Annotated in this window: 48 protein-coding genes and 2 tRNA genes (2 of these 50 only partly in view); 25 read left to right on the top strand and 25 right to left on the bottom strand. The window is 34.3% G+C overall.

Translation table 11 applies throughout. The features are described from left to right. From EV143_RS00935 to EV143_RS00910, 6 genes are all read left to right on the top strand, one after another. A protein-coding gene (locus EV143_RS00935) for a hypothetical protein (protein ID WP_133506090.1) crosses the window boundary here: on the top strand, positions 1 to 503 show its 3' portion. The gene continues 322 nt to the left of window position 1, outside the view; only the last 503 of its 825 coding nucleotides appear in the window; its start codon lies off the left edge, out of view; it ends in the stop codon at positions 501 to 503. A gap of 21 nt (positions 504 to 524) precedes the next feature. Continuing rightward, complete coding sequence (locus EV143_RS00930; protein ID WP_133506088.1) at positions 525 to 1,925, top strand: DUF2252 domain-containing protein; 1,401 nt, start codon at positions 525 to 527, stop codon at positions 1,923 to 1,925. 233 nt (positions 1,926 to 2,158) lie between these two features. Next, a complete protein-coding gene (locus tag EV143_RS00925) occupies positions 2,159 to 2,752 on the top strand; it encodes a DUF4136 domain-containing protein (protein ID WP_243739768.1) in 594 nt (197 codons plus the stop codon). Between the two features lie 138 nt (positions 2,753 to 2,890). Further along, positions 2,891 to 4,069: a helix-turn-helix domain-containing protein gene (locus tag EV143_RS00920; protein WP_133506086.1), complete on the top strand. Its 1,179-nt coding sequence runs from the start codon at positions 2,891 to 2,893 to the stop codon at positions 4,067 to 4,069. Between the two features lie 49 nt (positions 4,070 to 4,118). Continuing rightward, positions 4,119 to 5,096 (top strand): SphA family protein, encoded by a 978-nt coding sequence (locus tag EV143_RS00915; RefSeq protein ID WP_133506084.1) that lies wholly within the window; start codon positions 4,119 to 4,121, stop codon positions 5,094 to 5,096. Positions 5,097 to 5,161: 65 nt separating this feature from the next. Continuing rightward, the gene (locus EV143_RS00910; protein ID WP_133506082.1) at positions 5,162 to 6,352 is read left to right on the top strand and encodes a BamA/TamA family outer membrane protein; all 1,191 of its coding nucleotides are present in this window, start codon (positions 5,162 to 5,164) and stop codon (positions 6,350 to 6,352) included. A gap of 75 nt (positions 6,353 to 6,427) precedes the next feature. Here EV143_RS00910 and EV143_RS00905 read toward each other — a convergent pair whose 3' ends face one another. Together EV143_RS00905 and EV143_RS00900 are read right to left on the bottom strand one after the other, a co-directional pair. After that, entirely contained in the window at positions 6,428 to 7,321 is an 894-nt protein-coding gene (locus EV143_RS00905) for a CPBP family intramembrane glutamic endopeptidase (RefSeq protein WP_133506080.1), read from the bottom strand. A 78-nt stretch (positions 7,322 to 7,399) separates the two neighbouring features. Then, a complete protein-coding gene (locus EV143_RS00900; RefSeq protein WP_133506078.1) occupies positions 7,400 to 8,197 on the bottom strand; it encodes a helix-turn-helix transcriptional regulator in 798 nt (265 codons plus the stop codon). A 243-nt stretch (positions 8,198 to 8,440) separates the two neighbouring features. Between EV143_RS00900 and EV143_RS00895 the strand changes: the two genes are divergently transcribed. After that, complete coding sequence (locus EV143_RS00895; protein ID WP_133506077.1) at positions 8,441 to 9,637, top strand: C1 family peptidase; 1,197 nt, start codon at positions 8,441 to 8,443, stop codon at positions 9,635 to 9,637. Positions 9,638 to 9,702: 65 nt separating this feature from the next. Here the strand turns inward: EV143_RS00895 and EV143_RS00890 are convergent, their stop codons facing one another. Both EV143_RS00890 and EV143_RS00885 read right to left on the bottom strand, forming a co-directional pair. Beyond that, positions 9,703 to 10,233, bottom strand: a complete 531-nt coding sequence (locus EV143_RS00890) for an ImmA/IrrE family metallo-endopeptidase (protein WP_133506074.1) — start codon at positions 10,231 to 10,233, stop codon at positions 9,703 to 9,705. 2 nt (positions 10,234 to 10,235) lie between these two features. Then, positions 10,236 to 10,583, bottom strand: a complete 348-nt coding sequence (locus tag EV143_RS00885; protein ID WP_133506073.1) for a helix-turn-helix domain-containing protein — start codon at positions 10,581 to 10,583, stop codon at positions 10,236 to 10,238. A gap of 460 nt (positions 10,584 to 11,043) precedes the next feature. Here EV143_RS00885 and EV143_RS00880 point away from each other — a divergent pair, with 460 nt between their 5' ends. Genes EV143_RS00880 through EV143_RS00870 form a run of 3 tightly spaced genes read left to right on the top strand, consistent with a single transcriptional unit; the run spans position 11,044 to position 13,369 of the window. Beyond that, positions 11,044 to 11,724 (top strand): multiubiquitin domain-containing protein, encoded by a 681-nt coding sequence (locus EV143_RS00880; protein ID WP_133506071.1) that lies wholly within the window; start codon positions 11,044 to 11,046, stop codon positions 11,722 to 11,724. A gap of 11 nt (positions 11,725 to 11,735) precedes the next feature. Next, positions 11,736 to 12,074, top strand: a complete 339-nt coding sequence (locus tag EV143_RS00875) for a hypothetical protein (RefSeq protein WP_133506070.1) — start codon at positions 11,736 to 11,738, stop codon at positions 12,072 to 12,074. Next, positions 12,071 to 13,369, top strand: a complete 1,299-nt coding sequence (locus EV143_RS00870) for a HesA/MoeB/ThiF family protein (protein ID WP_208111245.1) — start codon at positions 12,071 to 12,073, stop codon at positions 13,367 to 13,369. The genes EV143_RS00875 and EV143_RS00870 overlap by 4 nt, the downstream gene beginning before the upstream one ends. Positions 13,370 to 13,508: 139 nt before the next feature. Here the strand turns inward: EV143_RS00870 and EV143_RS00865 are convergent. The 3 genes from EV143_RS00865 to rseP form a co-directional block, all read right to left on the bottom strand. After that, positions 13,509 to 13,582: transfer RNA gene (locus EV143_RS00865), tRNA-Asn, on the bottom strand. A gap of 38 nt (positions 13,583 to 13,620) precedes the next feature. Continuing rightward, positions 13,621 to 13,694, bottom strand: a tRNA-Asn gene (locus tag EV143_RS00860). Between the two features lie 83 nt (positions 13,695 to 13,777). Then, positions 13,778 to 15,121, bottom strand: a complete 1,344-nt coding sequence (rseP, locus tag EV143_RS00855) for an RIP metalloprotease RseP (protein ID WP_133506068.1) — start codon at positions 15,119 to 15,121, stop codon at positions 13,778 to 13,780. A gap of 199 nt (positions 15,122 to 15,320) precedes the next feature. Here rseP and EV143_RS00850 point away from each other — a divergent pair, with 199 nt between their 5' ends. From EV143_RS00850 to hflX, 8 genes are all read left to right on the top strand, one after another. Next, on the top strand, positions 15,321 to 16,391 hold the full coding sequence (locus EV143_RS00850; RefSeq protein WP_133506066.1) for an NADH:flavin oxidoreductase/NADH oxidase: 1,071 nt from the start codon (positions 15,321 to 15,323) through the stop codon (positions 16,389 to 16,391). Positions 16,392 to 16,506: 115 nt separating this feature from the next. Beyond that, positions 16,507 to 17,547, top strand: a complete 1,041-nt coding sequence (locus EV143_RS00845; protein ID WP_133506064.1) for a Gfo/Idh/MocA family oxidoreductase — start codon at positions 16,507 to 16,509, stop codon at positions 17,545 to 17,547. A gap of 303 nt (positions 17,548 to 17,850) precedes the next feature. Further along, on the top strand, positions 17,851 to 19,071 hold the full coding sequence (locus EV143_RS00840; protein ID WP_133506062.1) for an MFS transporter: 1,221 nt from the start codon (positions 17,851 to 17,853) through the stop codon (positions 19,069 to 19,071). 224 nt (positions 19,072 to 19,295) lie between these two features. Then, entirely contained in the window at positions 19,296 to 20,249 is a 954-nt protein-coding gene (locus EV143_RS21940; RefSeq protein ID WP_317128058.1) for a carboxypeptidase-like regulatory domain-containing protein, read from the top strand. Between the two features lie 95 nt (positions 20,250 to 20,344). Then, positions 20,345 to 22,126 carry a TonB-dependent receptor gene (locus EV143_RS21935; protein ID WP_317128057.1) on the top strand — a complete coding sequence of 594 codons (1,782 nt, stop codon included), beginning with the start codon at positions 20,345 to 20,347 and terminating at the stop codon, positions 22,124 to 22,126. Between the two features lie 19 nt (positions 22,127 to 22,145). Further along, positions 22,146 to 23,495 carry a DUF5689 domain-containing protein gene (locus tag EV143_RS00830; protein ID WP_133506060.1) on the top strand — a complete coding sequence of 450 codons (1,350 nt, stop codon included), beginning with the start codon at positions 22,146 to 22,148 and terminating at the stop codon, positions 23,493 to 23,495. Between the two features lie 135 nt (positions 23,496 to 23,630). Continuing rightward, on the top strand, positions 23,631 to 24,491 hold the full coding sequence (locus tag EV143_RS00825) for a hypothetical protein (protein ID WP_133506058.1): 861 nt from the start codon (positions 23,631 to 23,633) through the stop codon (positions 24,489 to 24,491). Positions 24,492 to 24,680: 189 nt separating this feature from the next. Continuing rightward, positions 24,681 to 25,928, top strand: coding sequence for a GTPase HflX (hflX, locus tag EV143_RS00820; RefSeq protein ID WP_133506056.1), 1,248 nt, complete (start codon positions 24,681 to 24,683; stop codon positions 25,926 to 25,928). Positions 25,929 to 26,091: 163 nt separating this feature from the next. Here hflX and EV143_RS00815 read toward each other — a convergent pair whose 3' ends face one another. The 6 genes from EV143_RS00815 to EV143_RS00790 form a co-directional block, all read right to left on the bottom strand. Further along, positions 26,092 to 27,042, bottom strand: coding sequence for a DUF3078 domain-containing protein (locus EV143_RS00815; RefSeq protein ID WP_133506054.1), 951 nt, complete (start codon positions 27,040 to 27,042; stop codon positions 26,092 to 26,094). Positions 27,043 to 27,121: 79 nt separating this feature from the next. Then, positions 27,122 to 27,631, bottom strand: coding sequence for a DUF2480 family protein (locus EV143_RS00810; protein ID WP_133506052.1), 510 nt, complete (start codon positions 27,629 to 27,631; stop codon positions 27,122 to 27,124). An 81-nt stretch (positions 27,632 to 27,712) separates the two neighbouring features. Beyond that, on the bottom strand, positions 27,713 to 28,039 hold the full coding sequence (locus EV143_RS00805; protein ID WP_133506050.1) for an SUF system Fe-S cluster assembly protein: 327 nt from the start codon (positions 28,037 to 28,039) through the stop codon (positions 27,713 to 27,715). A 136-nt stretch (positions 28,040 to 28,175) separates the two neighbouring features. Beyond that, positions 28,176 to 28,601 carry a SufE family protein gene (locus tag EV143_RS00800; protein WP_133506048.1) on the bottom strand — a complete coding sequence of 142 codons (426 nt, stop codon included), beginning with the start codon at positions 28,599 to 28,601 and terminating at the stop codon, positions 28,176 to 28,178. A gap of 2 nt (positions 28,602 to 28,603) precedes the next feature. After that, complete coding sequence (locus EV143_RS00795) at positions 28,604 to 29,029, bottom strand: hypothetical protein (RefSeq protein WP_133506046.1); 426 nt, start codon at positions 29,027 to 29,029, stop codon at positions 28,604 to 28,606. Between the two features lie 12 nt (positions 29,030 to 29,041). After that, a complete protein-coding gene (locus EV143_RS00790; RefSeq protein WP_133506044.1) occupies positions 29,042 to 30,253 on the bottom strand; it encodes an aminotransferase class V-fold PLP-dependent enzyme in 1,212 nt (403 codons plus the stop codon). A gap of 221 nt (positions 30,254 to 30,474) precedes the next feature. Here EV143_RS00790 and EV143_RS00785 point away from each other — a divergent pair, with 221 nt between their 5' ends. Then, the gene (locus tag EV143_RS00785) at positions 30,475 to 31,812 is read left to right on the top strand and encodes a serine hydrolase domain-containing protein (protein WP_133506042.1); all 1,338 of its coding nucleotides are present in this window, start codon (positions 30,475 to 30,477) and stop codon (positions 31,810 to 31,812) included. Between the two features lie 104 nt (positions 31,813 to 31,916). On the opposite strand, the gene sufD is transcribed toward EV143_RS00785, so the two are convergent. From sufD to EV143_RS00760, 6 genes are all read right to left on the bottom strand, one after another. Beyond that, entirely contained in the window at positions 31,917 to 33,233 is a 1,317-nt protein-coding gene (sufD, locus tag EV143_RS00780) for a Fe-S cluster assembly protein SufD (protein ID WP_133506040.1), read from the bottom strand. 121 nt (positions 33,234 to 33,354) lie between these two features. Further along, entirely contained in the window at positions 33,355 to 33,720 is a 366-nt protein-coding gene (locus EV143_RS21640) for a four helix bundle protein (protein WP_208111244.1), read from the bottom strand. A 40-nt stretch (positions 33,721 to 33,760) separates the two neighbouring features. Then, complete coding sequence (sufC, locus tag EV143_RS00775; protein WP_133506038.1) at positions 33,761 to 34,507, bottom strand: Fe-S cluster assembly ATPase SufC; 747 nt, start codon at positions 34,505 to 34,507, stop codon at positions 33,761 to 33,763. An 11-nt stretch (positions 34,508 to 34,518) separates the two neighbouring features. After that, positions 34,519 to 35,007 carry a flavodoxin family protein gene (locus EV143_RS00770; RefSeq protein WP_133506036.1) on the bottom strand — a complete coding sequence of 163 codons (489 nt, stop codon included), beginning with the start codon at positions 35,005 to 35,007 and terminating at the stop codon, positions 34,519 to 34,521. A gap of 7 nt (positions 35,008 to 35,014) precedes the next feature. Further along, positions 35,015 to 36,463 carry a Fe-S cluster assembly protein SufB gene (sufB, locus tag EV143_RS00765; RefSeq protein ID WP_133506034.1) on the bottom strand — a complete coding sequence of 483 codons (1,449 nt, stop codon included), beginning with the start codon at positions 36,461 to 36,463 and terminating at the stop codon, positions 35,015 to 35,017. 94 nt (positions 36,464 to 36,557) lie between these two features. Further along, complete coding sequence (locus EV143_RS00760; RefSeq protein WP_035686721.1) at positions 36,558 to 36,887, bottom strand: HesB/IscA family protein; 330 nt, start codon at positions 36,885 to 36,887, stop codon at positions 36,558 to 36,560. Between the two features lie 373 nt (positions 36,888 to 37,260). Here EV143_RS00760 and EV143_RS00755 point away from each other — a divergent pair, with 373 nt between their 5' ends. Continuing rightward, entirely contained in the window at positions 37,261 to 38,118 is an 858-nt protein-coding gene (locus tag EV143_RS00755; protein ID WP_133506032.1) for an MBL fold metallo-hydrolase, read from the top strand. 74 nt (positions 38,119 to 38,192) lie between these two features. Here EV143_RS00755 and EV143_RS00750 read toward each other — a convergent pair whose 3' ends face one another. After that, a complete protein-coding gene (locus EV143_RS00750; protein ID WP_133506031.1) occupies positions 38,193 to 42,308 on the bottom strand; it encodes an RCC1 domain-containing protein in 4,116 nt (1,371 codons plus the stop codon). A 198-nt stretch (positions 42,309 to 42,506) separates the two neighbouring features. Between EV143_RS00750 and EV143_RS00745 the strand changes: the two genes are divergently transcribed. Both EV143_RS00745 and EV143_RS00740 read left to right on the top strand, forming a co-directional pair. Next, on the top strand, positions 42,507 to 44,138 hold the full coding sequence (locus tag EV143_RS00745) for a S8 family peptidase (protein WP_133506029.1): 1,632 nt from the start codon (positions 42,507 to 42,509) through the stop codon (positions 44,136 to 44,138). A gap of 60 nt (positions 44,139 to 44,198) precedes the next feature. Beyond that, positions 44,199 to 46,079, top strand: a complete 1,881-nt coding sequence (locus EV143_RS00740; RefSeq protein WP_133506027.1) for a M1 family metallopeptidase — start codon at positions 44,199 to 44,201, stop codon at positions 46,077 to 46,079. 76 nt (positions 46,080 to 46,155) lie between these two features. Here the strand turns inward: EV143_RS00740 and EV143_RS00735 are convergent, their stop codons facing one another. Together EV143_RS00735 and EV143_RS00730 are read right to left on the bottom strand one after the other, a co-directional pair. Continuing rightward, entirely contained in the window at positions 46,156 to 47,355 is a 1,200-nt protein-coding gene (locus EV143_RS00735; RefSeq protein WP_133506025.1) for a DUF418 domain-containing protein, read from the bottom strand. A gap of 170 nt (positions 47,356 to 47,525) precedes the next feature. After that, positions 47,526 to 48,464: an L-threonine 3-dehydrogenase gene (locus EV143_RS00730; protein WP_133506023.1), complete on the bottom strand. Its 939-nt coding sequence runs from the start codon at positions 48,462 to 48,464 to the stop codon at positions 47,526 to 47,528. Between the two features lie 392 nt (positions 48,465 to 48,856). Between EV143_RS00730 and EV143_RS00725 the strand changes: the two genes are divergently transcribed. Together EV143_RS00725 and mfd are read left to right on the top strand one after the other, a co-directional pair. Continuing rightward, entirely contained in the window at positions 48,857 to 49,483 is a 627-nt protein-coding gene (locus EV143_RS00725) for a hypothetical protein (RefSeq protein WP_133506021.1), read from the top strand. Beyond that, positions 49,476 to 52,841, top strand: coding sequence for a transcription-repair coupling factor (gene mfd / locus EV143_RS00720; RefSeq protein WP_133506020.1), 3,366 nt, complete (start codon positions 49,476 to 49,478; stop codon positions 52,839 to 52,841). The genes EV143_RS00725 and mfd overlap by 8 nt, the downstream gene beginning before the upstream one ends. A 52-nt stretch (positions 52,842 to 52,893) precedes the next feature. On the opposite strand, the gene EV143_RS00715 is transcribed toward mfd, so the two are convergent. Continuing rightward, positions 52,894 to 53,409: a DUF6169 family protein gene (locus tag EV143_RS00715; protein ID WP_133506018.1), complete on the bottom strand. Its 516-nt coding sequence runs from the start codon at positions 53,407 to 53,409 to the stop codon at positions 52,894 to 52,896. Beyond that, entirely contained in the window at positions 53,393 to 53,542 is a 150-nt protein-coding gene (locus tag EV143_RS21390) for a hypothetical protein (protein WP_166638093.1), read from the bottom strand. The genes EV143_RS00715 and EV143_RS21390 overlap by 17 nt, the downstream gene beginning before the upstream one ends. Before the next feature lie 194 nt (positions 53,543 to 53,736). On the opposite strand from EV143_RS21390, the gene EV143_RS00710 reads away from it, so the two are divergent. Beyond that, complete coding sequence (locus EV143_RS00710; RefSeq protein WP_166638104.1) at positions 53,737 to 54,276, top strand: DUF5683 domain-containing protein; 540 nt, start codon at positions 53,737 to 53,739, stop codon at positions 54,274 to 54,276. Between the two features lie 70 nt (positions 54,277 to 54,346). Here the strand turns inward: EV143_RS00710 and EV143_RS00705 are convergent, their stop codons facing one another. Next, positions 54,347 to 57,671, bottom strand: partial view of an Ig-like domain-containing protein gene (locus EV143_RS00705; RefSeq protein WP_133506016.1) — the 3' portion only. It continues 44 nt past the right edge of the window; the window shows 3,325 of its 3,369 coding nt (coding positions 45-3,369); its start codon lies beyond the right edge, outside the window; it ends in the stop codon at positions 54,347 to 54,349.

Raw genomic sequence — 57,671 nt, 5'->3', positions numbered from 1 at the left:
CGCATCAGTTTGGATTAAGTGACGCAACTGTTACAGCGTTTTTTGCGCCTAAAACAAAAGGACTTATTCTAGGATTCGGACCCGCATTTATAGTTCCAACAGCTACAGATAATTTTTTGGGAACAGAAAAATTTGGGGTTGGACCGAGTGCATTAGTGATGCATCAGGGAAAAGGACTTTCGGTTGGTTTTATTGCCAATCAAATATGGTCGATTGCGGGGAATGAAGACCGGGCAGATGTGAATCAGTTTTACACCCAGATATTCATGTCACATAGTTTTAAAAGCGGTGCAAGTTTAGGTTTAAGTTCAGAAATCACTCAAAACTGGGAAGGTAATACGACTTTAATTACCCTAAGTCCAAGTATCAGTGCGGTTACAAAATTAGGAGATCAGGTCGTTCAGTTTGCGATTATGCCCATTATACCTGTCGTTGGCCCGGATGAAATAAAACCGGACTGGGGATTAAGAGCCGTGCTGGCTTTTGTTTTTCCGGGTTCGTAAGATCATTTTAAATGCTTTTTTATGACGGAAAAATCCACAGATGACAGCAAGAATTTATTTGATCCGGTAGCATCAAAAGCGGCTCGTTTTGAAAAAGGTGCTGCTATGAGAAAAATGACGCCCCGATCAGCCCACAGTGAATGGAATCCGTCTGAGAATCGTGAAGATCCCGTAGAAATATTAATAAAAACAAGTATTGGCAGAATCGAAAGCTTATTGCCTATTCGATACAGTCGAATGATGGAATCACCATTTTCCTTTTTTAGGGGAGCAGCCGCAATAATGGCTGCTGACCTGGTTCATACTCCAAATACAGGAATCGAACTTCAGCTTTGCGGAGATTGTCATTTGATGAATTTTGGAGGATTTGCAACTCCTGAGCGTAAAATGGTTTTTGACATTAATGATTTTGATGAAACATTTCCCGGGCCTTGGGAATGGGATGTAAAAAGGCTTGCGGCAAGTTTTGTAATTGCCGGAAGATGGAGAAAATTTCCAGATAAAGCCTGCGAGGAATTTGCGTGGAATGTAGCAGACAGTTACAAACGACATATGTTAGAATACAGTCAGCTTTCGGCACTTCAAATTTGGTATGCTGATATTGATTTGGCTGAACTTATTAAAAGAGGAGAAGATGATGAAATAAAATCATTTCAACAAAAGCGAATTAAAAAAGCGGCTGAATATGTGGCACACGAAAAAGAATTTGCAAAATTAACGTATCTGGAAGGTTCGAGAGCCAAAATAAAAGACGATCCTCCTTTGATTTTTCATCCAACCGGAGAAGAAGAAAAACGACTTTTAAAAGATGTTGAAATTGTACATGCAAGATATCTCGAAACGTTGTCTGATGAAAAAAAAGTGCTTTTAAGCCGATACAAATTGCATGATCTGGCAATAAAAGTAGTAGGTGTAGGAAGCGTAGGAACACATTGCGGTATAAGTTTATTGATGTCAGCCACCGGCGAACCTATTTTTTTACAATTTAAAGAAGCACGAAAAAGCGTTCTGGAAGATTATGTAAAGACCAAAAGCAAATACAATCATCAGGGAGAACGAATTGTGCGGGGGCAAAAATTGATGCAATCCGCTTCGGATATATTTTTAGGATGGACGAATGACAGTGACAATAAGTTTTTTTATGTCCGCCAGCTTCGGGATGCCAAAGTAAAACCTGTTCTCGAAATTATGAAAGCTAAAAACATGGAAGATTATGCAAAAGCCTGTGGATGGGCATTAGCAAGAGCACATGCACGTTCCGGAGATCCGTCGATATTGTCCGGATACATAGGTAAAAGCGATGAATTTGCTAATGCAATTGCTCAATTTTCTGTTTTATATGCTGATCAAAATGAGTCAGATTATGATAAAATGATCACAGCTATAAAAAAAGGCCAGCTGCCTATTTCGACCGAAATATAAATCCAAAACAACAATATTAGGTAAGATAAATAAAATATTTTCAATTTTATATGTAAGAAATTTACACTTCTATAAAATAATTAAATAAAATAAATTATCTTTGAGTGATGTGTAATAATTTGTTTTGTAGATACTTAGCAAATTTTATGTCAATTTTTTCGTTCATTCAGGATTTAAGCATGATTTTTAAAAATTTAAAGAAAAAATTTAATCATTAATTTAAATGTTACAAAATGAATATTACAAGCAAAAACCTTCGAGCAGTCTCAATGATGGTATTTTTATTGGGATTTATTTACAGCTGTTCCCCAACTGTAAATGTTACAACAGATTATGACCATTCTGCCAGTTTCAGCCAGTTTAAAACATTTGCTGTTTATGATTTAAAAGCACAGCAAGGCCAGGTAAATCAATTAAATATTGACCGTGTTACAAATGCAATTCGTGCTGAAATGCTTGCTAAAGGCTTTACAGAATCAACTACAAATCCTGATTTGAAAGTAAACGCCGTTTCCATCTTAAAAAACAAACAATCTGTAACAGCCGATTCTAATTTTTATGGATATGGCGGTATGTATCGTCCTTACGGATATTGGGGTGGCGGAGCTATGATGGGCGGCGCGACAACAACGTTCAACACTTACGATTACGTTGATGGCTCCTTAATAATTGACATTGTATCTACAAAAACGCAAAAGCTGCTTTGGCAAGGCATTGGGAATGCACAAATTGATAATAAACTAGACCAATCCGGAAGAATTTATAGCGAATGCTATCAAAAAAATATTGGCAGGATTTCCTCCCGGTGCAGAAAAAAAATAAATTAAAATTTTTGGTTCAAGATGCTATACTTATTGGTAAAACAGGATAAGTATAGCAGTTTTAACGACCTGTAGATCCCCATCGATTTCGGTATTTATTTCTTTTCGCAGAGAAATATAGTAAATAACCTAGCTTTAAAAACCATGATCGATATAGTACTTTCACTCTTCTTTTTTATTGCAACACTTGTTGGTTTTGCAACATCTTTTTTGGTTCTTTTTTCAAAAAAAAACTATTCAAAAAGTTTTTTTCTGGGGCTATTTTTATTTAGTCTGGCAGTGGTAAGCATTTATAATTTTTATTTATCAGCAAATACCTTAAAAGATTTTCCTGATTTATTTATGATCACAAAATCATTCATTTTTTTAGTAGCTCCAAGTGCTTTTCTATACGTTAGAAATGTTTTGTCAGAAGAGAAAATAGCTAAAAAATACGATTATTTGCATTTCGTGCCCTTTGTCATTTATTTTAGTCTGACAGTAATAGTCTGGCTCGGTAATTTTACTGATTTTCAATTTTTCGATTATTTATCTGCTGTCATAAAAAATCCATTTTCGATGTTAAGCCTAACAGGCTGGCTGTTATATGCATTTTGCCAAACCATAATGATATTAAATTATGATATAAAAAAATGCAAAGGAAATCACACGCAGCGATTGAAACTTCTAGGTTGGTTGCGCATTTATAATCTGGTAGTATTGTTTTTATTTTCAGCGCTTTTTGTACATCATTTTCTAATCAGCAACAGAAATAGTATCGATTTCTCCTGTTATATTTTAATTTCTTCCGTATTAATTTTTACGGTAACATGGCTTTATTTTAAACCTCAAATTTTTTATGATTTTGCCTTGAATGATGATTCATCAGAAATTAGAACAGACAACGAAACAGAGCTAAAAACAAACGAAAGCAAAACTAATTTGCCTGCAGTTAAAGAAATAATATTCGACAAAAAAGAAGAATACCTGCTAAGACTCGAAGATGTATTTACTACCAAAGAACTGTTTTTGAAAAAAGATTTTGTGATTCGGGATTTAGCAGAAGAAACAGGAATATCTGTTCATCATCTTTCCAATTTAATAAATTCAGAATTCAGCCTTCATTTTCAGGATTACGTAAACTTAAAAAGGATAGAATATTTTAAAGAAAAAATAAACGACCCTAAGTGGAAAGATTTATCTCTGGAGGGCATGGCCTGGGGATCCGGATTTAAATCGCGAACCACCTGTTTTAGAGCTTTTATAAAACATACCGGAAAATCACCTTCGGAATATTTTAAAGTGATCAAAATTAATTCAGAAGAAACAAATGCTTTTGTTTAAGATAAACAGCAATTAAAGCATCTGCAGACACTATTTTTTAAAATGGATTATGAAAACGAAATGTATAATACCAGAAAATAGAATAAGAGCACTACTAACACTTTTGTTATTTTCAGTTTCTTTTTTTAGTCATGCCCAACTAAAAGGCGGTCATATTTTGGGAGGTCTGGGATTGCAGTCCGGAACACAGGCACCTGCCAATACTCTGAGCGTCTATGTGCCGGGTTATCTTTATGATGCTTGTTCTTTGCGCGATGGCAACGGAGATAAATCTATTGCAAATCCGGATATCAGCATGTTTATTACTGGCGTTGGCGCGAATTATGTAAGCGATTTTAAAATTTTGGGTGCCAATTACGGAGCAACACTTTTATTGGCTTTTGCCTCAAATACCATTCAGGGAAACAGCGTTGATACTAAAAATTCACTGGCTTTTACCGATGTTTTTTTACAGCCGGTTCAATTGGGCTGGCACAACAAAAGAGCCGATTTTCTTTTTAGTTACACCTTATACCTGCCAACCGGAAGATTCACTGCCGGAGCATCAGACAATGCAGGTTTAGGAATGTTTATGAATGAATTTTCAGCAGGAACAACTTTGTTTTTTAATGATAAAAAAACAACTCATTTTTCGTTTTTGGCAGCATACGAAATCAATAGCAAAAAGAAAGATACAGATATAAAAACCGGAGATATTTTGAGTGTCGAAGGAGGTTTGGGAAAAACTTTTTATGTGATGAATGGAGAGAAAACAGCACCAAAAGGAATACTGAATGCAGGAGTAATTTATTATCTGCAGGGTAAAATATCAAATGATAAAATTCCGGTTGGTAATTTGGTACTTGAACCCAAAAAAGACAGAATCGCCGGAGTAGGTGCTGAGGTAAATTACTTTCATATAGGTTCTAAAACTTCTGCAGGATTGCGCTGGGTTTCTGAATTTGAAGCCGTAAACCGTTTTCAGGGAAATACCTTCTTCCTTACACTGGCACACGTTTTTAGCCTTGCGAGAGAAATAAAAGAATAACTTTTGAAAATCGAATTCAAAGTTGACTTTTTTTACTGAATAAGATAAATCTTAAATTAGTTTAAATGAGAAATACACCTTCAGATTCTATCGTAAAAAACAGAAAATTTATTCAGAGAATGGTTTTCATTTTTATATTGTGCATTTTTTCATTTCAAAATATACTTGGGCAAAAACCTAATCATATTTCAACTAAAGATTCTCTGGATGGCGCTTTCGATTTAAGCGATTATATCATTTATGCACACGGTTTTATTGTAGTGCCCACGATCATTACAGAACCGGCGCTTGGCGGAATTGGTGGTGCAATCGTTCCCGTTTTTCTCAAAAAACACGAACCGGTTATTGACGAAAACGGAAAAAAGAGATTTATAAACCCGGATATTACGGGTGCAATTGGAATGTATACCGAAAACAAAAGCTTGTTTGTTGGCGCATTCCGTTCCGGAAGTCTGATCAAACCAAAAATATTATATCGCGTTATGGCCGGTTATGGCGATATGAATTTATCCTTTTACAATAATAATTTGCCAAGTGGCAATGATCAGGAATTTAAACTCAATTTTAAATCTACAGCTTTTTATACCCAATGGCTAAAACAATTTCGAAATGCAAAATGGAGCGCCGGGCCGCAATATCTTTTTTTAAATTCTAAAATAAACTTGCCTGATCTGGATCTTCCGCCGCCTTTTGTACAGCCAAAAGATATTAAAAGTACGATTAGCGAATTGGGTGGAGCGATTCAGTTTGACGGTCGCGATAATATATTTACTCCAGATAAAGGAATACGGCTTCAGTCAGATTTTTTCTGGTCAGATAATGCAATAGGAAGCGATTATGATGCCTGGCGCGTTAATTTATCTGCAATAGGTTATCATCCTATAACTAAAAAATTAATTGGCGGACTTAGGGTAGAAGGAGAGCAGGCGTTTGGGAGTCCGCCTTTTTATCTTTTGCCCGGAATTAATTTAAGAGGAGTAGCTGCGGGACGTTATCAGGGAAAAACAAGTATAGTAACCGAAGCCGAATTACGATGGGATGTGTACCGAAGATGGAGCCTTATGGGCTATGGCGGTGTCGCAAGTGCGTTTAACGATTGGGACAAAGCTTTTGCAAAACCCGTAGTTTACAGTTACGGAACCGGTTTCAGGTATTTATTAGCCCGAAAATTCAAACTCAGAATGGGCGTAGATATTGCAAAAGGCCCCGAAGACTGGGCGTATTATATCGTATTTGGAAGTAATTGGATGAGGTAGAATTTCAATTAAAAATTATGAATTAAAAATTAAAAATTCCCGATAATTACTATCGGGAATTTGAGCTGATTTATGTTAATTACTGTAATTCGTGGCTAAAACTTCTTTTTTATTCTTCCAATAGGGTTTAATGATTTTATTTTCTTTTTTACTCAAAGTCAATAATATAACGGCAGCAATAAGACAAAATAATGTCGCCTGAACAGAACCTTCGGGACCAAATTCGCCTCCCGTGATTAATGTTGGGCCTTGTATTTTAGATGCCAATAAACTCGCTGTTTTTTCATTTCCGGAAGTGATCGCACCAAAAATTCCAGACTGCATAAAATTCCACGCAAAATGTATTGCGATCGGAAACCACAAATTTCGGCTGTAAATAAAAGCAGCACCCAATAAAAAACCTGCAATGGTAATACACAATCCGGAAAGTAAAGTACTGTTTGGATTCGCCAAATGCAACGCGCCAAATATAATTCCTGAAATAAGCAATGCGATATAACTTCCCAATTTTTCTTCGATAATTCTAAAGAAAATTCCACGTACTAAAATCTCTTCGATAATGGCAACTGTAAAAGCAATGGTAAGCGGGATTAAAATAAACGAAACCGGATTTACATCAACAATGCTAAAACTTCCATTTAAATAAATCACCAAAACCGTCAGCGATTGCAACACAACACCAATTAAAGTACCGAAGATTAAATTTTGGGCAAGCCTTTTGGCAGAGATCTCGGTTACGGCTCTTTTTTCATAATATTTAAAGAACAAAATATAACTTATAACGGCTAAAGCCGAAACAATAATTCCTTTAATAAGATTTCTGTAATCTCTGTCGAGAGTAGTTAATGCCAATACTTTAGCGACAATTTGCTGTCCGATAACGACAAAAGCCATAAAAGCAATTAAGGCAAGAATGATTTTGGTTACAGGAAAATCGAATATTTTTTGTTTTGTAGTCAGCGCTTCCATTTGATTTGGTTTAAGATTTAATTTAAAACAAATGTATGTTGCTGAAAAACCAAAAAATAGAATGAAATTTGCCTTCCGCTAAAGTTTCTGAAATTGTTTGGGTAAAAATCCCGTTTGGTTTTTAAAAGTTCTGATGAAATGACTCTGATCTGCAAAACCACATTGAAAACCAATTTCAGTCAGATTACTTTGGTTGGATTCTATCAGCGAAAGCGAACGGTTTATTTTGATTCGGCGCATGTATTCCCCTAAAGTACAGCCAAAATATTTCGGAAAATGTTTCGATATCGTAATCGGATTTAAATTTAAAACCTGCGCCAGATCCTTCAAATTCGGATTTTCATTCCAGCAATCGTTCAGTAATTCGTTTAAACTCTTTACCCAAAACGGACTTTTTTCGAACCGTTCTAAATGTGCATTCGTATTCGATAATTGTGCAAACAACATATTAATCGTGTCGCCGGAAAAAGCATCGGCAACCAGACTTTCTTTAAAAATCTTCAGAATTAAAAATTTGGTAAGCGTTGTATTCTGAATCGATTTTTCGATGATCGCTTCGCTAATCTGAAGTTCTTTCAGTAAGTTTTCTTCGATCTCGATATTGATATTTTTAGAAGGAAAAAGCGTGTCGTGATTGAGATGCAATTCATCGCTATGATAAAACAGTAACGAACCCGGACCCACAACTTCGCTGAAGTTTTTTCGTTTCTCAGAAGTTCCGCCTCTCAAAAAAAGCGTAATGTGCGCATTATTGTGCGAATGCCAGCCCTCGTAAACCTTATCGTGATACTCCGTTTCGACAACAGCAATTCCCTGCGTATTGTTAAAGCTGTTTTTGGTATTGCCTAAGTATTTCTCTTTTTGAAGTTCGAACATTATCCCTTTTGTTGCATGGCATTTAGACAACCAAAATACTACTAATTTGGCAAACAATGATCAGGATTGAATTTTCGTTACAAATACTAATAAAGTATTGCATAGTTTGTAAGGTTTTATAGATTAATAAAAACATTATGTAGTTATTAACGGCAAAGAGTTAGTTTTTTTATTTATTATTTAATTGATTTGTAACAAAAATAAATGAAGGCTACTAATTAGTAACTATTTAAATCATTGATTATGTATAAAATTACGATGAAATCAGTTTTCGTTGCATCTGCTTTTTTGTTGGGTGTCAGCGGCTGTTTCGCACAGGACATTTTAGTGAATTCGCTAAAACTGAATGCAAGTGATAAAAGTAAAGAGAACTTTAAATTCACAGAACAAATTAACCTTGGAACCACTTCGGTAAAAACACAAGGTTCTTCGGGAACATGCTGGAGTTATGCTACAAACTCATTTTTAGAGTCAGAAATGATTCGTTTAGGAAAACAGCCTGTAGAATTGTCTCAAATTTACTCTGCCAGAAACGTTTATGTAGAAAAAGGAATTAATTACGTGCGTATGCATGGTGCAGTTACTTTAGGTGAGGGAGGCGCGCTGCATGACGTAACGAATATGTATAAAAAATACGGAGCGGTTCCGAGAGAAGTTTACACAGGATTAAACTACGGAACAGATAAAAATAAATTTGGAGAAATGGCTGCGCTTATCGAAGGTGTTTTAGCAGCTGTAGTGAAAAACCCAAATGGAGAGTTAACACCAAACTGGCAAAAGGCGTATACTGCCGTTATCGATTCGTATTTAGGAAAAGTGCCGGAAAACTTTACTTACAAAGGAAAAAATTATACGCCACAATCGTTTGCAAAAGAAGTAGTAGGAATTAATCCTGACGATTATATCGAAATGTCATCGTTTACAACTGCGCCCTATTACCAAAAAACAACGATGATGGTACCGGACAACTGGTCGTTTGATCAGGTTTACAACGTAAAAGTAAACGACATGACGGATGTTATTGACAATGCTTTGAAAAAAGGATACACAGTAGCGTGGGCAACAGACGTAAGCGAGAAAAGCTTTAGCTGGAAAAACGGTGTGGCTTACGTTCCGACAAAAAAATTCGACGACATGACGGCTGAAGAAAAAGCAGACATGTTTAACGGACCAAAACCGGAACCTGAAATTACTCCTGAAATGCGTCAGGCTGCGTTTGACAATTACACCACTACAGACGACCACGGAATGCATATTATTGGTTTAGCCAAAGACCAAACCGGAAGAGAATATTACATCGTAAAAAATTCATGGGGAGAAACAAACGACTACAAAGGTTTCTTGTTTGTAACTAAGAATTTTGTGAAATATAAAACGACTGCTTTAATGGTGAATAAAGGTGGAATTCCTGTTGAGATTGCTAAGAAGTTGGGGGTTTAAGGATTCTAAGTTTAAAAAAAAGAGCGTCTCAATTTATTTGAGATGCTCTTTTTTTGGACAATATATTAGTAACCATATTTAAAAAACAAGTTTAGGTTACCAATTCTGTAAGTCATTGCTGCTGAGCTTACATTAAATAAATTTGCTAAATTTTTTACTGTTTCATCATTTGAAAGATCAAATTTATTTTTGCGTATTTCTTTGATAATTAAACTTTCAGGCATTAGTATTGCTGCTGCAAAAGCATTTGCTTCTTGCTCAATTGTAATTTCTCCAGTAGATGAATTTTTATTTCGATATAGAGCAGAAAAGCCTTTGTCTATAAAAAGTTCTTTATTGCTTCTATGAAGTTCATAATGACCGTATTCATGTGCAATAGTAAATCGCTGACGTACTAAAGGGTCATAACTATTTACACCGATAACTCCATTTCCTTTATTAATTAATAAGACTCCAGAAACTCCTTCTCCTAGGTCATCAAATTGGATGCTTAAACCTTTTTTTTCTATAATTTTTTCTAAGGGGATAGGTAGTTTTGTGATGTTAAATTCTTCCAAGATATTAATTGTAATCTTTTCAATTCTTTTATTTAACATGTTTAATTGTGTTTAATTTTTGCTTTTTCTATAAAACCTAATATTTTACTTGTGTTTTCTTTATTAGATTTTACTTGGGTAGAGATTTTTTTCTTCCATTCACTAAGAGAAACATCTGAAGCATTAAATTGTGGTAATAATTCCATTACTTCGATGTTTAAAATTTTGGCAATACTCCATAGTAAATGAATTGGAGGGCGTTGTCTTCCTTTTTCAATATTTACAATAGAGGCACGACTAAGATTTAAAAAACTTGCAAAAGCCTCTTGTTTAATTTCTGCTTTTAGTCTTTCATCCTTTATCTTGCTTCCTAATTTAATATAGAAAAGTTGTTGTTCGTCTTCTGTCATTATTATGATGGTTATAAGCAAATATAATAAAAAAAATGTAAAGTTTCACAAACTGTTTGTTAAACTTTACATTTTTTTATGTTTGTAATATTGTACAATTGCATTTTATTTAATACCTTTGTATAGTAGTTTATTAAATTAGGGTATTATGTAAATAAAAAAAGTCAGGGATTAGCCTGACTTGTTGAATAATTTTGAAGAAAACAGGAGTCTGCTTAGCTTCTAGTGTTTTTGTACTTGAGACCACAAAAATAACTTCTTCGAAATTATTACACAAGTTTTTAGCGTTAATTTTACTGAAACAACAGCATTAAATAGCTTTGTTTTCCTGTTATGTGTAATTTAAAATTTTAAAATAAGCAATTTACTAGTTTTTAAAAGAATTGAAATTCAATTAATTATCGCTGAAATGATAAGCGATGCAGTATTCTTATTTAAAAAAATTAAAACCCATAATAACATGGAAAATATAAATGGAGCTAAAGACGCTCAAAAATTAAAGCAACCTCTTGAATTTATCATAGAAGGGGAAAAATTTGAAACATTCGACCAATATAAAACTGGTATTGAATTAAAGCAATTAAAAGGGATTCCTTTGGAAACGGAACTGTATCTTTCTATAGCAAAACCGTATAAGGATGAGCTTATAGAAAATGATAAATCTGTAAATCTTGCAAGACCCGATAAAGAATACTTCTTTGTTAAGAAAAAACTACATTTTACAATTAACAAAGAACCATTTGTATGGTATAAGCAGTTTATTAGAGGTATTCAAGTAAGAGAGTTGGGCAAAATTAATCCAGAAGAAGACTTGTATTTGGATTTGCCAGAAGGTTATGAAGATGATTTTATAACTGATGATGAAATTGTGGATTTAGCGAGACAGGGTAAGGAAAGTTTTTTTTCCGTTAAGAAGGATGAGCCACAGTTAGTTCAAATTGAAATCAATACAAAACAATACCAGATTTCAAAAGGTATTCATACTGTGATGGAAATCAAAAAACTAGGCTCGGTTCCGATGGCTCATGAACTTGAACAATTAATTCATGGTAAGTTAACTCCATTAGATGATAATTCTTCTGTATTGATTAAAGGGAGTGAAAAGTTTTTTAGTCACGTAAGAGATGGTTCTTCATCTTAATTTTTCAATCGATGAACTTTACGGAAGATCAGATTTTAGAATTGAAAAGTATAACCCCAGACCTGAGTATGGCTCAGGATGGGGGTTATACCTATATAAGAATTGACAACTTGCAGCTGCCTGATCACTGCAATCCAAATGTTGTCAATGCTTTGTTATGTCCAGCTCAAAAGGATGGATACGAATCAAGTTTATTTTATTCTGCGCAAATTACTGGTTGCCCATCTCGTAATTGGAACAGGGTTAATGTGAGAATTCTTGAAGAAAACTGGTTTGCGATTTCATGGAGGGTAAATCCTGGATTGCGATTATCGGAGATGTTATTGATTCATTTAAGTGCTTTGAGATGAAAAATAAAAAACAAAATATTAAGCTACGTATCCCTAAGCAGCTTCATGAAAAAATGCTTTTAGATTTGAACCGAACTCATCCTTTTGCTTATGAACGAGTTGGGTTTTTATTTACTAAAACTGTTAAATTGTCTGACGGTGTTACACTGATCATAGCGATAGACTATATACCTGTTGATGATAAAGATTATATTGACGATAAGGAAGTTGGCGCAAAAATTAATTCAGATGCAATAAGAACTGCGATGCAAGGTACGCTTGAAAAAGATTGTGGATGCTTTCATGTTCATTTACATGACCATTCTGGAAAACCTTTACCCAGTTTTACAGATTCAAAAAGTTTGCCAGGAATTGTAAATAGTTTTAATAACATTGCTACTAAGCATACCAACGGATTTCTTATTTTGAGTAGGAATGCATTCTATTCAAGTTTAAAAATGGAGTCAATTAGTGTAGTTGGATATCCTTTTATATTACAGTACCCGGGTAAAGGCGGTATCAAAGATTTAATGTTTGATAGACAATCTTTTTTAGGTGTAAACTCGCAATTTTTATTTGAGAATATAAAAGTAGGGATAGTTGGATATGGTGGTGGCGGATCTCATATTGGGCAGCAATTAGCTCATATTGGAGTCAAGAACATAACTATTTTTGATGATGACAAAATTGAAATAACTAATTTAAATCGATTAATTGGAGGTGTTTTTAGTGATGTCAAAAATGCGATATTTAAAATTTATATTGCAAAACGTGTCATCACAAGGATATTTCCAAAAGTAAATTTGACGTTAATTGCTAAAAAATGGCAACTGGATCCGAATGAATTACAAAAATGTGATATCCTTTTTGGCGGTGTAGATTCATATACAGAGAGGCAACAGCTGGAGTCAGAATGTAGGCGCTTTTTAATGCCTCTTATCGATGTAGGAATGGATGTGTATGATACTGATGGTTATTCTATGAGTGGACAGGTTATATTATCTATGCCGGGATTACCTTGTATGAGTTGTTATGGTTTCTTGACTGAAGAGAAGTTAGCAAAAGAAGCTGCTAAATATGGAAATGCTGGAGGTAGGCCGCAGGTGGTTTGGCCAAATGGTGTTTTGGCTTCAACAGCAGTTGGTGTTTTTGTGGATTTGGTAACTGGATGGACGAGAAGTAATGAAGGCGTTTATCTTTCTTATGATGGGAATAGTGGTAAGATTATAGATCATGTACGAAAGCAGTTTGCTACTGAAAAATGTAATCATTTTCGAATTGAAAATGCTGGAAAACCAAATTATACAAAAATATAAATTACTAGAACTCTTGTAATGGGTATTTTGGAATATCTGATATGAATTAAATGTGGAAACTAGTTTAATTTGAGAAGATATATTTTATAAAAGTGCAAAAAAAAAAGACCATCATTTTCATGATAGTCTTTTTGTAAAGCTCCCTCTCTTGGGCTCGAACCAAGGACCCTCTGATTAACAGTCAGATGCTCTAACCAACTGAGCTAAGAAGGAATCACCTTAAAGGTAAATATGTTTGCTAAAAAAAGTTGCTCCCCCTCTTGGGCTCGAACCAAGGACCCTCTGATTAACAGTCAGATGCTCTAACCAACTGAGCTAAGGAGGAAGTTGTTGCTCTTTTTAGCGAGTGCAAATATAGTTGATTTTTTAATTTCCCAAAAATATTTTCACACTTTTTATAAATTATTTTTACCTGCCTACAATTGCTTTGTAGATATCGTTTCCGTTAGCAAACAAAAGCAATGTGATAAGTAGAACGAAACCAACCATTTGTGCATTCTCTAAGAATTTATCACTTGGTTTACGGCCACTAATTATTTCGTATAATAAAAACATAACATGACCACCATCAAGCGCCGGAATTGGCAATAAATTCATAACGCCAAGCATAATCGACAATAAAGCCGTGATCGACCAGAACGTTTCCCAGCTCCAGGTATTCGGGAAAATGTTAAAAATCGCCGCAAAACCACCTACTTGTTTGTACGCTTTTGTTTCCGGGTTAAAAATCATTTTCAATTGTTTTCCGTAACCTACCAATTGGTCTTTCCCTTTTTCTAATCCAACCGGAATAGATTCGAAGAAACTGTATTCTTTCGTGCTTATTTTATAGTATCCCAGTTTGTCTAAAGATTTAATATCTAAACCTCCAACAACAACACCCAATTTAGCGTCTTTAGAAACGCTTAAAGTAACCGGAGTTTCTTTTAAATCACGCAACACAACTGCAGGAATTGTTTTGCCTTTATTAGCCTCAAAAATCACTTTAGCTTCATCAAAGTATTTTATTTTCTGACCATTCAGGCTTACAATTAAATCTTTTGGTTTCAGAGCCGTATTTTTTGAGTCATCAGCAACTTTACCCACAACAAAAGGCATTCTGATACCTACAAGCAATCCTTTTTCATGTTTCGATAACTGGTCAACAAAATCATTCGGAATATTGATGGTTTGTTGTTGTCCGTTTCTTTCAATTAAAACATGTTTAGACATGATCACATTCATGTTCATATCATTGTCGAAATTCTCTACTTTTTTACCGTCAATAGAAACAATTTTATCACCAGTTCTAAAACCGGCTTTAATCATCGCAGGATTTTCGATATAAACACCGTCTTTCAAATCAGAATTGGCAACATAAGTATCACCGTAAGCAAACGCCATTCCGATATAAATAATAAACGCCAGAATAAAGTTTACCGTAACTCCGCCCAACATGATAATTAAACGCTGCCATGCCGGTTTCGAACGAAATTCCCAAGGCTGAGGTGGCAAAGCCATTTGTTCCTTGTCCATACTTTCGTCGATCATTCCGGAAATTTTTACATAACCACCCAAAGGCAGCCATCCAATTCCGTATTCTGTTTCACCGATTTTCTTTTTTAATAGAGAATATTTAACATCAAAAAACAAGTAAAATTTTTCGACTCTGGTTTTAAATAATTTAGCAGGAATAAAATGTCCTAATTCGTGAAGAATAATAAGTAAAGATAAACTCAATAGAAATTGAGAGAGTTTGATAACTATATCCATTTTGTATTTTTAGTTCGTAATTTAACGCACAAAAGTAACGTTTCTATTTTAATTTGATAGTGCAAGATAATACTTAAGGTTTTAAATGTTTGTTAATTAATAAACATTTAGATTTTTACTTTTAACAAGATGCCTTAACTTTACTTTTTAAACGCTACCGTACTCAATAGGTAGCTTAAACCTACTTAACGTTACATTTATGGCTTCATTATTATTTTCTCCACTTACTATAAAAAAAATTACCTTAAAAAACAGGATCGTTATTTCGCCCATGTGTCAATATTCTGCCGTTGACGGATTTGCAAACGACTGGCATTTGGTTCATTTAGGAAGCCGTGCAAGTGGAGGCGCCGGATTAATTATTCAGGAAGCCACAGCCGTTTCTCCCGAAGCCAGAATTTCTCCTTCAGATCTTGGAATCTGGAAAGACGAACATATAGAAAAACTAAAACAGATCAACGAATTTATCGTTTCTCAAAACTCCATTCCCGGAATTCAGTTGGCGCACGCCGGCCGAAAAGCAAGTGTTTCAATTCCGTGGGAAGGCAATAAAAAATTAGATTTCGCTCAGGGCGGATGGCAAACCGTTTCGGCAAGTGCTATTCCGTATCATGATAACGAACCATTTCTTCCAACAGCTTTAGACAAAAACGGAATTCAAAAAGTAGTTTCAGATTTTAAAACAGCTACAAAAAGGGTCGTTCAGGCCGGATATAAAGTTGTCGAAATTCATGGAGCACACGGCTATTTGTTGCACCAGTTTTTATCGCCTTTAACGAATGTAAGAACCGATGAATACGGCGGAAGTTTCGAAAACAGAATCCGTTTTACCTTAGAAATTGTAGAAGCAGTTCAGTCAGAATGGCCTTCGGATTTACCTTTAATCGTTAGGATTTCAGCAACCGATTGGGCAGAAGGCGGATGGAATCCGGAAGAATCTGTAAAACTTTCAGCTATCTTAAAAGAAAAAGGAGTTGACTTAATCGACGTTTCATCCGGCGGATTAGTTTCACATCAAAAAATAGAATTAAAACCAGGTTATCAGGTTCCGTTTGCGGAGAAAGTCAAAAAAGAAGCTTCGGTTTTAACAGGCGCAGTTGGTCTAATTACAGAAGCCAAACAAGCCGAAGAAATTTTAGAAAAAGGTCAGGCCGATTTAATTTTGTTCGCCAGAGAATCTCTAAGAAACCCGAATTTGCCTTTAGATTTCGCCAAAGAATTAAACGACGAGATTGAATGGCCAAAACAATACGAACGCGCTAAGAATTAATAAAAATAAAACATAAGTTTTTTAATTTGAACCATTAAGAGATTAAGAAAAATTAAGTTTAACAGCTTAATCTCTTAATGGTGAAAAAATAAAATCTTTATTAAAAAGAACATCTATGCAAAAAATAAAAACAGCATTATTATCATACGGAATGTCGGGCAAAGTTTTTCACGCTCCATTTTTAGACCTTCACGAAGGATTTGAATTATTAGGTTCTTGGGAAAGAAGCAAAAAACTCATTCAGGAAGATTATCCAGCCGTAAAAAGTTATGCTACAATCGACGAATTATTAGCAGACGATGTCGATTTGGTAATCGTAAATACGCCTGTAGGAACGCATTACGAATACGCGAAAAAAGTGCTTTTAGCCGGAAAACATGCCGTTGTAGAAAAAGCTTTTACCACAACTGTTTCCGAAGCCGAAGAATTAGCTAAAATCGCCAAAGAAAAAGGATTAAAATTAGCCGTTTTCCAAAACAGAAGATGGGACAGCGATTTTAAAACCGTTCAGAAAATAATCGAAGAAGGAACACTAGGAGATTTGGTCGAAGCCGAATTTCATTTCGACAGATACAATCCGCTATTGAGTCCAAAAGCGCATAAAGAAACCGTAAACGATGGCGCCGGAATCCTAAAAGATTTAGGGCCGCATTTAATCGATCAGGTCATTTGTTTGTTTGGTTCTCCAAAATCTGTTTTTGCAGATATCCGTTTCACCAGAGAAAATTCATTAGTCGATGACTGGATCGATTTATTGTTAATTTACGAAGATTTCAGAGTACGATTAAAAGCTGGTTTTTTTGTTAGAGAAGCAAATCCGGCATATACCATTCACGGTAAAAAAGGATCATTCTTAAAACCGCGCGGTGACGTTCAGGAAGACGAATTAAAACTCGGAAAAAAACCAAACCTAGAATCCTGGGGATCAGAATCGGAAGATTTAAAAGGACTTTTGCACACAGAAGTCGGCGGAAAAATTATTCGCGAAAAAGTACCAACGCTTCAGGGAAATTACTTTTCGTTTTTTGATGGCGTTTATGATTCAATTGCAAACGATAAACCAGAACCTGTAACGGCTCAGGATGGTGTAAAAGTAATGCAGGTTATTGAAGCTGCCATTGCGAGTAATGCACAACGAAAAGCGATTGAGTTATAGAATTTTATCACAGATTAAAAGTATTTTTCAAAAGAAAAGGTTGCCACGAATTGCACTAATTTTCACGAATAAAATTAAGTTCAAACGGAATAAAATCAGCGAAAATTAGTGCAATTCGTGGGCAAAAAAAATAATGTAGTGCACCTCCCGAGAGAACCTTTGTCCCTTAGTCTCTCAGAACCTTAGTACCTTAAAAAAACAATTTATAAACAATAACGTTATAAATTCGGGAACTGGTAGAGTTGTGTACGCTATAAAGTAGCTTTTTAGTACTTTTATAGACCAATTTAAAATGCATTTATTTTGATAGACTTCAATCCATTATCACTTTTTCAAACCAAAGGAAAAATCAAGAAAGTTTTTAGAGAGGCAAAAGCTTCTTATTTAAACCGGATTCGTATTGCGGTGGGAATGTTTTATTTTGGAATGGGTCTAAGTTTTGCAACCTGGGCAAGTAGAATTCCGGATATCAAAACCGCTCTTCATTTAACCGAAGGCGATTTGGGTTCTATACTTTTTGCACTTCCAATGGGGCAATTAATTATCATGCCTTTTTCAGGAAAAATGGTTACCAAATTCGGAAGTCACCGCATATTGGTTTTCTCTTTAATAATGTATGTTTTATGTTTAGCTAATTTAGGTTTGGCCACAACCGCTTTGCAATTGTCTTTAGGACTTTTCATGTTTGGTTTGTTCGGAAACTTAGCCAATATTGCCGTAAATACACAAGGCGTTTATACCGAAGTTTTATTCAAAAAAACAATCATGTCATCTTTTCACGGCATGTGGAGTTTTGCCGGATTTACGGGTGCTTTGGTTGGTTTAGGAATGTTAACTTTAAAACTGAGTCCATTACATCATTTTCTAATTGTTGGTGCAATAGTAATAGTAATGGTTGTTTTTAATTTTAAATTTTTGGTCAGAGCCAAAGAAAAAATGAAACACAAAACATCAGAAAAGAAAAAACTATTTGTAAAACCAGACAGTGCTTTACTTTGGCTTGGAATAATTGGTTTTTGCAGTATGGCTAGCGAAGGTGTTATGTTCGACTGGAGCGGTGTTTACTTTAAAGATATCGTGAAGGCACCGGGAGCATTAGTTATTTTGGGCTATACTTCGTTTATGATTACAATGGCCAGCGGACGCTTTTTAGGCGACGGATTAATCAATAAATTTGGTCGTGAACGTGTCATGCAAATAAGCGGAGTTCTGATTTCTGGCGGACTTTTTACCGCTGTTTTTCTTCCTTATATTATTCCGTGTACCATTGCTTTCATGGCCGTAGGTTTAGGCGTTGCCACAATTGTTCCTACCGTTTATAGTATGGCCGGAAAAAACCCGACAGTTCCGCCCGGAGAAGCTTTAACCATTGTTTCGAGTGTTAGTTTTCTCGGTTTCTTAATGGGGCCGCCGGTAATTGGACATATTGCCGAAAATTTCGGACTTCAATTCTCTTTTGCTTTTATCGGAATCTTTGGCGTTCTGATTGCTTTTATGGTTTCTAAAATTAGAACAGCCGCTTAAAATTTATTGTTCACAGTTTGAGCATATTAAATAAATTCATGAAAAATTTTATCTTTTCTATTTAAAATTTGTAAGAATTTATTTCTTTTAATACTGATTTTATATATACATTTGAACTTCGGGTTGCTTGTCTTACGAACACGACTCTTTTCCAAAAACCAATTTTATCTTTTGAATAAGGATTAATTTCCGAAAATAATTTTCAAAGTAAATTGGAATTTTTAATGGTAAAAAAATACGCAGTCTTTTTTATTTTATGGTCTTTTAGTTTTGCTTTTGCGCAGGAAACAATTTTTAGAGGAGTTGTTGTTGATGCCAAAACACAAAATCCTCTTGAGAATGTTGTAGTAAGTATTCAGAATTCTTCTATAACAAAACTTACCTCTAAAAGCGGCAAATTTGAATTTCATTCTCCGATAGAAGGAGAACAATTGCTTTTGATTCACAGTCAGGGCTGTAAAGATTTGATGCTGAAAATTCATTCTAATTTTGGTCAAATTGTATATCTCGGAATATTACAATTAGAAGATATTTATTCAGATGAAATTCCTGCAGCTTTAATTACTTTATTAGACAACGATTTATCTGATGATAATAGTTCGTCTGAAATGACTTCCGGTCTTTTGCAATCTTCCAAAGATGCTTTTATGCAAGCCGCTGCATTCAGTTGGGGTCAGGCGCGATTTAGAGTTCGCGGTTTAGACAGTGAAAACGGAACGATGATGCTCAACGGCATGGTCATGAACAAAATTTATGACGGAAGGCCGCAATGGAATAATTGGGGCGGATTGAATAATGTACTTCGGAATCAGGAATTCTCGGTTGGCGCTGCACCTTCAAACTATACTTTTGGAGGCGTTTTAGGAACACAGCAAATCTTTACCAGAGCTTCGATGTACAGAAAAGGCGTACAGCTAACTTTTTCAGGAAGTAACACAACATACAATTGGCGCGCTATTGGTACATACGCTTCCGGAATGGATAATTCGGGTTGGGCGTATGCTATTTCTGCAGGAAAACGATGGTCAGATGAAGGTTATTTTGAAGGAACAAATTTTAATGCGGACTCTTTTTTTATTAGTGTAGAAAAGAAATTAAACAACAGAAATTCACTCAATTTTACAGGATTTTACACGCCCAATTCCCGTGGGAAAATTCAGCCAACACAAATGAAGTAACACAATTAACTAACGAAAGATACAATTCGTATTGGGGTTTTCAAAATGGAGAAAAACGAAATGCGAGAGTAAAAACGGTTGAAGAACCTTTATTGATGTTGAATCATTATTTTAAAATTAATGAAACAACCAATCTTAATTCCGGCGTTATGTACCAGTTCGGAAAAGTTGGAAACAGCAATATAGATTATCAAAATGCAAATAGTCCGGATCCTGTTTATTATCGCAAAATGCCGAGTTATTTCAGCTCACTTTATGCAAAAGATAAGGGAGAATTTTCAGGAGACTTTACACCGGATTATGAAAATGCAGCAAAAAGTAAAGCCCTGTTTCTTGAAAATTCCCAAATTGATTGGGCAGCGATGTATCAAACCAATCAAAAACAAATAACAAATCCTGATGGAACGACGCATTATGAACCTTTGCAAAGCCATTATGTTGTTTATGAAGACCGAACCGATGATAAAACATTTTCGGCCAACTCAAACTTAAATTCGCAGGTTGCACCGAACATCTTTTTTGACGGAGGAATTACATATACAAACCTAAAATCGCATAATTTTCAAAATCTTTTAGATCTACTGGGCGGTTTATATTTTCTGGATATTGATACTTTTTACAAAGGAGATCAATCACAATCAGATTTACAAAATCCAAACCGACAAGTCAAAAAAGGCGATACTTATGGTTATAATTATAATTTGCTCGCCAACACAATCGATGTTTTTACACAATTCAGATTCTCTTATAATAAAGTAGATTTTTATTTGGCGCAATCTTATTCCGCAGCAGATTATCAAAGAGACGGATTATATCAAAACGGAATTTATGCCACAAATTCTCTCGGCAAAAGCGATAAAGCAAATTTCGAAAATTTTGGTTTTAAAGGCGGATTCACCTGTAAAATTTCAGGAAAACAATCCCTCTTTTTTAATGCAGCACATTTAACAAGAGCACCTTCTCTTCGAAATACATTTTCAAATTCAAGATTAAACAATTCAATTGTTGACGGACTCGAAAGTGAAAATATTTCAAGTGCCGAAGGTAATTATGTCTATCATTCACCCAAACTTAAATTGCGATTAACCGCTTATTATACCTTAATTAAAAATACCACAAAAACTTCTTTTTTCTATGCCGAAGGAATTTTTGACAACGGCGCAGGTTATGATGCTACAGATGCGTTTGTGAGTCAGACACTGACACATTTAAACAAGAAAAATATTGGCGCTGAATTGAGTTTTGAATATCAAATTTCAGCAACATTAAAAACAACTTTGTCTGCTGCTTACGGAAATTATACATACGATAGCAATCCGGATGTTTCGATAACAAATGATGCAAATGCAGCAAAAGAAAACGCAAAGGCAACTTTTGATTTTGGCAAAGCCTATCTTAAAAATTACAAACAAGCCGGCATGCCGCAACAGGCTTTTTCGTTAGGTTTAGAATACAGAGATCCTAAATTTTGGTGGATTGGTGCCAATATTAATTATTTAACCGAAAATTATATTGACGTCTCTCCTATTGCCAGAACGGCACAGTTTTATATTAATCCGGCCAACAATTTTCCTTTTCCTGAAGCTACAAGCGAGCGTGGAAATGAGTTGCTAAAGCAGGAAAAATTCGATTCCGTAGCATTGCTAAATATTTCAGGAGGTAAATCCTGGCGCGTTTATCGCAAATATGTTGGACTTTTTATGAGTTTAAATAATGTTTTGAATACCACTTATAAAACCGGAGGTTTTGAGCAGGCCCGAAATGCTAATTTTAGAGCACTTAATCAGGATGTTTCAAGCGGAACTCCATCATTTGGACCCAAATATTATTACGGTTACGGAAGAACTTATTTCGTAAATCTTACCATTGGTTTATAAAATTAAAACACAAATTGTTATGACAAATAAATTTATCACTTCACTTTTTGCATTTTCTTTATTACTCTTTTTTAGTTGTAATGAAGAAATCCAGGTTCCTAAATTAGAATGTACACAGCCTGATTTAAAAGTAAATAAAACGGTAGAAAAAGTTCATGAACTTTCCGGCAATGTTGCCAAACAATATGTTTATGATGATATTGTTGAGGCGTATGTAGTTTCGAGTGATGAAGGTGGAAATTTTTTTAAAAGTATTTCATTTCAAACGTTGGCACAAAATGGCATTCCGGCAACGGGCTTTAGTGTTCCTGTCGATGCCTCAAATACCTATATAGATTTTCGTCTGGGAAATAAAGTATATGTGAAATTAAAAAATCAATTTACAGATTTATATTATGGCGGATTACGAATTGGAAGTTTGTATGTGAGCAATGCTGGCGATCCAACAATTGGACGAATCTCACAAAATGAATATAAAAGTGTATTGAATCCGTCATGTACAATAATTAATGAAAATCAATTGGTTAAATCACTTTCGATTGAAGAAGCGTTGAATGACAATATCCTGAATACTTTAATAGAACTGAATGATGTTGAATTTACAGAAGCAGCAATTGGGCGTCATTATTTTGAAGAAACCAATAATGTTGGAGGTTCAACCAATTGGAATTTGCGTGACAAAACCGGCAATCAGATTATTTTCAGGACAAGCGGTTATGCCAAATTTGCCACAAGCGATGTACCCGAAGGAAGCGGAAAAGTTCGGGGAATAGTAACAAAATTTGGATCAGATTATCAGTTAATGGTGAGATGTGAAAAAGATATTGTCATGAACGGAAAAAGAAATGTTCCTTTTTTTGCTGAAGATTTTCAATCCGTAAAAAACAATGTGAACTTTACCTTATTAGGTTGGAGCAACATTGTTGAGAAAGCATCTAAGTTATGGAAAAGTATGGTTTATTCCGGCAACGGATATGCTGAATTTAATACCACAAGCACAACCGCTGCAGAAAATGTTGCATGGCTCGTAACGCCTAAAATTAATTTGACGGGTTATAAAAATGCGATATTGTCTTTTAGAAGTGCACAACATGATTTGAAACTTGATTCACCCTTAAATTCTTTAGAAGTATATATTTCTACAAATTTTGACGGATCAAGTATCACTAAAGCAAAATGGACAAAATTACAGGCTAAATTCCCGTCGTTGACAACGCCAACACGCGAATTTATAAGTTCAGGCGGGATAGATTTATCTGCTTATTCCGGAAATATTAATATTGCATTTAAGTACATCGGTTCCGGGAAGGATAAAACGTTAAATGGCGCTTTTATGGTTGATGATGTTAAGATTTTTGGAGAAAAGTAGGCTGTAGTTTTTTAAAGTCGGAATTAAAGTGCTGATTTTTAGATGATAATTTAATAGTGTGTAAATTTTAAATTACAAACTGTTAAAGTTTGATTGAATTTTGTATTTTGGTCATCCCAAATCGATATAAAAATTATGAAAACCTATTTTATTGCCATCATGATGATGGTTTTTCCATGCTTAATGCAAAGTCAGGATAAACCAGTTCAATTAAAACAGATTAATATTGTAAAAACAAATTACCAGAATTTTAAAGACGGTGAAATTGTAAACAAAACCGTCGTTTTTAAAGATGGAAAAATTCAAACAATAACAACTTCAGATGTTGTACAGCATTTCTTTTATAACCCAAACGGTTTATTAGACATGACCGTTAAAGACAAAGTTGGAAGTGACTGGAAAGAAGTGGTAAACTACACTTACAATGCAGATAACAACATTACAAAATTGGTAAAAAAATATCAGGAAGGTAGTGACTATATCACTAAAACAGTAACTTTTACATATGAAGGTGCAAGAATAAAAGTGATCACTAAAAAAAGTACCAATCACCAAAATATTGTTGAAGATATTGAGTATATAGTAGAGAATGGTATCATCGTAAGACGTACATCTCGTGATAGAAATAAAGCGATCATTGGTAAGATTGAATACTCTTATACAAATGATAACGTAGTAAGACACAGAGGACTTGTTGGTGATAAAATATCTAAAACATTTACTTTTGATGATAAAAAATCGGTAGATCAGTTAATTGTTCAGAACCTTTTTGGTGATAATTATAAAATAATTGTACCGATGATTTCATACCATGAAGACGAATTTGCTTTTGAATCTATTTCGTATAATAACGAAACAAATTTCAGCCCTTCATCTACAGTTTTAGTTGGAATCAGTAAAAAATACAAATACAATAAACTTAACTATCCGATCTCTTGTTCTCAACTTGAAGAAAACGGAATCGTAAAAACAGAAAAGACTTTTATTTACGAGTAATATCAGTTTAAGTTAATTTTTTAAGCCATTTAAAAATCAAGTTTCATTAAGAATAAACGCTTAATAGACTTAATTTCTAAATGGTTTATTCTTTTCAATAATAAGCAAATTCATAAATAGAACTTAAAAACAGAATTCTATAAGGCTTAGTGTCTTACAAATCATTAAATTTGCACCTTATTCAAAGCTATGTTAGAAAAAGAAGTTATAAATTTTGAAAAGACAGCCGTAGTTGGTATTGTAACTCAAAATCAAAGTGAAGAAAAACTAAACGAATATCTTGACGAATTAGAGTTTTTAACTTTCACCGCCGGTGGTGAAGTTGTTAAACGTTTTACGCAAAAAATGGAACGCCCGAATCCGAAAACTTTTGTTGGTACGGGAAAAATAGATGAAATCAATCTTTTTGTAAAAGAAAACGACATATCGACTTTAATTTTCGATGATGAATTATCACCATCACAACAAAAAAATATCTCTAAAATTATAGATTGTAAAATCTTAGACAGAACGAATTTAATTCTGGATATTTTTGCACAAAGAGCCGAGAGTTCTTATGCAAGAACTCAGGTCGAATTGGCGCAATGTATTTATTTATTGCCAAGACTTTCCGGCTTATGGACGCACCTTGAGCGTCAAAAAGGTGGTATTGGTATGCGTGGTCCTGGTGAAACAGAGATCGAAACCGATAGACGTATTGTTCGTGACAGAATTTCGTTGTTGAAGGACAAAATCAAAACAATCGATAAACAAATGGGCGTTCAACGCGGCAATCGCGGTGCAATGGTTCGTGTGGCGCTGGTTGGTTATACCAATGTTGGAAAATCGACTTTGATGAATGCTGTTGGTAAAAGTGATGTTTTTGTTGAGAATAAATTATTCGCAACTTTAGATACAACGGTTCGGAAAGTGGTAATTAAAAACCTGCCATTTTTACTTTCTGATACTGTAGGTTTTATTAGAAAATTGCCAACACAATTGGTAGATTCTTTTAAAAGTACACTTGATGAGGTTCGTGAAGCCGATTTGTTATTGCATATTGTTGATATTTCGCATCCTGATTTTGAAGATCATATTGCATCTGTAAACCAAACGTTGCAGGATATTAAGGCACATGAAAAACCTGTTATTATGGTTTTTAATAAAATTGATGCCTACAAACATCTTACGATTGATGAAGATGATTTAATGACCGAAAAAACACCAAGACATTATACGCTTGAAGAGTGGAAAAGCACTTGGATGCACCGTTTAGGCGAAGATAATGCCTTGTTTATTTCAGCAACCAATAAAGAGAATTTTGAGGAATTTAGAGAAAGAGTTTATGAAGCTGTAAGGCAAATTCACATTACCAGATTCCCATATAATAAATTTTTGTATCCGGATTATAAAGATGCAATCGAGAAAGAAGAAGACGATCAGGAAGATCAGGAATAAATTAATTTACCGCAAAGAGCGCTAAGATTATATTATACTATCTTAAAAAACACAAAGTTCGCAAAGCTAAATTTATATAGCTTTGCGAACTTTGTGTTTTAATACCTAATTTATAAATGTCTTAGCTCTCTGCGGTAAAATATAAAAGGGTTCCAGTTTCAATTTAAAATCCAAAATTGATTCCTAAACCAAAAACTTCTCTGGTTTGTAAACCTTTAAAAGCATTGTCGTCGTAAATTGCCTGAAACGATAAATTGGCCGATAAATATTTGTTTACCTTCATGACAATGTTCAAAGAATAATTGATATCGACATTTTGTGGATCTTCCAGATAATTCGAATATAAGTTTAATGTGTTCTCAGCTATAACATTTGTCATTATGGCCAATTTATAATAAACAGACGTATAGAAACCCAGTTCGTAACGTATGCTTTTGTTGGCATCAACACCAAAATAATCGCCATCAACATAAGGTAAACCTGTTCTTCGATCGATTCCGCTAGTATAGGCACTATCTACAAAAGTGAATTTTGAAGTTAAAGGAGCGAAATTTATTTTAAGATTATCATCTTTTGTCCAATAAATACCGGGACCTGTTGTAAGATATCCAGGAGACATGAATTTGGTGTTTTCAGTTCTGATTTCTTTTCCGTTTTCATCCTGACCATAAATATAACCTGTTGAAAATTGCGTTCTGAAATTTAAGAAATAAGAATAATACCATTGGCCAAAAGCTCTTTTTCCTACTATTGAATTAAATTCAAGACGGTCATCTGTCTTTTTTCCAAAGTCAGCATTTTTAGTTTGTAAAAGTCCGTAGTAAGCTAAAACTTTGTTATCCCAGGTGATATCGTCTTTTTTGTAGTTGAAGTCGTAATTGATTCCCAATGTTCCTGAAAAGCTGTCTTCACCTCCTGCAATCCAGTTATTAAAGCTTGATTGATTTAGTAAAAGAGAAACTGTTCCTTTTGCTTTCCAGCCTTCGCCTTCAATCGTATCGTTTATTATTTTAACCGCTTTTTCAGTATTTTGAATTAATTCTTTTTCGGTATTCTGAGCCTGAACAAAAGTAAAGTTAGTGAGTATAAAAAGTAATAACGTTATCTTTTTCATGGGATTTAGTTTAAGTGTATGTTAACAAATATACTAAAAACCGTTAAAAGGTTTGGATTTATTGGCTTTAAAAAGAGAGTTATTTCTTAGTTTCTTTATATAAAGGAACTGCTGAACAAGCTTCGCCATACATAATACTTCTGGCAAATGGCTGTAAGTAAGTTGTTGCCAAAATGTAAGCGCGCATTGGAACCGGTTTTCTCGAGCAGCCTTTTACAATAACGGGTTTGTTTTTGTATGCTGAATAATCAATCTTACATAAGATTTCTTCGTATAAACTTCCGTCTAAATCTTCCATAGTTCCGTTCACTATTTTTTTTGCAAAAGGAGCCAGTTGAACAGCTACTAAAATAGATGCCCAAGCAGGAACAATAGCGTCTGTACTGCAATTTATTGCCACATATTGATCTTGATATTGTGACCAATCGTGATTTTTTAAGTGTTCTCTAAAGTCTTTTTCTTTTAACAGAAATCCTTCCAAAAGCCATTGCGAAATGTCTAACTGCACTCGCATTCCTTTTGGATAATAATCTTCAAGATCAAAAACTTCTAAAGCGCTGTTGGCAACTTTATTGATGATTTCTTCCATAAATGAAGTCTTAAAGTCTTAAAGTCGAATGTCATAAAGTCTTTACTTTGGGACTTTATGACTTTTAACTTTATGACTGTTTTAAAGCATTCCTAATTCTAATTTTGCTTCTTCGCTCATTAAATCTTTACTCCATGGCGGATCAAAAGTAATTTCTACATCAACATCTTTAATGTTGTCTATTTTCTTCACTTTTTCTTCTACTTCTCGTGGTAAACTCTCCGCAACCGGGCAGTTTGGCGATGTAAGCGTCATTAAGATTTTTACTTCGTAATCTGTGTTAACCATTACGTCGTAAATTAATCCTAACTCATAAATATCTACAGGAATCTCAGGATCGTAAATGCTTTTTAAAACCTTTACGATTGATTCTCCTAATTCGTTTGTGTCTATAATTGTTTCTTCCATTTTATTTTTGTTTTTACCATAAAGATATTAAGGAATTAAGTTTTCTTCTGTATTAAACAGTACGCTTAATTTTCTTATTATTAAGAGAAATTAGCTTAACCTTTATGAAACTTAATATCTTAATGGTTTAATTTTTTTAATTCTTATTTTTTGCATCAAAAGCCAAAGCATACATTTTGATGTTTTTAATCATCGAAACCAAGCCGTTGGCACGTGTTGCTGACAAATGTTCTTTTAAGCCAATTTCGTCTATAAATTGAGTATCAGCGTTTATAATATCTTCTGCTTTTTGATTAGAGAAAGTACGAATCAAAATGGCGATAATTCCTTTGGTTAAAATTGCATCACTATCTGCAGTAAAAACAATTTTGTCATCGTTTTGCTCTCCCTGAAGCCAAACTTTAGACTGGCAGCCTTTGATTAAATTCTCTTCTGTTTTATATTCTTCCTGAATTAACGGAAGACTTTTCCCCAATTCGATGATATATTCGTAGCGTTGCATCCAATCATCAAACATAGAAAATTCATCAATTATTTCGTTTTGAATTTCTTTTATTGTCATAATTATTCTTTCGTAAAATCAACCAACAAATTCACCAATTTTTCGATTTCCTTTGGAGGAAAACCATTGTCGAATCCTGTTGTCTCGTATGTTTTTTGATTTTGAGTTATCTTTAAATTTCCAATTGCAGCACCATCGTAAGTGCGTTTTTCAGTTGGAGCTTTTAAGGTTGCAATTCCGTCTAAATTTACTTTTTCAAATTCAGCTACAATCTGGTTCCATTTTGCCGAATCTATTTTAGTTTCAACAGGCTGTTGATCTCTTCCGTTTGTCACCGAAACAGTTTGATTTTGAACCACAATTTTTTTATAATATCCTCTTGAAAGCGCTGAATATTCAATTTGAGTTGAAGTCATATCTGCTTTTTTTTGGCTTGAACAACCTGTTCCGATACAAATAACTAATAGTAATAAAGATAATATTCTCATAAAGTGTTTTTTTTAGCTTAACATGATTTGTGCCTTTTTAACGGCTTCGACCATTACGTCGATTTCTTCTTTGGTGTTGTAAAATGAAAAGGAAGCGCGAATGGTTCCCGGAATACAGAAAAAGTTCATAATAGGTTGCGCACAATGATGGCCTGTACGAACTGCAATTCCTAATTTATCGATAATCGAACCTACATCATAAGGATGGATTCCGTCAATATTAAAGGAAACTACAGATGCTTTTTTTCCGGTTCCGTAAATTTTTAAGCCTTCAATTTCTAATAAACGTTTTGTTGCGTGTTCTAATAGTTGTTCTTCGTATTTCTGAATGTTGTGAAAACCAATAGTATTTAAATAATCGACAGCAGTTCCAAGAACAATTCCGCCGGCGATATTTGGAGTTCCGGCTTCAAATTTATGAGGAAGATCAGCATAAGTTGTTTTCTCAAAAGTAACTTCTTTGATCATTTCTCCACCACCCTGATAAGGAGGTAATTTATTCAGCCATTCTTCTTTTCCATACAAAATTCCAGTTCCGGTTGGACCGCACATTTTATGTCCTGAAAAAGCATAAAAATCGCAATCTAAATCCTGAACATCAGGTTTTAAATGCGGAACTGCCTGAGCGCCGTCTATTAAAACTGCAGCTCCAACAGCGTGCGCTTTATCAATAATATATTTGATCGGATTAATAATTCCGAGCGCATTCGAAATATGATTTACAGTAACAATTTTTGTTTTTTCTGAAAGTAAAGCATCAAAAGCTTCGATAATTAATTCTCCGTTTTCGTCTATCGGAATAACTTTTAAAACTGCTCCCGTTTTTTCGCATAACATTTGCCAAGGCACAATATTACTGTGATGTTCTAAAGAGGAAACAATAATTTCATCACCCGGTTTTAAAATAGAAGCAAAACCGTTGCTCACTAAGTTAATTCCGTGCGTTGTTCCAGAAGTAAAAAGTACTTCGTGAGAGAATTTAGCATTGATATGATGTTGAATTTTTACTCTTGAAATCTCGTAAGCATCAGTAGCTAATTGGCTTAAAGAATGAACGCCACGGTGAATGTTTGCATTTATTTCCTGATAGTATTTTACTTCGGCATCAATCACAATTTGTGGTTTTTGCGAAGTGGCTCCATTATCGAAATATACTAAAGGTTTTCCGTTTACTTTTTGTGAAAGAATTGGAAAATCGGCTCTTATTTTTTGGATATCTAACATGTCTTATTTAGAAAAATTCTATTTACAAAAGTACTAAAACAAAATTGGTTTATCCATGAAAACTATAATTTCCTTTTATGGCGCCATCAAGAGAAGGCTAAATTGATAATTCTCTCATTTTTAATTCTGTTTTATAAATTATCACAATTGTAATTCTAAATTGAGTCATAAATTCGTGAACATAAATTAATTATATTGCAGTAAAAATAGCTGTCGACATTATGAAAAAATTTCTCAAATTACTTGCGCTTCTTTTAATTGTTGCCTTTTTATATTTCGGATTTACTACTTATCCAAAGCTTGATCTGATTTCAGGTTTCTCTGCCAAAAGTATTGCTTCGGGACATTTTATAGATCATCGTTCGAAAGAGTTAATTGAAAAAACAGACAATGATATTAAAATGATCGATCTGGCATCTAACAAAATTGATGATGCTGGGAAATTTGCAACTTCGGCAGTTTACGGATTAAAAGAACGAAAAGCAATTTACAGAGAAGGTTTAGGCGCCGTTTTGATTAATGATGATTTTGATGTTTCAAAACCGTATTTGCTTCCTAAAAGAACAAAAACAGTAAATAATTTGCCGTTTCCTTATGGCAATAACGAACCAAAAGACACACTGTTTGCAAATGTTGATTATACTAAATTAAAAAAAGCAGTCGAAAATGCTTTTGATAAAACGAAGAGAACCCGCGCTGTTGTGGTTTTATATAAAGACAAATTGATAGCAGAAAAATACGATACCGGTTTTAATAAAGACAGTAAAATTTTAGGCTGGTCGATGACAAAAAGTATTACAAGTTCTGCTTTTGGAGTTTTAGCCAAACAAGGAAAAATTGATATTTACAAACCAGCGCCAATTAAAGAATGGCAAAACGATGATCGCAAGATTATCACCATAAACGATTTGCTTCACATGAATTCAGGTTTAGAATGGGAAGAGAATTACAGCACGATTTGCGACGCAACAAAAATGCTTTTCCAGGCTGAAGATATGGGGAAAGTACAAATGGATAAATCAGCGCAATTTAAACCAAATACGCATTGGTATTATTCATCTGGAACCACAAATCTATTATCCAGAATTTTAAGAAACCAGTTTAAAACCCAACAAGAATATCTTGATTTTTGGTACAGCGCCGTAATCGACAAAATCGGAATGAATTCGATGATCGTTGAACAAGATATGTCGGGAACTTTTGTTGGTTCGTCTTACGGTTGGGCAACGCCTCGTGACTGGTCAAAATTTGGATTGTTATATTTAAGAAAAGGAAACTGGAACGGCGAACAAATTCTAGACGAAAGCTGGGTAAAATACACAGCAACCCCAACAAATACTTCTGAAGGAAAATATGGAGCGCAATTCTGGCTAAACGCCGGAGGAAAATTCCCAGATGTTCCGAGAGATATGTTTTATTGCAGTGGTTACCAAGGACAAATGGTGGCGATTATTCCGTCTTTAGATATGGTGATCGTGAGAATGGGAGTGAGAGAAGGTGATAAAAGTTTTGATTTTAATGGGTTTTTGAAGGGGATAATTTCATCAGTAAAAAAATAAAATTAAACTGTAAAGAAGCCATTTAAAAAGCGCAAAGTTCGCAAAGTTTAAAATTAAACCTTGCGAACTTTGCGAAACCTTTGTGTCTTTGCGGTAAAACTAAACTACAAATCAAATCCTAAATTCACGCCCAATTTCATGGCAATGATTTTAGTAATTCTTTGTTTTAGTTCCGGTATTTTAATGCTTTCGATAACGGCATTTGAGAATGCGTACATCAATAAAGCTTTAGCTTCTTTTTTCGGGATTCCACGAGATTGCATGTAGAACATTGCTGTTTCATCTAGTTGTCCAACAGTACAACCGTGAGAACATTTTACGTCATCAGCAAAAATCTCTAATTGTGGTTTTGCATTGATAGTTGCTTTGTCGCTCAATAAAATGTTGTTGCTTTTTTGGAAAGCATTTGTTTTTTGAGCTTCTTTTTCTACCAAAACTTTTCCGTTGAAAACTCCTGTTGAGCGATCAGAGAAAATTCCTTTATAATCCTGAAAACTTTCGCAGTTTGGTGTTGAATGGCTTACTAAAGTATAATGATCAACGTGTTGTTTTTCTCCAATAATGGTGATTCCGTTTAACGTACTTGTCAATCTTTCTCCAAAATGATAAAAGTTCAAATTGTTACGTGTCAGATTTCCTCCAAATGAGAAGGTATGTACATAAACATGACTTTCTTGCTGTTGTGAAACGAAAGTATTGTCTATTAAATTCGCTTCTAAATTATCGTTTTGAATTTTGTAATAGTCAACAATAGCACGTTTTTGAGCAAAAATTTCTGTAACAGAGTTTGTTAAAACAGGATTTTCGTTCAGACTTTGGTGGCGCTCGATAATTTGAACATGTGAATTTTCACCCACTATAATCAAATTTCTTGGCTGCACCATTAAAGCAGCTTTGTTTCCTGTTGAAAAATACATTACTTCAATTGGTTTATCAGCAACTTTTTTCTGCGGAATATTGATGAAAGCTCCTTCACTTGCAAAAGCAGTATTCAACGAAGTCAAACTTTCGTCTTTACTGGCAATTTTATTAAAGTAATTATCAATAACCATTTTATATTTTGGTTTGGTCAATGCCGATGACATCAAACAAACATCGATTCCGTCGTGTGTTGTAGAAGACAAATGCGAGCTAAAAACGCCATCGATAAACACTAATTTATAAGTGTCGATTTCGTGTAAAAAGTATTTTTTTACCTGATTAAATTCAATTGCATTTTCCTGCTTAGGAAAAACCGTAAAGTCATTTTTTAAGATGGCGTTTAGCGATGTATATTTCCAGGCTTCTTCTTTTTTGGTTGGGAAACCTTTATTTTCGAAGTTTTTTAAGGCATTCGTGCGTATGTCATGTAAATCTGAATGTACATCGACACGCTCTTCAAAAGCCATAAAAGACGATACTAATTTTTCTTTTAAATCCATTTTTTTGTTAGTCTTAAAGTCGAAAGTCGAAAGTCGAAAGACTTAAGATTGCCGACTGTTTTTGCCAAAAGATTAAAAATTTTAAGTAATAAAGTTTATTGCTTTATTACTTTCGAGTTTATTACTTTGGGCTCAAATATTTAATGAAACCACTTAATAATTTCGATATTTCTGTTATCGATTCTAAAAGCATTTCAAATTCTTCTTTTATAATGTATTCTAAATCAAATGCTAAATATAATTGAGATCGAACTTCTCCTGCTGATGCTTTGGCGACATATAAAAAGTAAATAAACTCTTTGTCTGTATTTCTCTCAAATCCTTCTGCTATATTTGATGATATAGATAATGATGCTCTTCTAATTTGTCTAACGAAATCAAAGTCTTTTTTAAAATTAGAATTTTCAGTAACAAGGTATATTCTCTTGTTGAATATTCTAGATTTTTGCCAAGAATTAATTTCCTCAAAAGATCTGAATTTACTCATGCTCCACTTTTGACTTTATGACTTTAGACTTTCAGACTGTTTAATTTTCTGCCTTGATCCAGTCGTATCCTTTTTCTTCTAACTCGTAAGCCAATTCTTTTCCGCCAGATTTTACGATTCTACCGTTGTAAAGAACGTGAACGAAATCCGGAACTATATAATCTAACAAACGTTGGTAGTGCGTGATTACGATGATTGCGTTTTTCTCGCTTTTTAATTTGTTAACTCCGTTAGCAACAATTCTTAATGCGTCGATGTCAAGACCAGAATCGGTTTCGTCAAGGATAGCTAATTTTGGCTCTAACATTGCCATTTGAAAAATTTCGTTTCTTTTTTTCTCTCCTCCTGAAAAACCTTCGTTTAAAGAACGAGATAAAAATTTACGGTCAATTTCTAATAATTCAGATTTCTCACGAATTACCTTTAGCATTTCATTCGCAGGCATTTCAGCTTGACCATTCGCTTTACGAGTTTCGTTGATTGCAGTTTTCATGAAGTTTGTTACACTTACTCCAGGAATTTCTACAGGATATTGAAACGAAAGGAAAACTCCTTTATGTGCTCTTTCTTCAGGAGCAAGATCAGCAAGATCTTCTCCGTCAAGGAAAACTTGTCCGTCAGTAACTTCGTAGTTTTCGTTTCCTGCAATAACTGCAGAAAGTGTACTTTTCCCAGAACCGTTTGGTCCCATGATCGCGTGTACTTCGCCAGCTTTAACTTCTATATTAATTCCTTTCAGGATTTCTTTATCACCAATTGCGGCGTGAAGGTTTTTTATTGATAACATTGTTGTTTATTTTATATAAATGTCAATTCTATTTTTGTTGTTTGGTTTAAGATGTTGGCATTAAAATGCGCGTGTCCTAAATATTCCATGCCTAAATAATCGGCTGATCTTTTGAACGGAATGTAAAAACTTTCTTCAATTTCATTGTCGTGTGAATTGGATATCACGCCAATTTTCTTTCCTCTGAGTTTTCGTCCGGTTTCTTTTTCAATCCGAATCAAGTCCGAAATACGATCAAAGAAAACCTTCATTATACCGCTCATATTATACCAGTATACAGGCGTTGCAAAAATTAAAGTATCATAATTTTCAAGTATTCCTTTTATCAAAGGCAAAAAATCATCTTCAATATTTTTGCTTTCGTAATCATAATAAGAGATATTAAAATCACTTAAATTAATTACCTCTATTCCGTGTTCCTTAGAAATTTCATCCACAATTTTTGTTGTGTTTCCGTTTTTTCTGGAAGAACCTAAAATGATTACTTTTTTATTTTCCATTTTCAAATTATCCAACAGATCCTTCCAAAGAAATCTCTAATAATTTTTGCGCTTCAACAGCAAATTCCATCGGAAGTTTGTTTAGTACATCTTTACTGAAACCGTTTACAATTAAGGCAATCGCTTTTTCAGTTGGGATACCTCTTTGGTTGCAATAAAAAACCTGATCTTCTCCAATTTTACTTGTCGTTGCTTCGTGCTCTATTTTAGCCGATGGATTTTTACTTTCGATATAAGGGAAAGTATGCGCTCCGCAATTATTCCCCATTAAAAGAGAGTCACATTGCGAAAAGTTACGTGCATTATCAGCTCTTGGACTGATTTGCACTAATCCACGGTAGCTATTTTGAGATTTACCCGCCGAAATACCTTTAGAAATAATAGTCGATTTAGTGTTTTTACCTAAATGGATCATTTTAGTTCCTGTATCAGCTTGTTGATGATTGTTGGTAACGGCAATAGAATAAAATTCTCCTACCGAATTGTCTCCTTTTAAGATACAAGAAGGATATTTCCAGGTTACAGCAGAACCAGTTTCAACCTGTGTCCATGAAATTTTAGCGTTTGTTTCGCATAAACCTCTTTTAGTTACGAAGTTGTAAACCCCACCTTTTCCTTCTTTGTTTCCAGGGAACCAGTTTTGAACAGTAGAATATTTAATTTCAGCATCATCCAAAGCAATTAACTCAACTACAGCAGCGTGCAATTGATTTTCGTCACGACTTGGCGCAGTACATCCTTCTAAATAAGAAACGTAACTTCCTGCATCAGCAATAACAAGAGTTCTTTCGAATTGTCCGGTTCCTGCCTGATTGATTCTAAAATAAGTTGAAAGTTCCATTGGGCAACGAACGCCTTTTGGAATATAGCAGAAACTTCCGTCAGAGAAAACTGCTGAGTTTAATGCTGCGTAAAAGTTGTCTTTTTGAGGTACAACAGTTCCTAAATATTTACGAACTAATTCCGGATGTTCTTTGATAGCTTCAGAAATCGGGCAAAAAATAATTCCTTTTTCTCCCAATGTTTTTTTGAAAGTTGTAGCTACAGAAACAGAATCGACAACAATATCCATAGCGACATTGTTCATCATTTTTTGTTCATCAACAGAGATTCCTAACTTTTTATACATTTCTAAAAGTTCAGGATCTACATCGTCCAAAGTTTTATTTGGATCAACTTGTTTCGGAGCTGAATAGTATGAAATTGCCTGAAAATCCGGTTTCGTATAATGAACGTTTGCCCATTCCGGCTCGATCATTTCTTTCCAGGCACGAAAAGCTTCAATGCGCCAATCGGTCATCCATTCCGGTTCTCCTTTTTTAAGGGAAATAGCTCTAACAATATCTTCGTTTAAACCAATAGGAAATGTCTCAGATTCAATATCAGTATAGAATCCGTATTCATATTCTTTAGTTTCGAGTTCGATTTTTAAATCGTCTTCTGTATATTTTGACATTTTTTTTATATTGAAAGATTTAAAAATTCAAAGATTTAAATTTGAGAAATACTTCCTTAATTTTAAATCTTTAAATTTTGCAATCATTTATTATTTATAGAGAGAATGATTCTCCGCAACCACAAGTTCTGCTTGCATTTGGATTATTAAACACAAAACCTTTTCCATTTAATCCTCCAGAGAATTCTAAGATTGTTCCGGCTAAATATAGAAATGATTTTTTTTCAACTGCAATTGTTATGTCGTTGTCTACAAATATTTTATCGTCGTCGCCTTTTGTTTTGTCAAATTTTAAATCATATGACAAACCAGAGCATCCGCCACTTTTCACGCCTACACGTACATAGTCATGCGCGGCATCAAAACCATCATCACTCATCAAATCGATGATTTTCTTTTTGGCTGTATCAGAAACTTTTATCATTGTTTATGGTATTTATTTTTTCTTCCATTTTCATTCCGCATTAAAAAATAGTAATGAAATTATTACAATTTAAAACGCTGTATGTCAATGTTGAAATTAAATTATCTGCAAAGATACGACTTAAAAACCTTTTTCCATAACGGTTCACATTATTATAACAAATGTTAAAATAGATAATATTTATTTAAATAAAATGAAACTTTAATCTCTCCAATGTCAGCTAGTTAAAAATGAAACTCAAGGCCTCGAATGCATAAGGGAAATATGTTGTTTTACTATTGAAATTCAAAAGACAAAAGTTTTTTAAATTGTTTTTTTAGCATAACGAAATCCAATTTCCTAGATTTGTTTTCACATTAGAAAAATTACGATTATGAAACTTTATCCCATAGAATCAGGAAATTTTAAATTAGACGGTGGTGCTATGTTTGGTGTTGTACCCAAAACAATTTGGAACAAAACCAATCCGGCAGATGCCAATAATTTAATTGATATTGCAGCGCGTTGTTTGCTTATTGAAGATGGAAACAGATTGATTCTGATTGACACTGGAATGGGGGATAAACAATCAGAAAAGTTTTTTGGCTATTATTCGCTTTGGGGTTCTCATTCTGTAGGTAAATCATTAGCAAAATATGGTTTTCACCGAGATGATATTACGGATGTTTTTATGACACATTTGCATTTTGATCATTGTGGAGGAAGTGTACAGTGGAATTCAGCTAAAACCGGATATGAAACTGCGTTTAAAAACGCCAAATTCTGGACTAACGAAAATCATTGGGAGTGGGCTACAAAACCAAATCCACGTGAAAAAGCTTCTTTCCTCGCAGAGAATATTTTACCAATGCAGGAAAGCGGGCAATTGAATTTTATTGTTAGACCAGAAGAAGATTTTGGAACATCAAAAGAATTAGGATTTGATATTTTTTACGTTGATGGCCATACCGAAAAACAAATGATTCCGCATATTAAATATAATGATAAAACAATAGTTTTTTGTGCCGATTTATTGGCAACTGCCGGACATATTCCGTTGCCGTATGTTATGGGTTATGATACAAGACCTTTATTAACAATGCCGGAGAAAGCAAAATTTCTAAACGCAGCCGCAGATCATAATTATTTTTTGTTTTTGGAACACGACGCGCACAACCAAATTATAACAGTTGAACATACTGAAAAAGGTGTTAGGTTGAAGGAAATTTTTACTTGCGAAGATATTTTGTAAAGAAATTTAAAACATAAAAAAATCCCATTTTCAAATTTATGAAAATGGGATTTTTTAGTTTAAGGAAATGATATTTATTCCACTATAACTTTCTTAGCCGAAGCTGCATCCTGATTGATTAAATAGATATAATAAACACCTTTTGACAATCCTGATAAGTTGATTGTATTATTTGTGTCACCTGAGTTTAAAATAAACGTTTTTACCAATTGTCCTAATTCATTGTAGACGTTTGCTTTTTCTAAAGTAATGTTTAGAATATTTACTTCTCCATTCGTTGGGTTTGGGTAAATTGTAGCTTTTGCAAAAACAGAATCATCAATACCTAACGATTTACATGTATTAGAATAAGTTGTCGTTGTTTCTTTAATATTTGACCAATTAGCATCTGAATAAGCTGCATCATCAACCTGAATACAACCCAGAGTTGTAAGTCCTAAAAAGGTGGTATAAAATCCAACTGCAGATTTTTTAGCAGTTTGTGTTGGCAGAATAAAGTTTTTGTTATTGCCGTTTCTTAAGTTTAAAGATACAAGAGGATTATTTGCTACATAAACAATTGTTAGTTTTGTATTTTTAGATAAATCTAAAGTTGTAAGTTGGTTTGAAGAAGCATTTAATGTTTCTAAAAGCAAATTTTTACTTACGTCTAAAGTTGTTAATTGATTTTTGCTTACATCTAAATAAGTCAGCGAAGTAAAATTTTCAATACCTGAAAGATTAGAAATAATACTGTCAGAAAGGTCCAAGACGGTAACAGCAGTTATATTTGCAGTTGTAATTCTTCCGTTTAATCCATCAGTATCAATTCCTAAATCAATTAATTTTTGTTCAAAGTTTTGGTCTGGAATTGAAACAAAAGCAATTGAACAATTTGTGCTATAGCTTGCCGTTGCATCTTTTTTTGTTGACCAGTTTGTGTTTGAATATGCTGCATTATCAACCTGGATGCAAGTTAAATTTGGATTGGCTGTAAGATTTAGATATGCAAATTTAACATTGTTTGCATTCTTCAAATTTAGACTCGTTAATTGATTAGAATTAGAATATAAACCGACTAAAGCAGTATTTACGCTAACATCCAAAGTGGTTAGCTGATTTTTTGAACAATTTAAAAATTCTAAAGCTTTATTTTTGCTTATATCCAAATTCGTTAATTGATTAGATTGACAATATAGCTCTGTTAAAGTAGTGATTTTAGAAACATCCAAGTGGGTTAATTTATTTTCGCGACAATCCAACAGATTTAAAGCTGTATTCTTACTTACATCTAAACTTGTTAATTGATTAGTATTACAGCCCAAAAATGTTAACGCAGTATTTGAGCTTATATCCAAAGCAGTATATTTGTTTGAACCCGAATCTAATTTTGTTAACGCTGTATTTACTCTGACATCTAACGCTGTTAATTGATTTGAATAGCAGCTCAAATTAAGTAAAGCAGTATTATTACTTACGTCTAAAGAGGTTATTCTATTGTTGTTACAGTCTAGAGTAGTCAGAGCGGTATTTTTACTTACATTTACTGTTGTTAGTGAATTTTGACTACAATACAAATCAGTTAATGATACAAAGTCTTGTATTCCTGTTAAATCAGAAATATTACTTTTGGTAAGGTCTAAGAACTTTACATTGCTAATATTAGAAGTAAGAACTTTTCCATCAACAGGACCCGAATCCATTCCCAATTCAATTAATTTTTTCTCAAAATTGGAATCAGGAATTAAAGTGTAATTCGTTGTACTTGCCGGTACATACATAGCTGAAATTTCTTCCGGAGTCAAAACACGATTCCAGATAGCAACATCATCTATAGTTCCTTTAAAACCTTCGTTTACGCTATCTCCGGAAATTCTTTGACCAATTCTAAAGATGTTGCCAACTGTATTTAAATTTACAGCTTTTTGATCCACATAATTGCCATTTACATATATTGAAAGTTTAGTTCCATCATATGTAATGGTAAAAAAGTACCAGTCATTGTTAGAATAATCAAAGTTGTTGATATAATAATCATCACTAGAAGATGTAGTTCCCGTTATCAGGTTAAGATAACCTTTTTGATAAATAGAAAGGGAAAGTCTCTGTAATTTCGCTAAAGTGCCATAGTTAAAAATTGTGGCATCATATTTATTGGGATCAGAAAAAGCATCATTTGTTTTAAACCATCCTGAAATTGTTCTTGCAGCATTGTTTTTAGGAATATTTGGTATAACAGCATCAATATAGCTGCTTACACCATTAAAACTATAAGCAGTATTACTGTTTCCAAATCTGTCTGATGTTAAAGAAGCACCTGAAACAGTTCCATTTGCTCCATTTCCACTAGTATCATTTGCATTTCCATTAAAAGGATAATAAGCAACTAAACCATTTGTTGGTATTTGTTCATTTCCTGAAGGTTCTATAATTGTTACATTAACAGAAGCTCTGACTAGACTTTCACATCCGTTAATGGTTTGCGAAACATAATATGTACCTGTTTGTAATACAGTTGATAAACTTAAAGCGCTTCCACCAGTTGGAACACTAAACCATTGAAGGTTGCTTCCGACAGCTTTTAAGTTTGCAACTGTAGCTGTATTATTGAATGTCTGTGCACTTGCAGTTGGAGGTGGTGTATTATTTGTAGAAATGACTATATTACTTGTGTACATACATCCATTTTTATCCCTTACACTTACTGCGTATCTTCCTGGTGATAAACCAGCAAACACATTTGAACTTTGGTAAATCAAATTAGGCGAAAGCACATATTCATACGGTAGTGTTCCTCCAGTTGCAAAAGCTGTTATATTACCATTATTGCTGGTACATGATGAATTTGTACTTGTTAATATTAAATTAAGAGGTGCTGGCTCTGTAATAATAAAACTTTTTATAATGGATAATGAAGCAGCATCAGTTACTGTACAAGAGTATTCACCAGCGGTTAATCCCGTAATAGAACTGGTCGTTTTTCCATTAGACCAAAGATAAGTATATGGAGCTGTACCGCCCGAAACAGCTGTTACCGAAGCTGAACCAATTGCGTCACCAAAACAGTTTATATTGGCTTGAGATGTTTGTAGTATCAATGAGCCCAGACAATTTAAAAGAGTCGGAATGTTTTTATCAGTAGTTGTGCCGTCGCCCAGCTGACCTAATGAATTGCTTCCCCAAGTCCATAAACTTTCATCTGTTTTCATAGCAACTGTATGGATAGAACCACCGTCAATCATTTTCCAATTATTTTCAGTTCCTATTTGTACCGGAACTAGACTATTGATTTTTGTGCCATTTCCTAATTCTCCATCTGCATTAAAACCCCATGCCCACAAAGATCCGTCTGTTTTTACTGCAATCGTATAATTTACTCCTCCGTCTACAGTTTTCCAATCTGTCGATGTTCCAATTTGTGTTGGAACATTTTTATTAGTTGTAGTCCCATCTCCTAATGCTCCGTAAGTATTATCACCCCAGATCCATAAAGTACCATCTGTTTTTATAGCAATTGTATGATCACTTCCCGCAGATATTGATTTCCAATTGGTTGCTGTTCCAATTTGTTTTGGTACACGGCTGTTTGTTGTAGTGCCATCTCCCAATGCGCCTAGAGTATTTTTGCCCCAAGCCCATAAAGTACCATCTTTTTTCAAGGCAACTGTATGAAGTTTACCTGCCACTACGGTTTGCCAGTCGCTATCTGATCCTACTTGGGTTGGAATGTTTTTATCAAACGTGGTACCATTACCTAATTGCCCTGAAAAATTATTTCCCCAAGCCCATAAAGTACCATCGGTTTTTAAAGCAACTGTATGACCATGTCCAGCTAGTATTGTTTGCCAGTCTTTTGCTGTTCCAATTTGTTGCGGAGGGTTAAAATTAGGCGTAAATGAGCCATTTCCAATTTGTCCTAAACTTCCATACCCCCAAGCCCATAAAGAACCATCTGTTTTTAAGGCAACTGTATGAGCCCAACCTGCAGCAACTGTTTTCCAATCATTGGCTGTTCCCATTTTTGTGGGAATATTTATAGGTACAGCTGTACTATTACCCAGTTGCCCCTGATCATTACTTCCACATACCCACAAGGAGCCGTCTGTTCTTACGGCAACCGTATGACTATATCCGGCAGCAACTGTTTCCCAGCATTGGGCATTTATTTGTAAACAACAAAAAATTAAAAGTAAGAGTAAAGTTTTTTTCATAAATTAAATTTAGGTATTTTAATACTACAAGAATACGAATTGCAATTGGAATTTTATTACGGAAAGACGTATTAAATAGTTATAATTGTTTTTTATATTAAACCCAAATTTCATAACACACTGTTAACAGTTAGTTTTTTGTAACAAAAAATCATAATTTAGGCCCATCTTTAACTTTACAATAATATATTTAGATACATGAGTCATATAAAACCATTTACTTTATCTGCTTGGGTATTACTTGCTTTAGCAGGGACTGCATCCGTACAAGCACAAGTTTCAACTTCAAAAGAATTAATTATTGCTCCTTTGGCTGTTGTCAAAAAAGCTCCACTTTCAGACAATGATTTAAAAAGATGGAGTCATCTTGATTTAATCAAAGATTCTATTCCGGGAATGAGCGTTGATAGAGCCTATGCTGAATTGCTACAAGGAAAAACAGGACAAAGAGTAATTGTGGGAATTGTAGATTCTGGTGTTGATATCGAACATGAAGATCTAAAAGGAATGATTTGGACAAATCCTAAAGAAATTGCTGGTAACGGAATCGATGATGATAAAAACGGATTTGTTGATGATGTTCACGGATGGAATTTCCTTGGGAATGCTGTAGCAGAAAATCTTGAAATGACCCGTATTATCAAAAAGAAAGATGACGGTTCTGCAGAATATAAAAATGCCTTAGCACAATATACTGAGAAATATGATAAAGCTTTAAAAAATAAAGAGCAAGTAGATTTTTTATTAGATGTGCATAATACTATTAAAAAAGAATTAAATAAAACTACTTATAAGGTAGAAGATTTGAGCGCGATTACTTCAACAGATCCAAAAGTTTCGAGAAGTAAAATGATCATGACCCAAATTTTTACCAATGCAGGTCCAACTTTTAATCCCGAAGTAGATTTTGAAGAATACAGAGAACAAGTTTATGACCAGTTAAACTACAACTTAAACAAAGAATTCGACGGAAGAAAAGTTGTAGGTGATAATCCTGAAGACATTAAAAACAATCATTATGGTAATAATATTGTTTTTGGTCCGGATAAAGAAAAAGCACTTCACGGAACTCACGTTGCCGGAATTATTGCACAAGTTCGTGGTAACAATTTAGGTGGAGACGGTGTTGCAAGCAATGTTGAAATTTTAACAGTAAGAGCCGTTCCTGATGGAGATGAATACGATAAAGATATTGCTTTGGCAATTCGTTACGCTGTTGATAATGGAGCAAAAGTAATCAACGGAAGTTTCGGAAAAAGCTTTTCTCCGCACAAACAATGGGTTTATGATGCCATAAAATATGCAGCGAAAAAAGATGTTTTAATTGTTCATGCAGCTGGTAATGACGGTTACAATATCGACGAGACAAAAAACATCAATTATCCAAACGATTCTCAAGACAACATCAAAGAATTTGCGAATAACGTGATAACAATTGGTGCGATTAACAAACAGTATGGAGAAAGTGTTGTTGCAGGATTTTCAAACTTCGGAAAAATAAATGTTGACGTTTTTGCTCCCGGAGAAGAAATCTACGCAACAGTTCCAAACAATAAATACAAATTTTTGCAAGGAACTTCAATGGCGTCTCCAAATGCAGCTGGAGTAGCGGCACTAATTCGTTCTTACTATCCAAAACTAAAAGCATCTCAGGTGAAACAAATTTTAATGGATTCTGGAGTTGCACTTCCGGTGAAGGTCGTTTTAGGAGAAAGTGAAAATCCAGATCAACAACCTGTTGCGGTTTCTTCTGCAGAGTCATCAAAAACAGCTAAAATTGTAAATGCTTATAATGCTTTATTGATGGCTGAAAAAATGTCAAAGAAATAAAAACATATAGTACTAATCCAATGGAAGAGTTTCTGCTCTTCCATTTTTATTTATACCAACATGCGTAAAATTATTCTACTTTCTTTTTTGAGTTTTGGTTTAAACTCCGCTTTCGCACAAAGTGCCCCATATTGGCAGCAACATGCCGATTATAAAATGGAGGTTTCGATGGATGTGAAAAACTATCAATACAAAGGAAAACAAGAATTGGTATATACCAATAATTCTCCTGATACTTTAAGAAAAGTATTTTATCATTTATTTCCAAACGCTTTTCAGCCAGGAAGCGAAATGGATGCTCGTTTGCACTCTATAAAAGATCCTGACGGAAGAATGGTGAACAAAGTAAAAGGTACTGATGGAAAAGAGGTAAAACAAAGCCGAATTGAAACCTTAAAACCAAATGAAATTGGGTTTTTAAAAATCACCAATTTTAAGCAAGACGGCACAACAGCTCAAACAAGAGTTTCAGGAACTGTATTAGAAGTAACTTTAGCGAAACCAATTTTACCAAATTCTAAGTCAACTTTCACATTAGATTTTGACGGACAAGTGCCGGTTCAGGTACGTCGTTCAGGAAGAAATAATAATGAAGGAGTTGAACTTTCAATGTCGCAATGGTATCCAAAATTAGCCGAATTTGATTTTGAAGGATGGCACGCAGATCCTTATATAGCTAGAGAATTTCACGGTGTTTGGGGAAATTTTGATGTTAAAATCACAATCGATAAAGAATACACAATTGGAGGTTCAGGATATTTGCAAGATAAAAACACAATTGGTCACGGTTATGAAGACGCCGGTCTAACAGTTGTGTATCCGAAAAAAGCAAAAACCTTAACTTGGCATTTTATCGCACCAAATGTTCACGATTTTACATGGGCTGCAGATAAAGAATATACGCATGATATTGTAAAAGGACCAAACGATGTCGATTTGCACTTCTTTTACAAAAACAATCCAAAAACGACTGCAAATTGGAAACAATTAGAGCCATTAATGGTAAAAGTGATGGATTATTACAATCATAAGGTTGGAGCATATCCATATAAACAATATTCATTTATTCAAGGTGGAGATGGCGGAATGGAATATGCAATGTGTACTTTAATGCTAGGAAACGGAACTCTTGAAGGAATTTTAGGAACCGCAACCCACGAATTAGGACATTCCTGGTTTCAACATATTTTAGCTTCAAACGAATCAAAACACCCGTGGATGGATGAAGGTTTTACAACTTACATTGAAGACAGCGCTTTGAATGAATTAAAAGGAGATAAAAAAGAAGTAAATCCGTTTAAAGGAGCTTACGCAGCATATTATAGCTTAGTTAATTCCGGAAAAGAACAACCACAGACAACACATGGCGATCGTTACGATGAAAACAGACCTTACAGTATTTCATCTTATGTAAAAGGATGTATCTTTTTAGCTCAATTAGAATATGTAATTGGGAAAGAGAATCTGGATCCAACGTTAAAAAGATATTTTAATGATTTTAAATTCAAACATCCAACACCAAACGATATCAAAAGAACGGCTGAAAGAGTTTCAGGAGCTGAATTAGATTGGTATTTAATTGATTGGGCACAAACTGCCAACACAATTGATTACGGAATTAAAGACGTTGTCGATAATGCAGGAAAAACAACAGTTTCTTTAGAAAGAATTGGAAGAATGCCAATGCCAATTGATTTGAAAGTGGAATATACAGATGGAACTTCTGAGAATTTCTACATTCCTTTAAGAATGATGAATTTTATCAAACCAAATCCAAATCCAAATGAAAAAAGAAACGTTTTGGAAAATTGGGCCTGGGCACAATCAAACTATAGTTTTACAATTGAAAAAAGCAAAACAGCAATTAAAAAAATCACCATAGATCCAAGCGGATTAATGGCCGATGTAAAACCTGCAAATAATGTTTTTGAAGTAAAATAATCAAAATAGACTTTAAACTAAAAAGCCCTTAATTATTTTTAAGGGCTTTTCTTTTTTCAAATTTATCTAAAATAGATTATATTGTTTTTTTTACTTCTGCAATAATATCAGATTTAGTTTTCTTAAACGGAAATAATGTTCGATAACTCGCAGATCTCCATAACCATTCTATTGGCCCATAATTATACTTAGACAACCACCATTTACTTATAAATAGCTGAATAATAAAAATGAAAATGGCTAACAGAAAGTAAAACCAATAGGGCATTGTGTCTGCAATTCCTAAACCAATTCCTGAAAAAATAAAGGCAGCTAAGATATTTTGAGTTATATAATTGGTTAAAGTCATTTTGCCGCCCGCGCTAAAATATTTAAAAATCGTTTTAAGCTTTCCGTTATTATATAATAAACAAATTCCGGTTGCAATAAAAATCATTGTGGTTAAAATAAGCCAATAAAGCGGATGAAAGAATTTAAGAAAAGCAGCTTTATAAGTGATGGCGAAATAAAAACCAACACCGATACTAATCGCCAATAATAAACTTGTTATAAGTACATATTTTAATAGTTTCTTCAATTCGTTTAAGCGATTAAAGAAATTTAATTTTTGAAGCAGAAATCCGAATAACATACAAGTAAGCATAACGACATGCGCTGTAATGGCATATCCCGGAATAATAATTTGCTCGTAGAAAGAAGCGAGTAAATTAAATCTAAAAAAATCGAGCCAGTTTCCGGAATGATATAGTTTTAAATATTCAGGATTTGTTGCAATTTCAGGATGCTCAACCTTTAAACCATTAACATAAGCCATTATAAACGGAATAGATAGGAAAAGAATAGCGCAAATAATACTTAAAGTTTTTGCCGAACTTTTATAAAAAAGTAATAATACAAGTCCTAAAAAAGCATAATCTTTTAAGATGTCTCCAAGCCAAAAAGAAGAATTAATAAAAGCTAATACAAAAAGCAAAATCATTCTCCAGGAAAAAAAGGCAACAGGATTTTTGCCTTTGGCGGCAACACTATTAATTAAAATAGCAAAACCAAAGCCAAATAATAACGTTAGTAATGTCCAGGATTTCGCTGCGAAAAAATAACGATTAACGATTTGCAGTATTTCAGATAAAACACTGTTGTTGATTTTGTGAGGTACACCGATGTACAGAAAATCAACATAATTGCCAATGGCAACGCCTAATAATGCCCATCCGCGAAGGATGTCGACAATTGCAGTTCTTTTGTTTTGTTCAATAGGATAATAAGAATTTGTCATTTGATTAACATTTTTGTTGTGATTTGATTGATGATTTTAAATAAATTTGAATTATTCTAACGCAGCCAAAAATAAGAAAATTATATTACCACAGTTTATCTTAAAATATATTTAAAAAAAAAGCGCGCTATTTTAAATAGCACGCTTTAATATTTTAATTGTTTATAAGCTTAACTCAAATGTTCCAACATATCTTTTGTCATCGATTCAAGATCAAAAGTATGTTTCCAGTTCCAGTCTTCTCTGGCAGATGAATCGTCTATACTTGCCGGCCAGCTGTCTGCAATTTTCTGACGGAAATCAGGATTATAAGTAATCGTAAATTCAGGAATATGTTTTTTGATTTCAGCAGCAATTTCAGTTGGCGTAAAACTCATAGCTGCTAAATTATAAGAAGAATGAATTTTAATAGCTTCATCAGGAGCCTGCATAATATTTATAGTTGCTTCAATAGCATCATCCATATACATCATTGGCATCTTAGTTTCTGAAGATAAAAAGCATTCATATTTTTTATCGGCAATAGCCTTATAGAAAATATCAACAGCATAATCTGTAGTTCCGCCACCCGGAGGCGTTGACCAGCTAATTAAGCCCGGATAACGAATGCTGCGAATATCAACACCATAAATATTATGATAGTATTCGCACCATCTTTCACCAGCTTGTTTGCTGATTCCGTAAACCGTAGAAGGCTCCATAATAGTATATTGCGGCGTATTTTCTTTTGGAGTTGTTGGTCCAAAAACAGCAATACTTGAAGGCCAGAAAATCTTTTTAATTTTTTTTGCTTTCGCTAAATTCAAAACATGAAAAAGAGAGTTCATATTTAAATCCCAGGCAAAAGCAGGATTTTTTTCGGCTGTAGCCGATAAAAGAGCTGCCATCAAATAAATATCCGTAATTTGATGTATTTCAACAAGATGTTCAATTTGATTAAAATCTAAAGCATTGACCACTTCAAACGGACCTGAATTAACAACGTCAGTATTTAATTTTCGGATATCAGAAGCAATTACATTTTCCGTTCCGTATAACTTACGCAGCTTTTGAGTCAACTCTGTCCCAATCTGACCGCAAGCGCCAATGATCAATATTTTTGGATTCATTTATGTAGATTTTAGTATTGCAAATATAACGTTTTCGCAAATAATTTTACTTTTTAGAATAAGAAATTACAAATTTAACAATGATGAAGATTCTTTTTTGGATTATTCTCCGTTGAGATGTCTAATTGTTTTTACCGCAAAGAACGCTAAGATTTTAAATTAAACAGTTTTATAAAAACACAAAGTTCGCAAAGCTATATGTTGAACTAGCTTTGCGAACTTTGTGTTTTTTATAAACTTACTGCAAGATAAAAACCTTGCGTTCTTTGCGGTTAAATTTTTAAGGGTAAAAATTCCAAAAAAGAATATGTTAATCTGCATGATTTATAGCCCAAAACAGAATTCGTAATTGTAAATTTACTTTGTAACTTTGTAGCTTAATGTTTTACCAAATGAAATATAAAATATCTCTTTTTCTGCTTTTGATTTTTGTACTGAATTCATGTCAAAATAACGATGAAAGACGTCTTGCTGAAAACAAAAAAGAAGCAAAAAAGAAGGAGAAAATCTTCGATAACATCAATAAAGCATGGGTTTTTATTGATGAACCAATCAATGAAGTTTCAGAACAAAATGAAAGAAACTGGACCGAATGGCGCGATTTTCTAAAAGAACTTGGAGAGAAACCGAGAAAAACAATTGGTGCATTTCAAAAAAAATCAGCAGCCATTTCAAAAAAAGCAATAGCGCTAAATAGTAATATTCCGGCGCAATTCAATGAGCCACAGATAAAAGCCAGAATTTCAATTTTGATAACCAAAGTCAAAATGATGGATTTGTTTATTCATTTAAATCAGATTCCGGATGAAAAAGTCACTTTTTTAATTGGAGACATTAACAAAGAATTGGTTTCATTAGAAAGACAAATGGACAAAATTGTCGAAAAAGCCAAGATTCCGAAAGAAGAAGGCGAAGCTGATTTTTTAAAGATGTTAGATACAACACGTGCGATTCCGAATTCAAATGCAGTACCGATAAAAGCACAAAATACAGATCAAAATTTACCAAAAGTTGACTAAAAACGCCTTATATACAATGTATGATAATCTGCCAAAAAATCAGCAGATTGCCACACAATTACTAGAGCAGAATCAGATAAAAATGCATCTTAACGGCTTGTTAGGATCTGCAGTTTCATTTGTAATTCGTGCTGTTTTCAAAAAAACCGAACTTCCTTTTTTAGTTGTTTTAGACAATAAAGAAGAAGCTGCATATTACCTGAACGATCTTGAACAAATGATTGGAGAGCAGGATGTTTTGTTTTATCCCGCATCATTTCGCCGTCCGTATCAGGTTGATGAAACAGATAATGCCAATGTTTTGCTTCGTGCTGAGGTTTTAAACCGAATCAACTCAAGAAAAAAACCGGCTATAATTGTTACCTATCCAGAAGCACTTTTTGAGAAAGTAGTGACGCGCCAGCAATTAGATAAAAACACGTTAAAAGTAGCTTTAAACGATAAAATTTCGATTGATTTTATTAACGAAGTTTTGTTTGAATACGAATTTAAAAGAGTCGATTTTATTACAGAACCCGGAGAATTTTCTGTGCGTGGAGGTATTGTCGATGTGTTTTCTTTTTCAAACGATCATCCTTACCGAATTGAATTCTTCGGAAATGAAGTTGATAGTATCAGAAGTTTTGATGTAGAAACGCAACTATCTGTCGAAACGCATAAAAAAATTGCCATTATCCCGAATGTTGAAAACAAGATATTTCAGGAAAATCGTGAAAGTTTTTTAGATTATATTTCAGAAAAAACAGTTCTTTTCATTCAAAATACAGACGGACTTTTTAGTCAGCTTGACAAACAATTTGCAAGGGCAGAAGAAGCTTTTGAGAAACTTTCCAAAGAAATAAAACACGCCGAACCTGAGCAATTATTCTTAAATCAAAGTTCATTCATAAAACGCGCTTTAGATTTTTCGATTGTAGAAATGGCTTCAAAACCCATCTTCAAAACCACTAAAAAGTTTGAATTTCATATTCAGCCACAGCCATCTTTCAATAAACAATTTGATTTATTGCTGAATAATCTGAGCGACAATCATTTCAACGGATACAAAAATTATTTGTTCTGTTCGAATGACGCACAGGCAAAACGTTTTCATGATATTTTTGAAACCTTAGACGAAGCCAATTCAGAGAATATCAGAAAGCAATATCATACGATTGTGTTGCCTTTATATCAAGGTTTTATTGATGAAGAAAACCAAATAACAGCTTATACAGATCACCAGATTTTTGAGCGTTATCATAAATTCAACATCAAAAATGGTTATTCAAAAAAGCAGAATATTACGCTGAAAGAATTGACATCACTTTCGGTTGGCGATTATGTAACGCATATCGATCACGGAATTGGTAAGTTTGGCGGATTGCAGAAAATTCAGGTCGAAGGTAAAACGCAGGAAGCCATAAAATTGGTTTATGCTGATAATGATATTGTGTATGTAAGCATTCACTCGCTTCATAAAATTTCGAAATATAACGGAAAAGACGGAACGCCGCCGAAAATATATAAGTTAGGATCGAACGCCTGGAAAATTTTAAAACAAAAAACCAAAGCGCGCGTCAAACATATTGCGTTCAACTTGATTCAGTTGTATGCAAAACGTCGTTTAGAAAAAGGTTTTCAATTTGCGCCGGACAGTTATCTTCAAAATGAATTAGAAAGTTCGTTTATTTATGAAGATACGCCGGATCAAACCAAATCAACGCAAGAAGTAAAAGCCGACATGGAAAGCGATCGCCCAATGGATCGTTTGGTGTGTGGCGATGTTGGTTTCGGAAAAACGGAGGTTGCAATTCGTGCTGCTTTTAAAGCCGTTGATAATAGCAAACAAGTTGCTGTTTTAGTGCCGACTACAATTTTGGCATACCAACATTACAGAACTTTTACCGAAAGATTAAAAGATATGCCGGTTTCTGTTGGTTACTTAAACCGATTTAGAACTGCCAAACAAAAAGCACAAACCTTAAAAGATTTAGCTGAAGGAAAATTGGATATTGTCATTGGAACACACCAATTGGTTAATAAAAATGTAGTTTTTAAAGACCTTGGTTTATTAATTGTCGATGAGGAACAAAAATTTGGCGTAAACGTAAAAGATAAATTAAAGACTATTGCTGCAAATGTCGATACTTTGACGTTAACGGCAACGCCAATTCCGAGAACGCTTCAGTTTTCGTTGATGGCAGCGCGCGATTTATCGGTTATTACAACACCTCCGCCAAATCGTTATCCTATTGAAACGAATGTTGTTGGTTTTAATGAAGAAATTATTCGTGATGCGATTTCGTATGAAATTCAGCGAAACGGACAAGTTTTCTTCATCAATAACCGAATTGAAAATATTAAAGAAGTCGCAGGAATGATTCAGCGTTTGGTACCAAATGCCAGAGTCGGAATTGGTCACGGGCAAATGGAAGGTGCCAAACTAGAGGAATTAATGTTGGGTTTCATGAACGGAGATTTTGATGTTTTGGTAGCTACCACAATTATCGAAAGTGGTTTGGACGTACCAAATGCCAACACTATTTTTATCAACAATGCCAACAATTTTGGACTTTCAGATCTGCATCAAATGCGTGGCCGCGTTGGCCGAAGCAACAAAAAAGCATTCTGTTATTTCATCTGTCCGCCGTATTCTTCTATGACCGAAGATGCGAGAAAACGTATTCAGGCTTTGGAGCAATTTAGCGAATTAGGAAGCGGTTTCAACATTGCCATGAAAGATCTTGAAATTCGTGGTGCGGGAGATTTATTAGGTGGAGAACAAAGCGGTTTCATCAACGAAATTGGCTTCGATACCTACCAAAAAATCATGAACGAAGCCATCGAAGAATTAAAAGAAAACGAATTCAAAGATTTATATCCGGAGGAAAACGATATTGAAACAAAAGAATACGTAAAAGATTTACAAATCGATACGGATTTTGAGTTGTTGTTTTCTGATGAATATATCAATAATGTTACAGAACGTTTGAGTTTATATAACGAATTAGGTTCTGTAAAAAATGAAGAAGAATTAATCATTTTCCAAAACAAATTAATTGACCGTTTTGGCCCAATGCCTCCGCGTGCCAATGCGTTAATGAACAGTATTCGTATCAAATGGATTGCAACAGCTGTAGGAATAGAGAAACTGGTGATGAAAAAAGGCAAAATGATTGGTTATTTTGTTTCAGATCAACAATCTGATTATTATCAATCGAAGCGTTTTCAAAAAATGATAAAATTTGTGACAACGCATAGTAATCTTTGCCAAATGAAAGAGAAACAAACGCCAAACGGTTTGCGTCTTTTATTGACTTTTGAAAATGTAAAATCAACCAAACGAGCTTTGGAATTGATGGAAATGTTGGGAGAGTAAATCGGTTGAGTTTTTTAATAAAAATCGAGATATAGAAATTTCGGTATCATAATTAAAGTAAACTATGGTTTTTCTCATTTAATGCATTCTCAATATTATTAAATGCTGCCTCGATGTTTTTAGTATTGCTATTATCTTTATGAAACATCAAAGAAGTATAAAGTTTAATGGTCTCGTTATCTAAATCAAATTGTATAATATTGTTAAGCTTTTTAATATAATCTGTCATAGAGCTGTTATTATACCATCTGTCAAAAGCAGAAAATCTTTGAAAAGCCTTTTTGTCGTTATCATCACAAATGTAGATCAATGCGTCTTGAATATTCTCAAAGAAAGCAATTACAATATTTTTAATTGTTTTTGAAACCATTACATCATACAAAGCAGGTTCAGGACCAATTTTATCGATGGTTATTTGATAGACATTTCCTAGTTCTCTGTCTTTATTAATACATGATTCTAATGTGAAATCTTCATAAAAGGCAACTCTGTATTCAATTTGCCTTTTTGTGATAAAACTATAATAACCAGAATTGGAGTTAAAAGTATAATTATATTGTTTTAACAAGCTTGATACCTTTTGAAGTTAAGGTTTCGACAGAAGCTGTTCCTTGTAAAAAAGAACGTACAGCAATTTTATCATCGCGCATTTTGATAATTGCTTTTTTTATTACTTCCTTATTTACTACTGTAGTTTTCATGATACAAAGAAACATTAAAAAGTTGAATTTGCAAAAATTTGTAGTATTATTTCTATATTTTTTTATTGTTTATTCTCTTTTTACATAATTTAAAATTAAGTTTTATTTATAGTTTACTTAAGAAAAAACTTAGAAGTAAAAAGGTTTCTTTGGATGAAATTTCCAAACCAAACTTATCCATGCAAAATTAGTACATTTTTTTATTTTTACTTTTTGGATTAACTTCAATTTTCGCTCAGGAAAAACCATCAATCATAACTGCCGATTCTTTAAAATCAGAAACAATTGATCCTTTACGACCAGCTAAAGCAGCATTTTATTCTGCTATTTTGCCAGGTTTAGGACAAATTTATAATAAAAAATACTGGAAGCTTCCTTTAGTTTACGGAGCCATTGGAACAAGTGCTTATTTGTATATTGACAATCAGAAAAACTACAAACTTTACAGAGACGAATATAAGAACAGGCTTGCAGGAAATCCAAGTTCGTCTGCAAGTTTGGCGAGATTTGATGACAGTAGATTGATTGCCGCTCAAAAAGGATTTCAAAGAAACAGAGATTTATCAGCTTTATTTATTGTTGCCTTTTATGCGTTAAATATTATTGATGCTAATATTGATGCTGCTTTGTCTCAATTTAATGTAAGCGAGAAACTAGTATTTAAACCAGCCATAAATAGGAATACGATAATAGCTCAAAATGATTTTGGAGTTGCTGTTAATTATTCATTTTAATTAGTTCACTATAAAAAATAAAAATGCCGTATGAAATTTTCATACGGCATTTACTTTTAAATTAAATGAATTATTTAACGATCAGTTTTTTAGTCACATTTAAAGCTGAAGAAGTAATAGTTACAATATAAATTCCCGATCCTAAATGATGATTAATTGGTCCTGAAGCAGAAAGTTTTTCTATTAAAACCGTTCTTCCGTTCATGTCAGAAACGGTAATCGATGCTACATCTCCAGCTTCTAATTCTGGCAATAAAACATTAAATAGATTGTCTGTTGAAGGGTTAGGGTAGATTCCAATTACTTTTTCAGTTTCAGAAACCTCATCAGTTTTTAAAGCAGATTTACCTGTTCCAATCGTCGTAGTTTCCAATTGCCATTGTGCACTGAACCAACCATCTTGCGAATTTCCGTATTGCGCAGAACCGGTTTGGTTTTCAACATGAATAATATTTCCTGACTGCCATCTGTTTCTAATTCTAATCCAGGTTCCGTCGATATAATCGCTAGACCATTGTGCGCTCCAAAAAGTGGTATCTGTTATATTAGATTGAACACTTCCGGTTTGACTTTCGATATTCATTAATTCGCCAGTTGCCACATTTTTAAGTACAAAATAAGTAGCATCAATAGCGATTTTTTGCCATTTGTAATTGTTGTTCGCAACTGTTGCGCCATAACCCACATTTGCTCCGGCATCAGATAAATAAGCACCTGTCCATCTGTTTTTGATTGTGTAATACGTTCCCGTTGCAGTTGAAACTGAAATAGAAGCTGTACTTGTTTTGCTTCCGCTTACCGTTGTAACTGTTATAGTTGCAGTTCCGTTTGCTATTGCTGTAACTAAACCAAATGCGTTTACAGTTGCTACACCTGTATTGCTTGAACTGTAAGTTACTGATTTGTTTGTTGCGTTTGCAGGAAGAATTGTTGGAGTCAATTGTTGCGTTCCGCCAACTGATAAAGATGCTGAGGGTGGGTTCAAACTCACACTCGTTACCGCTACATTCGATGCACTAACAGTTACAACACAAGTTGCTGTTTTAGCTCCATCCTGAGTTGTTACTGTAATTGTTGATGTCCCTGCAGCGACAGCAGTTACTAATCCGGAACTGTTTACAGTTGCTACAGCTGTATTACTCGAAGAATAACTAACCGTTTTGTTAGTTGCTGTTGCAGGTGCAACGGTAGGCGTTAATTGTTGTGTTGCACCAATTACTAAAGTAGCTGTTGTTGGCGATAATGTTACTCCTGTAACTGCGACAACTGTTCCGGGATTCGAATCGTACCAGGTTGCATTCATATACCAACCTGTTTTGTTTCTGTTTAAATCAGTAGATTGGCTTGTTCCGTCGTTAAAAATTAAGTTAGTCGAAGTTACATTGGTGAACGTATAACTGTACCAGCCATTTCCGGTATTGGTCATGTTTACGCCCGGCCATGATGCATCGGCTAAAACTCCGGTTGGTAAAGCACTCCAATAATAAATTTTAATTTCGGTTCCCCAATTTGATGGTTTGTAGAAATATACCGTAAAATTAGTATTCGGATTTACTGTTATTGTTGCGATTGCAGTTTTACTTCCGTCTTGCGTTGTTACTGTAATATTAGCCGTTCCTGCCGAAACTGCAGTAACGAATCCAGATGAATTTACAGTTGCAACTGCTGTATTGCTAGAACTCCACGTTACTGTTTTGTTGGTTGCATTTGCCGGAGCAATTGTTGCCGAAAGTTGTTGTGTATTTCCTGCATATAAACTTGCGGTTGTTGGCGAAACAATTACTGAAGCAACCGGAATTGTTGCAACCGTTATTGCAGAAGTCGCTGTTTTATTGCCATCAACGGTTTTAACTGTAATAGTTGTTGTACCTGCCGAAACTGCTGTAACTAGTCCGGATGTATTTACAGTTGCTACGGCTGTATTGCTTGATGCCCACGTTACGTTTTGATTTGTTGCATTTGCCGGAGCAAGAGTAGCATTTAATTGTTGTGTAGACCCTAAACCAACTGTTGCTGTTGTTGGACTAACCGAAACTCCTGTAACGGCTACAACCGGCGCATTTGTATTGGTTAAAACCAAATATTCATAAGCTGCAAATGTTCGTGTCGATCCTGTTGTTAAAGTTACCGAAGCATTATTGTTATACGGATTTACATAAGTTCCCGCCAAAGCTGCCGGAATTACATAGGATTTAGAAGCATTTCTTAAATTCGACATTACGATTACTTTTTCAGAACCTAATGTTTTGGTAAAGATGCTAATATCATCATTTGGATATTGAGTTAAATCGCCACGTCTGATTGCTGCGCTTGTCGTTCTGAAATTTAGAATTTTAGCAAAATCAGCGGCAGCAGTTGGATTTTGAGACCAGTTGAATTTAAAGCCCTGCCAAGGCCAGTCGGTTTTTGGTTCGTAATCAATTTCCTGTCCGCTCATTAAAAAGGGAACACCTTTCATATAAGCCGAAACTAAGAAGTTGGCAACAATTCCGTTATGGTTGTTGAAGATTACAAACGGCCTTTGTACGCCGTTATCATTTGTATACGTATCATGATTTCCGGTGTAACGAACCGCTTGGTTTGAACCCGTTGCGTTTACATATTCGTAATCATTTATGGTTTGAAAACGTTGAGAAACCGGACCTCCGGCTGCCACATCTTTCAAAGCATTCCAAAACCATCTGTCGCCAAAATTCATATCAAAACCAGCCGTAAAATTGGCTTGTCTGTCTCCTTCGGCTAACATTAATAATTTATGAGAAGAAATTCCGCGAATGTTTCCAATTACTTCTGACCAGAAATCAAGCGGAGGATTATTGGCATAATCGCAACGGTAACCGTCTACGTTTGCAGCCAGAATCCAATAACGCATCGCATCTTTTATAGCGGCACGTGTTGCTGAACTGTTAAGGTCAAGAGCAGCAATGTCAGAAAAATTTCCTAGTTGCTGAATGGTTGTACCGCTTCTCAAATAGTATTCAGGATGCTGCGTTGTCCATGCATTATCCCAAGAAGTTCCATTAATGGCGATGTCTAAAATAACAGCCATTCCGCGACTATGAGCGCCATCGACCAAAGTTCTTAAATCAGCAAGTGAGCCATATTCTGATCCAACGGCTTTAAAATCTTTGATACAATAAGGCGAAGGCGAGCTTCTGGAATCAGTTCCGTGTGGGTAAATGGGCATTAAATAAATTACATTGGTGCCGAGTGCTTTTATATTGTCTAATCGGGCGGTTACTCCGGCTAGATTTCCGTTAGCACTAAACGGACGAATATGAACCTGATACATATTTATGTCTCGGGTATCCGGAACACCAGCGAATGGCGTGCCGTACTGAGGCGGATCCTGCGCATAAACGGAACTTGCAAATAGTAATAGAAAACAAACTATT

Origin of the sequence: Flavobacterium chryseum (assembly GCF_004362015.1) — a bacterium.
Lineage (GTDB): Bacteria > Bacteroidota > Bacteroidia > Flavobacteriales > Flavobacteriaceae > Flavobacterium.
Note: the sequence above shows the minus strand (reverse complement) of the source record. Positions and strands in the feature narration are given on the sequence as shown.

Excerpts from the sequence above, each read along its gene's own strand:
- EV143_RS00905 (WP_133506080.1), bottom strand. The coding sequence starts at position 7,321 with ATGGAAGCGCTGACTACAAAACAAAAAATATTCGATTTTCCTGTAACC.
- EV143_RS00800 (WP_133506048.1), bottom strand. The coding sequence starts at position 28,601 with ATGACAATAAAAGAAATTCAAAACGAAATAATTGATGAATTTTCTATG.
- EV143_RS00925 (WP_243739768.1), top strand. The coding sequence starts at position 2,159 with ATGAATATTACAAGCAAAAACCTTCGAGCAGTCTCAATGATGGTATTT.
- EV143_RS00750 (WP_133506031.1), bottom strand. The coding sequence starts at position 42,308 with ATGAAAAAAACTTTACTCTTACTTTTAATTTTTTGTTGTTTACAAATA.
- EV143_RS00880 (WP_133506071.1), top strand. The coding sequence starts at position 11,044 with ATGGAAAATATAAATGGAGCTAAAGACGCTCAAAAATTAAAGCAACCT.
- EV143_RS00730 (WP_133506023.1), bottom strand. The coding sequence starts at position 48,464 with ATGAATCCAAAAATATTGATCATTGGCGCTTGCGGTCAGATTGGGACA.
- EV143_RS00915 (WP_133506084.1), top strand. The coding sequence starts at position 4,119 with ATGAAAACGAAATGTATAATACCAGAAAATAGAATAAGAGCACTACTA.
- EV143_RS00815 (WP_133506054.1), bottom strand. The coding sequence starts at position 27,042 with ATGAAAAAGATAACGTTATTACTTTTTATACTCACTAACTTTACTTTT.
- EV143_RS00830 (WP_133506060.1), top strand. The coding sequence starts at position 22,146 with ATGACAAATAAATTTATCACTTCACTTTTTGCATTTTCTTTATTACTC.
- EV143_RS00895 (WP_133506077.1), top strand. The coding sequence starts at position 8,441 with ATGTATAAAATTACGATGAAATCAGTTTTCGTTGCATCTGCTTTTTTG.
- EV143_RS00930 (WP_133506088.1), top strand. The coding sequence starts at position 525 with ATGACGGAAAAATCCACAGATGACAGCAAGAATTTATTTGATCCGGTA.
- EV143_RS00920 (WP_133506086.1), top strand. The coding sequence starts at position 2,891 with ATGATCGATATAGTACTTTCACTCTTCTTTTTTATTGCAACACTTGTT.
- EV143_RS00845 (WP_133506064.1), top strand. The coding sequence starts at position 16,507 with ATGCAAAAAATAAAAACAGCATTATTATCATACGGAATGTCGGGCAAA.
- sufD (WP_133506040.1), bottom strand. The coding sequence starts at position 33,233 with ATGGATTTAAAAGAAAAATTAGTATCGTCTTTTATGGCTTTTGAAGAG.
- sufB (WP_133506034.1), bottom strand. The coding sequence starts at position 36,463 with ATGTCAAAATATACAGAAGACGATTTAAAAATCGAACTCGAAACTAAA.
- EV143_RS00745 (WP_133506029.1), top strand. The coding sequence starts at position 42,507 with ATGAGTCATATAAAACCATTTACTTTATCTGCTTGGGTATTACTTGCT.
- rseP (WP_133506068.1), bottom strand. The coding sequence starts at position 15,121 with ATGGATATAGTTATCAAACTCTCTCAATTTCTATTGAGTTTATCTTTA.
- EV143_RS00805 (WP_133506050.1), bottom strand. The coding sequence starts at position 28,039 with ATGGAAGAAACAATTATAGACACAAACGAATTAGGAGAATCAATCGTA.
- EV143_RS21935 (WP_317128057.1), top strand. The coding sequence starts at position 20,345 with ATGTTGAATCATTATTTTAAAATTAATGAAACAACCAATCTTAATTCC.
- EV143_RS00875 (WP_133506070.1), top strand. The coding sequence starts at position 11,736 with ATGAACTTTACGGAAGATCAGATTTTAGAATTGAAAAGTATAACCCCA.
- EV143_RS00785 (WP_133506042.1), top strand. The coding sequence starts at position 30,475 with ATGAAAAAATTTCTCAAATTACTTGCGCTTCTTTTAATTGTTGCCTTT.
- EV143_RS00795 (WP_133506046.1), bottom strand. The coding sequence starts at position 29,029 with ATGAGAATATTATCTTTATTACTATTAGTTATTTGTATCGGAACAGGT.
- EV143_RS00790 (WP_133506044.1), bottom strand. The coding sequence starts at position 30,253 with ATGTTAGATATCCAAAAAATAAGAGCCGATTTTCCAATTCTTTCACAA.
- EV143_RS00885 (WP_133506073.1), bottom strand. The coding sequence starts at position 10,583 with ATGACAGAAGACGAACAACAACTTTTCTATATTAAATTAGGAAGCAAG.
- hflX (WP_133506056.1), top strand. The coding sequence starts at position 24,681 with ATGTTAGAAAAAGAAGTTATAAATTTTGAAAAGACAGCCGTAGTTGGT.
- EV143_RS00760 (WP_035686721.1), bottom strand. The coding sequence starts at position 36,887 with ATGATAAAAGTTTCTGATACAGCCAAAAAGAAAATCATCGATTTGATG.
- EV143_RS00900 (WP_133506078.1), bottom strand. The coding sequence starts at position 8,197 with ATGTTCGAACTTCAAAAAGAGAAATACTTAGGCAATACCAAAAACAGC.
- EV143_RS00735 (WP_133506025.1), bottom strand. The coding sequence starts at position 47,355 with ATGACAAATTCTTATTATCCTATTGAACAAAACAAAAGAACTGCAATT.
- EV143_RS00910 (WP_133506082.1), top strand. The coding sequence starts at position 5,162 with ATGAGAAATACACCTTCAGATTCTATCGTAAAAAACAGAAAATTTATT.
- EV143_RS00850 (WP_133506066.1), top strand. The coding sequence starts at position 15,321 with ATGGCTTCATTATTATTTTCTCCACTTACTATAAAAAAAATTACCTTA.
- EV143_RS00870 (WP_208111245.1), top strand. The coding sequence starts at position 12,071 with ATGAAAAATAAAAAACAAAATATTAAGCTACGTATCCCTAAGCAGCTT.
- EV143_RS00725 (WP_133506021.1), top strand. The coding sequence starts at position 48,857 with ATGAAATATAAAATATCTCTTTTTCTGCTTTTGATTTTTGTACTGAAT.
- EV143_RS21940 (WP_317128058.1), top strand. The coding sequence starts at position 19,296 with ATGGTAAAAAAATACGCAGTCTTTTTTATTTTATGGTCTTTTAGTTTT.
- EV143_RS00755 (WP_133506032.1), top strand. The coding sequence starts at position 37,261 with ATGAAACTTTATCCCATAGAATCAGGAAATTTTAAATTAGACGGTGGT.
- EV143_RS00740 (WP_133506027.1), top strand. The coding sequence starts at position 44,199 with ATGCGTAAAATTATTCTACTTTCTTTTTTGAGTTTTGGTTTAAACTCC.
- EV143_RS00770 (WP_133506036.1), bottom strand. The coding sequence starts at position 35,007 with ATGGAAAATAAAAAAGTAATCATTTTAGGTTCTTCCAGAAAAAACGGA.
- sufC (WP_133506038.1), bottom strand. The coding sequence starts at position 34,507 with ATGTTATCAATAAAAAACCTTCACGCCGCAATTGGTGATAAAGAAATC.
- EV143_RS21640 (WP_208111244.1), bottom strand. The coding sequence starts at position 33,720 with ATGAGTAAATTCAGATCTTTTGAGGAAATTAATTCTTGGCAAAAATCT.
- EV143_RS21390 (WP_166638093.1), bottom strand. The coding sequence starts at position 53,542 with ATGAAAACTACAGTAGTAAATAAGGAAGTAATAAAAAAAGCAATTATC.
- EV143_RS00890 (WP_133506074.1), bottom strand. The coding sequence starts at position 10,233 with ATGTTAAATAAAAGAATTGAAAAGATTACAATTAATATCTTGGAAGAA.
- EV143_RS00810 (WP_133506052.1), bottom strand. The coding sequence starts at position 27,631 with ATGGAAGAAATCATCAATAAAGTTGCCAACAGCGCTTTAGAAGTTTTT.
- EV143_RS00825 (WP_133506058.1), top strand. The coding sequence starts at position 23,631 with ATGAAAACCTATTTTATTGCCATCATGATGATGGTTTTTCCATGCTTA.